This is a genomic window from Vibrio sp. 10N.286.51.E5, from assembly GCF_041469125.1.
Taxonomy (GTDB): domain Bacteria; phylum Pseudomonadota; class Gammaproteobacteria; order Enterobacterales; family Vibrionaceae; genus Vibrio; species Vibrio crassostreae_C.
This window is the reverse complement of the sequence record NZ_JBFRJZ010000060.1, coordinates 1-50,249: the sequence shown is the minus strand read 5'-3', so window position 1 is coordinate 50,249 and position 50,249 is coordinate 1. Positions and strand designations below refer to the sequence as shown.

The 50,249-nt window shown below is 44.3% G+C and carries 41 protein-coding genes, 2 pseudogenes and 1 riboswitch; of the genes and pseudogenes, 31 read left to right on the top strand and 12 right to left on the bottom strand.

Annotation, left to right across the window (positions count from 1 at the left end):
- Nucleotides 1-239: 239 nt before the first annotated feature.
- Nucleotides 240-920 (bottom strand): glutathione S-transferase family protein, encoded by a 681-nt coding sequence (locus AB4161_RS19805; protein ID WP_017061920.1) that lies wholly within the window; start codon nucleotides 918-920, stop codon nucleotides 240-242.
- Between the two features lie 497 nt (nucleotides 921-1,417).
- On the opposite strand from AB4161_RS19805, the gene AB4161_RS19800 reads away from it, so the two are divergent.
- The 10 genes from AB4161_RS19800 (at nucleotide 1,418) to thiM (ending at nucleotide 10,184) form a co-directional block, all read left to right on the top strand.
- Nucleotides 1,418-2,515 carry a YdcF family protein gene (locus tag AB4161_RS19800; RefSeq protein ID WP_017061919.1) on the top strand — a complete coding sequence of 366 codons (1,098 nt, stop codon included), beginning with the start codon at nucleotides 1,418-1,420 and terminating at the stop codon, nucleotides 2,513-2,515.
- A 107-nt stretch (nucleotides 2,516-2,622) separates the two neighbouring features.
- Nucleotides 2,623-2,874, top strand: coding sequence for a DUF2999 family protein (locus tag AB4161_RS19795; RefSeq protein WP_004731647.1), 252 nt, complete (start codon nucleotides 2,623-2,625; stop codon nucleotides 2,872-2,874).
- 245 nt (nucleotides 2,875-3,119) lie between these two features.
- A complete protein-coding gene (locus tag AB4161_RS19790; RefSeq protein WP_372084023.1) occupies nucleotides 3,120-3,860 on the top strand; it encodes a helix-turn-helix domain-containing protein in 741 nt (246 codons plus the stop codon).
- 77 nt (nucleotides 3,861-3,937) lie between these two features.
- On the top strand, nucleotides 3,938-4,855 hold the full coding sequence (locus AB4161_RS19785; RefSeq protein WP_017061917.1) for a DMT family transporter: 918 nt from the start codon (nucleotides 3,938-3,940) through the stop codon (nucleotides 4,853-4,855).
- A 98-nt stretch (nucleotides 4,856-4,953) separates the two neighbouring features.
- A riboswitch (TPP riboswitch) is annotated at nucleotides 4,954-5,065 on the top strand.
- A 98-nt stretch (nucleotides 5,066-5,163) separates the two neighbouring features.
- The gene (gene thiD, locus AB4161_RS19780; RefSeq protein WP_372084021.1) at nucleotides 5,164-6,048 is read left to right on the top strand and encodes a bifunctional hydroxymethylpyrimidine kinase/phosphomethylpyrimidine kinase; all 885 of its coding nucleotides are present in this window, start codon (nucleotides 5,164-5,166) and stop codon (nucleotides 6,046-6,048) included.
- Entirely contained in the window at nucleotides 6,038-6,796 is a 759-nt protein-coding gene (locus tag AB4161_RS19775) for an ABC transporter ATP-binding protein (RefSeq protein WP_372084018.1), read from the top strand. The genes thiD and AB4161_RS19775 overlap by 11 nt, the downstream gene beginning before the upstream one ends.
- Nucleotides 6,789-7,604 (top strand): ABC transporter permease, encoded by an 816-nt coding sequence (locus AB4161_RS19770; protein WP_372084017.1) that lies wholly within the window; start codon nucleotides 6,789-6,791, stop codon nucleotides 7,602-7,604. The genes AB4161_RS19775 and AB4161_RS19770 overlap by 8 nt, the downstream gene beginning before the upstream one ends.
- Before the next feature lie 119 nt (nucleotides 7,605-7,723).
- Nucleotides 7,724-8,680 (top strand): ABC transporter substrate-binding protein, encoded by a 957-nt coding sequence (locus AB4161_RS19765; protein ID WP_372084015.1) that lies wholly within the window; start codon nucleotides 7,724-7,726, stop codon nucleotides 8,678-8,680.
- An 8-nt stretch (nucleotides 8,681-8,688) separates the two neighbouring features.
- Nucleotides 8,689-9,369 carry a thiaminase II gene (gene tenA / locus AB4161_RS19760; protein ID WP_136978324.1) on the top strand — a complete coding sequence of 227 codons (681 nt, stop codon included), beginning with the start codon at nucleotides 8,689-8,691 and terminating at the stop codon, nucleotides 9,367-9,369.
- Between the two features lie 29 nt (nucleotides 9,370-9,398).
- Nucleotides 9,399-10,184: a hydroxyethylthiazole kinase gene (gene thiM, locus AB4161_RS19755; protein WP_372084013.1), complete on the top strand. Its 786-nt coding sequence runs from the start codon at nucleotides 9,399-9,401 to the stop codon at nucleotides 10,182-10,184.
- A 123-nt stretch (nucleotides 10,185-10,307) separates the two neighbouring features.
- Here thiM and AB4161_RS19750 read toward each other — a convergent pair whose 3' ends face one another.
- Nucleotides 10,308-12,251, bottom strand: a complete 1,944-nt coding sequence (locus tag AB4161_RS19750; RefSeq protein ID WP_102428987.1) for a methyl-accepting chemotaxis protein — start codon at nucleotides 12,249-12,251, stop codon at nucleotides 10,308-10,310.
- Nucleotides 12,252-12,512: 261 nt separating this feature from the next.
- Between AB4161_RS19750 and thiE the strand changes: the two genes are divergently transcribed.
- The gene (gene thiE, locus AB4161_RS19745; RefSeq protein WP_372084011.1) at nucleotides 12,513-13,130 is read left to right on the top strand and encodes a thiamine phosphate synthase; all 618 of its coding nucleotides are present in this window, start codon (nucleotides 12,513-12,515) and stop codon (nucleotides 13,128-13,130) included.
- Nucleotides 13,131-13,258: 128 nt separating this feature from the next.
- Here the strand turns inward: thiE and AB4161_RS19740 are convergent, their stop codons facing one another.
- Together AB4161_RS19740 and AB4161_RS19735 are read right to left on the bottom strand one after the other, a co-directional pair.
- Nucleotides 13,259-13,603 carry a thiamine-phosphate diphosphorylase gene (locus AB4161_RS19740; protein WP_372084026.1) on the bottom strand — a complete coding sequence of 115 codons (345 nt, stop codon included), beginning with the start codon at nucleotides 13,601-13,603 and terminating at the stop codon, nucleotides 13,259-13,261.
- A 419-nt stretch (nucleotides 13,604-14,022) separates the two neighbouring features.
- A complete protein-coding gene (locus AB4161_RS19735; protein ID WP_104214942.1) occupies nucleotides 14,023-14,925 on the bottom strand; it encodes a LysR family transcriptional regulator in 903 nt (300 codons plus the stop codon).
- 138 nt (nucleotides 14,926-15,063) lie between these two features.
- Between AB4161_RS19735 and AB4161_RS19730 the strand changes: the two genes are divergently transcribed.
- The 5 genes from AB4161_RS19730 (at nucleotide 15,064) to AB4161_RS19710 (ending at nucleotide 20,446) form a co-directional block, all read left to right on the top strand.
- Nucleotides 15,064-15,492 carry a PACE efflux transporter gene (locus tag AB4161_RS19730; RefSeq protein WP_372084009.1) on the top strand — a complete coding sequence of 143 codons (429 nt, stop codon included), beginning with the start codon at nucleotides 15,064-15,066 and terminating at the stop codon, nucleotides 15,490-15,492.
- A gap of 180 nt (nucleotides 15,493-15,672) precedes the next feature.
- Nucleotides 15,673-16,653 (top strand): helix-turn-helix transcriptional regulator, encoded by a 981-nt coding sequence (locus AB4161_RS19725; protein ID WP_102320332.1) that lies wholly within the window; start codon nucleotides 15,673-15,675, stop codon nucleotides 16,651-16,653.
- A 357-nt stretch (nucleotides 16,654-17,010) separates the two neighbouring features.
- Nucleotides 17,011-18,390 carry an amidohydrolase family protein gene (locus tag AB4161_RS19720; protein WP_050619673.1) on the top strand — a complete coding sequence of 460 codons (1,380 nt, stop codon included), beginning with the start codon at nucleotides 17,011-17,013 and terminating at the stop codon, nucleotides 18,388-18,390.
- Between the two features lie 81 nt (nucleotides 18,391-18,471).
- On the top strand, nucleotides 18,472-19,131 hold the full coding sequence (locus AB4161_RS19715; RefSeq protein ID WP_017077484.1) for a DUF3299 domain-containing protein: 660 nt from the start codon (nucleotides 18,472-18,474) through the stop codon (nucleotides 19,129-19,131).
- Between the two features lie 115 nt (nucleotides 19,132-19,246).
- Nucleotides 19,247-20,446 (top strand): carbohydrate porin, encoded by a 1,200-nt coding sequence (locus AB4161_RS19710; RefSeq protein WP_372084024.1) that lies wholly within the window; start codon nucleotides 19,247-19,249, stop codon nucleotides 20,444-20,446.
- A 96-nt stretch (nucleotides 20,447-20,542) separates the two neighbouring features.
- Here AB4161_RS19710 and AB4161_RS19705 read toward each other — a convergent pair.
- A pseudogene (locus AB4161_RS19705) lies at nucleotides 20,543-21,007 on the bottom strand (hypothetical protein).
- Between the two features lie 343 nt (nucleotides 21,008-21,350).
- Here AB4161_RS19705 and AB4161_RS19700 point away from each other — a divergent pair.
- Together AB4161_RS19700 and AB4161_RS19695 are read left to right on the top strand one after the other, a co-directional pair.
- Complete coding sequence (locus AB4161_RS19700; protein WP_372084005.1) at nucleotides 21,351-22,355, top strand: Solitary outer membrane autotransporter beta-barrel domain; 1,005 nt, start codon at nucleotides 21,351-21,353, stop codon at nucleotides 22,353-22,355.
- 118 nt (nucleotides 22,356-22,473) lie between these two features.
- Complete coding sequence (locus AB4161_RS19695; protein WP_372084002.1) at nucleotides 22,474-23,535, top strand: diguanylate cyclase; 1,062 nt, start codon at nucleotides 22,474-22,476, stop codon at nucleotides 23,533-23,535.
- A 36-nt stretch (nucleotides 23,536-23,571) separates the two neighbouring features.
- Here the strand turns inward: AB4161_RS19695 and AB4161_RS19690 are convergent, their stop codons facing one another.
- Nucleotides 23,572-24,567 carry an AraC family transcriptional regulator gene (locus AB4161_RS19690; protein ID WP_017072267.1) on the bottom strand — a complete coding sequence of 332 codons (996 nt, stop codon included), beginning with the start codon at nucleotides 24,565-24,567 and terminating at the stop codon, nucleotides 23,572-23,574.
- A 159-nt stretch (nucleotides 24,568-24,726) separates the two neighbouring features.
- Between AB4161_RS19690 and AB4161_RS19685 the strand changes: the two genes are divergently transcribed.
- Genes AB4161_RS19685 through AB4161_RS19670 form a run of 4 tightly spaced genes read left to right on the top strand, consistent with a single transcriptional unit; the run spans nucleotide 24,727 to nucleotide 28,640 of the window.
- Entirely contained in the window at nucleotides 24,727-25,848 is a 1,122-nt protein-coding gene (locus AB4161_RS19685) for an HlyD family secretion protein (protein WP_108123335.1), read from the top strand.
- Nucleotides 25,838-26,857, top strand: a complete 1,020-nt coding sequence (locus AB4161_RS19680; protein WP_048606138.1) for a DUF2955 domain-containing protein — start codon at nucleotides 25,838-25,840, stop codon at nucleotides 26,855-26,857. The genes AB4161_RS19685 and AB4161_RS19680 overlap by 11 nt, the downstream gene beginning before the upstream one ends.
- A 22-nt stretch (nucleotides 26,858-26,879) precedes the next feature.
- Nucleotides 26,880-27,980: an AI-2E family transporter gene (locus AB4161_RS19675; RefSeq protein WP_372083999.1), complete on the top strand. Its 1,101-nt coding sequence runs from the start codon at nucleotides 26,880-26,882 to the stop codon at nucleotides 27,978-27,980.
- On the top strand, nucleotides 27,981-28,640 hold the full coding sequence (locus tag AB4161_RS19670) for a potassium channel family protein (RefSeq protein ID WP_017061900.1): 660 nt from the start codon (nucleotides 27,981-27,983) through the stop codon (nucleotides 28,638-28,640).
- Nucleotides 28,641-28,752: 112 nt separating this feature from the next.
- Here AB4161_RS19670 and AB4161_RS19665 read toward each other — a convergent pair whose 3' ends face one another.
- Both AB4161_RS19665 and AB4161_RS19660 read right to left on the bottom strand, forming a co-directional pair.
- A complete protein-coding gene (locus AB4161_RS19665) occupies nucleotides 28,753-29,292 on the bottom strand; it encodes a DUF3332 domain-containing protein (protein ID WP_017061899.1) in 540 nt (179 codons plus the stop codon).
- Nucleotides 29,293-29,517: 225 nt separating this feature from the next.
- Nucleotides 29,518-29,679, bottom strand: coding sequence for a hypothetical protein (locus tag AB4161_RS19660; RefSeq protein WP_019820087.1), 162 nt, complete (start codon nucleotides 29,677-29,679; stop codon nucleotides 29,518-29,520).
- 265 nt (nucleotides 29,680-29,944) lie between these two features.
- Here AB4161_RS19660 and AB4161_RS19655 point away from each other — a divergent pair, with 265 nt between their 5' ends.
- Nucleotides 29,945-30,538, top strand: a complete 594-nt coding sequence (locus tag AB4161_RS19655; RefSeq protein ID WP_017061898.1) for a hypothetical protein — start codon at nucleotides 29,945-29,947, stop codon at nucleotides 30,536-30,538.
- A 230-nt stretch (nucleotides 30,539-30,768) separates the two neighbouring features.
- Here the strand turns inward: AB4161_RS19655 and AB4161_RS19650 are convergent, their stop codons facing one another.
- Entirely contained in the window at nucleotides 30,769-30,978 is a 210-nt protein-coding gene (locus tag AB4161_RS19650) for a hypothetical protein (RefSeq protein ID WP_004731601.1), read from the bottom strand.
- 928 nt (nucleotides 30,979-31,906) lie between these two features.
- On the opposite strand from AB4161_RS19650, the gene AB4161_RS19645 reads away from it, so the two are divergent.
- The 6 genes from AB4161_RS19645 (at nucleotide 31,907) to AB4161_RS19620 (ending at nucleotide 41,902) form a co-directional block, all read left to right on the top strand.
- A complete protein-coding gene (locus tag AB4161_RS19645) occupies nucleotides 31,907-32,839 on the top strand; it encodes a siderophore ABC transporter substrate-binding protein (RefSeq protein ID WP_017061897.1) in 933 nt (310 codons plus the stop codon).
- Between the two features lie 100 nt (nucleotides 32,840-32,939).
- Nucleotides 32,940-33,893: an ABC transporter permease gene (locus AB4161_RS19640; protein WP_017061896.1), complete on the top strand. Its 954-nt coding sequence runs from the start codon at nucleotides 32,940-32,942 to the stop codon at nucleotides 33,891-33,893.
- Nucleotides 33,886-34,836, top strand: coding sequence for an iron chelate uptake ABC transporter family permease subunit (locus AB4161_RS19635; RefSeq protein ID WP_136978264.1), 951 nt, complete (start codon nucleotides 33,886-33,888; stop codon nucleotides 34,834-34,836). Before AB4161_RS19640 ends, AB4161_RS19635 begins: the two co-directional genes overlap by 8 nt.
- Before the next feature lie 12 nt (nucleotides 34,837-34,848).
- Entirely contained in the window at nucleotides 34,849-35,613 is a 765-nt protein-coding gene (locus tag AB4161_RS19630) for an ABC transporter ATP-binding protein (RefSeq protein ID WP_017061894.1), read from the top strand.
- A 309-nt stretch (nucleotides 35,614-35,922) separates the two neighbouring features.
- Entirely contained in the window at nucleotides 35,923-36,948 is a 1,026-nt protein-coding gene (locus tag AB4161_RS19625; protein ID WP_029235511.1) for an HD-GYP domain-containing protein, read from the top strand.
- A gap of 70 nt (nucleotides 36,949-37,018) precedes the next feature.
- Nucleotides 37,019-41,902, top strand: a complete 4,884-nt coding sequence (locus tag AB4161_RS19620) for an ATP-binding protein (protein ID WP_372083996.1) — start codon at nucleotides 37,019-37,021, stop codon at nucleotides 41,900-41,902.
- 94 nt (nucleotides 41,903-41,996) lie between these two features.
- On the opposite strand, the gene AB4161_RS19615 is transcribed toward AB4161_RS19620, so the two are convergent.
- On the bottom strand, nucleotides 41,997-42,887 hold the full coding sequence (locus AB4161_RS19615; RefSeq protein WP_372083994.1) for a LysR family transcriptional regulator: 891 nt from the start codon (nucleotides 42,885-42,887) through the stop codon (nucleotides 41,997-41,999).
- A 243-nt stretch (nucleotides 42,888-43,130) separates the two neighbouring features.
- On the opposite strand from AB4161_RS19615, the gene AB4161_RS19610 reads away from it, so the two are divergent.
- Nucleotides 43,131-44,306, top strand: a complete 1,176-nt coding sequence (locus AB4161_RS19610) for an MFS transporter (RefSeq protein WP_372083992.1) — start codon at nucleotides 43,131-43,133, stop codon at nucleotides 44,304-44,306.
- 213 nt (nucleotides 44,307-44,519) lie between these two features.
- Here AB4161_RS19610 and AB4161_RS19605 read toward each other — a convergent pair whose 3' ends face one another.
- Nucleotides 44,520-47,276: an immune inhibitor A domain-containing protein gene (locus AB4161_RS19605; RefSeq protein WP_372083991.1), complete on the bottom strand. Its 2,757-nt coding sequence runs from the start codon at nucleotides 47,274-47,276 to the stop codon at nucleotides 44,520-44,522.
- 47 nt (nucleotides 47,277-47,323) lie between these two features.
- Nucleotides 47,324-47,650: a hypothetical protein gene (locus tag AB4161_RS19600; protein ID WP_017064423.1), complete on the bottom strand. Its 327-nt coding sequence runs from the start codon at nucleotides 47,648-47,650 to the stop codon at nucleotides 47,324-47,326.
- Between the two features lie 804 nt (nucleotides 47,651-48,454).
- Here AB4161_RS19600 and AB4161_RS19595 point away from each other — a divergent pair.
- A pseudogene (locus AB4161_RS19595) lies at nucleotides 48,455-50,027 on the top strand (methyl-accepting chemotaxis protein).
- Nucleotides 50,028-50,249 lie beyond the last annotated feature (222 nt).

Genomic DNA, 50,249 nt, shown 5'->3' with positions numbered 1-50,249 from the left:
TAATTTAGGCAACAACGCCTTACAAATTCGCTGCGATCCAGAGTAACTGATTCAGGACTTTTCCCCGGCACGACCGACAGAGACACCATCGGATGTCGGTAAGGGTTCTTACAATAGCTATATCAATAGTATTGATATTTTAACTAGTGTGGTATCAGTTAATAGAAACAATACTATTGATTTTTAGATAGCTCGCCCAGTAATGAGCTTTCGCTCCACATCGTTTACTTCATGCTGAATTATTCGTTGATTGGGAAATTCGAAGGAAACAGTGCTCGTTTCGCTTCTTCATCACGTTCGGTTTTAAACTCAATGCCTTTGCCGATTTCGCGAGCACGCAGTGCAGCAGGGCGAGTGTTGATTGCGTTAAACCAACGCTTCAAGTTCGGGTAAGGTTCTAGGCCTTCTTCACCAAGCACGACTGGTGCTTTGTCAATCCAACCCCATGCAGCGACATCGACAATGGTGTACTCATTTCCTACGATAAATTCACGACCTTCCATATGCTTCTCTAACACTTCGTAGTGACGTTGTGCTTCACGTAGGTATCGGTTCACAGCGTAGTCTAAGCCTGCTGGTGCAGCATGGCGGAAGTGTACCGATTGGCCTGAATATGGACCAAGGCCACTCGCGATAAACATCATCCAAGAGAGTAGTTCAGCTCTGTCTTCTGGCTGACCGCCAAGCTTGCCTGTTTTCTCTGAGAGATACAGAAGGATAGCGTTAGAGTCGAATACACGTTGTCCTTCATCTTCAATCGCAGGCGTTTTGCCATTTGGATTGATTAAACGATATTCCGGTGAATGCTGCTCACCCTTTAAGGTATCGACAGGAACAAGTTCAAAATCTAGGCCTGTCTCTTCCAAAAACAGAGCGATCTTCATTGGGTTTGGTGTTTGGTGAAAATAGAACTTAAGCATGGGGTAACTCCTTGTATTGGTCATTTATTAAAGCACCACTTGAACGATCGTTCAATGGTTGATTTTGAATTATTTGAAGATCTTCTGACTCGCATTCCAACTCTATGTGTTGAAGACCTCGTTATTTGAGCGAGGGGTAAAATCGCGCGATTCAGTGTGTTGGATTTTAAGTTGTTGAAAAAATGAGCTTAAAGTGGTTTTTTTTATTCGTTGCTTTATGCGGAGTTCGGATTTGTGATGGGTGGTTTTTGGCGGGATAGGGCGTATGAAATCCGCAGTCAGATATTCCAACAAAAACGTTGAGCACTGGTTCAAACCAGAATTATCTGGATGCACAGGCTTATTGGTAAGTTCAAAATCGTGATCTGCTGCCACACCTTATGCAACAAATGAATATAAACGTTAGAGATTAAGGTGTGCTTCACGGTTTTTTAATCTTAGGGACTTACATTGGTGAGCAAATCTGATGTGAACACTTAACGACACAGGATCTTTTCATGAAAAAGAACATTATCGCCCTCGCTCTTGGTGGCATGCTGGCTTTTGGCGCAACACCTTATTCTTTTGCTGCTAACGACGGCGCAGTACAGGCTTCTGCGGATTACGCGCAGTTGGTGACTAAGCGACAAGTTGTCGACCAATTACTTCTTGATGCGTTGCAGGCGTTTAAGTCTCCGGCAAGAATTTCTCACGCGGGCTTTACGGCTAAAATGCCAAGCAACATGGAAATTGTGACTAACCGATTGTTAGAAGCTTACCAACTAGAACCTTACCGTACTGATTTGCTTATCTCGGCAGCGAACGCTCAGATCTACAACAAGAATGCAGAGCGCGCTATTGAGCTGTTTGAGCAAGCGCTGACGGTTGCACCAGACGATGTTGATCTTCATGCTTACCTTGCGGTTTGGCAGCGATTTGAAGGCAATGAAAGTGAATCCAATAAGCACATGGAGAAACTGGAAAGCCTGAACAAAGGTAAAGCAGAAGACATCAAACGCATTTTTGCTACGGTCGACCGCGTGTTAGAAACACCGTTGAAAGAGTCTGCGGATAAAGGCTTGCTTGATCATCATGGCGCGATTGTCACTTTGGGCTATGCGCTTAATCCAGACGGCTCTATGCATCAAATTTTGATTGAGCGTCTTGAGACAACATTGGCGATGGCTAAGGCGAACTCAGATGCGATGATCGTGTTAACGGGTGGCGTGCCCAAGAACCACAAGACTGAAGGTAAGTTAATGGCGGATTGGCTTATCGAGAAAGGGGTAAGCAAAGATCGCATCATCGAAGAGAATTACGCGACCAGCACGGTAGGCAATGCCTTATTCAGTAGCTACGCACTTGCTCGCCATGATATTAAGCACGCGACCATTATTAGCTCGGCAAGCCATGTTCGTCGTGGTCAAACTCTGTTTGAAATCGCTAGCTGGCAAACCGGCCCTCAGGGCATTACTTTTGATACGGTTTCTTACCCAGACAAGCCACTCGCAGATCTTAAGAAGGCGAGTGATGGTGAGCTACTAGGTATCTACCGAGATGCGCTTAGAACCTATGGTATGTGGAGCTACCGCTCTTACCCATTAGAGTCTCGCTAGGCTTAGGGTTACTTCACAGTAGGCAAAGTATAAGTTGCTAGTACAATCGAGCACAGCTAGATGGTATGCTGTGCTCCTACTTAATTTAGTGTTTCAAAGGCAAAAAAATGAACCCGATTTTAGCAATGTTGAAAGAGAACAATATTAGCGACGAGCAGATCAGCGAGCTATTCAAGACGTTGACTGAGAACCCTCTTGCAGCAATGGCGACGATCAGCCAACTTGGCTTACCACAAGATAAACTTCAAATGCTGATGGGCCAGGTAATGCAAAACCCTGCGCTAATCAAAGAAGCAGTTGAAGAGCTTGGCCTAGATTTTTCTAAGGTTGAAGCCGCTAAAGAGCAACTTCAAAAATAATAGAGTCTGAATGAGCGATTTTGTTAGGAAGTGATAGCCGATTCGGTTAACTGTTCTTGAGATTGCGAATTAGACTTGAGTAAAAAGCCGTTTGAGTATCAATACTTAAACGGCTTTTTTGATCCGACTTAGAAAGGCTAGAAAGAGATACGACAAAAATACTAGTCCGATGTGACTCCCTCGCTTAAATCATGTAATTTCTTTTTAACACTCATGTTTCAATAAACTGAATTCCGGCGTTGCTCATGAAATCTAGCCTAAGCATTCGATCTTACACCAAGCAATTTAATACTCATGCCCATGATGGCTACCATCAACTCGTGCTGCCTATTCAAGGGAGTATTAGTATTGAAATGGTGGGATATGTCGGCAAGGTGGCCGTGGGCGAATGCGTGGTGATTCCGGTAACCACAGCGCATGCGTTTAAGGCGGATGAAGCAGCGCGGTTTATTGTCGCAGATATGGCAGAGTTACCGCAGCACTTGTTAGAGCATGAGCTCTCGGTGTTTACTATCACGCCACCCTTAATGAGCTTCTTGCTGTTTGTTGAAAAGCAGTTGGAATACCAAGTGGACAGTGGCATTGAATCATCCATCTTGGATGTGTTTTCACTGTTATTAGAGCAACAAAAAGTCAGCAAGAGCATCGACCCTCGTATTCGAGCGGTCCAAAGGCTCATTGCGGATAATTACGCCCAGCCTCTCTCTATTTCTCAGCTTGCAGAAACGGCTTGCTTGAGCCCCACTCAATTTAAGAAGCGCTTTAAAGAGTGCATTGGAATCAGTGCGCTTAAGTACATCACTCGCTATCGTATGGAGAAAGCTCAAGCCTTGCTTAGCCATACCGATTTACCCGTTCAATTGGTCGCAGAAAATGTGGGTTATAGTGACTTGTCTGCATTCAGTCGACGCTTCTCTCAGCACTTTGGCATGCCTCCAAGGGCGTTTTTGGGCTCGATGAAAGAGAGTCTTCCAAAACAAGAATAGCGTCCTTTTGGCAAACTCAACTTAGTATATGTTCACTATTATCTATTTCAGAAATGAAAATAGACTAGGTAATAGAAATGAATCTTGCCATCAATCGCGTTAACGAATTCCAAACGGGCACTTTAGCCATCGTGTTTGCTTCTGTTTTATGGGGCACGACAGGCACCGCCGCAAGCTTTGCGCCTGATCTCAGCCCATTAGCGATTGGTGCTTTTTCAATGGGCGTCGGCGGCTTAATGCAAGCAGTCTTGGCGTATCGAAAGATCTTATCTTCACTTGATAAGCTTTTGCTCAACAAAAAGTTGTTAGCGGCGAGTGCGCTGGCTTTGGCGATCTATCCTCTGGCTTTTTACTCTTCGATGAAGTTATCGGGTGTCGCAATGGGCACAGTGGTGTCGATAGCTACTGCTCCTTTCTTTTCTGCACTTTTAGAGTGTCTTATTAGCAAAAAGAATAATATCAACAAACGTTGGTTAACGAGCTTTGCCATTGGCGTGGTTGGTATTGGGCTACTGGTATTTTCAGAATCATCATCAGCGAATGATTCTGGTGACGATCTGAAGCTTTTGGGCATTGGATTAGGGTTGATTGCTGGGTTGTGTTACGCCATTTATTCATGGGCGACAAAAGCTCTGATAGACGAAGGCATTAAGTCGCAAGCAGCGATGGGCAGCATATTTGGGCTAGGAGCGATGTTGCTACTGCCAACGCTTTGGTTTACGGGGGATAACTTGTTCGCATCGAATACCAATATATTGGTGGTGAGTTACTTGGTGTTACTTCCTCAATGTTTAGGCTATATCGCTTTCAGTTTTGGGCTACGCCATGTCACAGCGAGTAGCGCCAACTTGATTACCTTACTTGAGCCAGTCGTTGCCGCCGTGTTGGCCGTGTGTATTGTGGGTGAGCTTATTCCATTGGTTGGATGGCTAGGTATGTTCTTGATAGTGATGTGTTTATTCATCCAATCTCAGCCAACTAAAAAGCCATTATAAGTATTTGTTAAAACGGGATTAATTGAATTAAATTCATGCGTGATTCTTATAATTGAATAAAATGAGTATCTCAGTTGCGAGAGTGCTGTTACTATCGTTATCAATAGTCGGGGGGCATATACCTTAGTTGGTGTTTGCTGAGATCGTTATTCGAGACCCGTTGAACCTGATTCAGTTAACACTGGCGTAGGGAACTATGATTACTTTGCCTACGTGGTTCAACAATGATCTCTCATTGCTTTCACCTCCACACTCTCTTTGCGGCCAAAGTTCGGTTCTCTTACGTCTTTTAGACAGTAGGAGCGACCATGACACAGCATTCCAATTCTCAAGTATCACCTAACAGCACTCAAACACCAGAAAACCAATCTTCTTCGATCAATACTCCGATTGTTTTGACCATTGCGGGTTCTGACAGTGGTGGTGGCGCGGGCATTCAAGCTGATATTAAAGCCATGTCTGCAACGGGTAGCTTCGCTTGTTCGGTAATTACCGCGATTACATCTCAGAACACCCAAGGCGTGTCCGCTATATTTCCAATCCCACTAGAGCATGTCGCTAGTCAGTTAGATGCAGTGTTTACCGATTTGAATATCGTGGCGGTAAAAGCCGGCATGTTGGCGGATTCGCAAATCATCAAAGTCGTCGCGGACAAAATCAAACAATACCAACCTAAACACCTAGTGATTGACCCTGTCATGGTGGCGACAAGTGGCGACCTTCTTTTAGAAAACTCGGCGATCACCACGCTAAAACAAGAACTGATTCCGCTCGCAGACATCATTACGCCTAACTTGCCGGAAGGCGCAGCACTAACGGGCAAAGCTGTGCCTGAAAGCGAAGCCGAAATGCAGGATATGATTGAAGACCTGCGTGCACTAGGTGCTAAAGCCGTTCTTCTCAAAGGCGGTCATTTAGAGAAGGATGAGAACAGTAACGACTTACTGATTCTGCCAACCACGTCTGCTTTGATTAGTGCGAAGCGTTTTCCTACCAAAAACACCCACGGTACGGGTTGTACGCTTTCATCTGCTATTGCTTCTTTCTTAGCGCAAGGCAACACGCTGTCAGAGGCTGTTGAGCTAGGCAAACAATACATTTCGCGCGCGATTGCTCATGCTGATGAGTTGCAAGTCGGCCAAGGTCATGGGCCCGTAAATCACTTCTTCGCTGGGCACGGGAATGTCCGTTAATACGGTGGGTGTTCAGCTCAGCAATGCCTCTTTACGTTATAACGACAGTGAGCACGCAACCTTATCGGGATTGTCGCTTAGCTTAAACGCAGGTAAGTGGACGGTATTGCTAGGTCGAAGTGGCTGCGGGAAAACCACGGTATTGCGTTATCTGGCAGGCTTGTTGGACGACAAGGTGGAGTGGCAGGGAACATTGACAACCTCTGATGAATTGCCTTTAACGGATCGCATCGCTTACATGGCGCAGCAGGATTTGTTACTGCCATGGCTGTCGGTTATCGACAATGTATGTCTGAGTCATTGTTTTCAAAATTCAGCTTCTGACAAAGCACTGCAAACCAATCAAGCACTCGAGTTGCTCGCTGCGGTTGGTTTGGCTGATTATGCGAATGCGATGCCGGATCAGTTGTCTGGTGGTATGCGTCAACGTGTCGCTTTGGCTCGAACTTTAATGCAAGACAAGCCAGTGGTGCTGATGGATGAGCCGTTCTCTGCGCTGGATGCGGTAACGAGACACAAACTACAGAGCTTAGCGTGTGAGCTGTTGAGAGATAAAACCGTTGTGTTGATCACCCATGACCCACAAGAAGCGGTGCGTTTGGCGGACAATTTGTATGTGTTGCAAGGCACACCGGCGAGCGCTCAGTCTTTATCTGTGCCTCTCACTGCCACACCAAGAGTGTTAGATGGTGAATGTGCTGAGTTACAACAAGCGATCTTAGATCAGTTGGAGCGTGATTATGAATGATCTAACGCGAAGTGAAGCTGTCACTCAGTCAACGAACGTGCAGTCTAGCACTGAACGTTCAAGTCAGATGAATCCCGTTATGCGTTTGCTTATCAGCAGTGTTGTGATTCTTGGCCTATGGCAACTTGTGGTCGTTGTTTTCGAAATGCCGAGCTTCATTCTTCCGGCTCCCGCAGAAGTCTTTCTCAAGCTTATTGAACGCTACGATGTGTTACTCAAACACACTTGGGTGACCGCACAAGAGATCTTACTTGGGCTATTGCTAGGTTTGTCTATGGGGCTGTTTTTCGCCTTGCAGATGTTGATGTTTGATCCGTTGAAACGTTGGCTGTTGCCTATCTTGATTGCTAGCCAAGCGATTCCTGTATTTGCGATCGCGCCAGTACTGATGCTGTGGCTTGGTTATGGCATCGCCTCAAAAGTGGTGATGGCGGCGATCATTATCTTCTTCCCAGTAACCACTTGTTGTTACGACGGTCTGCGCAATACACCGAAAGGCTATCTTGACCTTGCCAAGACGATGGGCGCATCGAAATGGCAACTGCTACGCCACATTCAACTTCCTGCTGCACTGCCAACATTGGCGTCGGGTATTCGTGTGGCTGTGGTTATCGCCCCAATTGGTGCAGTTGTTGGCGAGTGGGTAGGTTCGAGTGAAGGGCTGGGTTATCTAATGCTGCAAGCCAATGCACGAATGATCATTGATGAGATGTTTGCTGCCTTGTTTATCTTGGCGGTGCTCTCTATCTCGCTCTACTTCATCACAGACAAATTACTTAAAAAAGCTATCCCTTGGGAGAACCAGTGATGGTTAGCTCAATAACTCTTTGTTTAATAAAGCTTCGCTCAGGCTATTTATCTAAACAACACCTCGTTAGAAATTAGATCGACAAACACAATAATAATATTCAAAAGGAAAGGTTAACTATGAAAAACACCAAATTGGTAGGTGCAGTGGCACTGCTTGCTTCTCTAGTTTCAGGTCATGTATTAGCGGATTCGGAACAGAAAAAACTGACACTGATGTTGGATTGGTTTGTAAACCCGAACCATGCTCCAATTGTGATTGCTCAAGAGCGTGGTTACTTTGCTGACCAAGGCCTAGAGGTTGAAATCCAAGAGCCAGCTGACCCAAGCACTCCAGCGAAACTTGTCGCAGCAGGTAAGGTCGATTTAGCCGTAACCTACCAACCAAGCCTAACTATGGATGTGGCAGCAGGCTTGCCTCTAGTTCGCGCATCAACTCTTATCGCAACGCCACTGAACACGCTCATGGTTTTAGATAACGGCAAGAACGATTCGTTAGCGGACCTGAAAGGCAAGAAGATCGGTATTGCGATTGCGGGCAACGAAGAAGCGACGATCGGCACCATGCTGGCTCAAGAAAACGTTGAGTTTACTGACGTGCAAACCATCAATGTCGGTTGGGCACTGTCGTCTTCATTGGCATCGGGCAAGGTAGACGCAATTTGGGGTGGCTTACGTAACTTCGAAACTAACCAGCTAGCGCTTGAAGGCTTTAAAGCGAAAGCATTCTTCCCAGAAGAGCATGGTGTGCCAGCTTACGATGAGCTGATCTTTGTGGCGAACGCAAAGAAACACGACGACGAAGCAATCAAAGCATTCAACAAAGCACTTGAGCAAGCAACAACTTACATCGTGAACCACCCTCAAGATTCATGGAGTGAGTTTGTGGCGTATTCACCAGATACGTTGAACAACGAACTTAACCAACGCGCGTGGAACGACACACTGACTCGTTTTGCACTTCGCCCTTCAGCTGTAGATATGAAGCGTTACGATGATTACGCGCAGTTCATGTTCGACAAAGGTATTATCAAATCACTACCAAAAGCCGCAGATTACGTACCGACTTTTGACTAAGGAATCTCATGAAATACCAAGACTTAATCCAAGCCTGTCAGCAAGATTGGCAAGACTACACCGAGCATGATTTTGTTAAAACGCTGGCGAACGGCACTCTTGCTCAGCCGTGTTTTCTGCATTATTTGAAGCAAGATTTTCTGTTTTTGAAGCAGTATGCTCGCGCTTATGCATTGGCGATTTACAAAGCTAAAACTTTGGCAGATATGCGCCGTGCTCTGCCAAGTGTTCATGCTCTATTAGATTCTGAAATTTCACACCACGTGACTTACTGTGGTCAGTGGGGTTTAACGGAATCTGACTTGGAAAACGAACCTGAAGATTTTGGCACAGTCGCTTACACGCGCTACGTTCTAGATGCAGGTATGACGGGTGATCTTGTCGATCTTTATGCGGCACTGGCTCCGTGTTCAATTGGTTATGCCGTGATTGGTAAAGCGCTTCTAGAAAGCAGTGATACTGTTTTAGAAGGTAACCCATACGCGAGTTGGTTACAGCTTTACGGCGGAGAAGAGTTCCAATCGGGCGTGGCAACGGGCGCAGAGTATTTCAATCAGCTACTGGCTGAAATTGATATTAACAGCGAGCGCGGTCAGAACATCGTTCATATCTTCAAAACGGCAACACGTATGGAAGTGGCTTTCTGGCAGCAAGGTCTGAATGCACTTGATGACTCAACAGCGGATTAAAAGCGACTTTCACGAATAAGGATTAACCCATGCTAACTGAACAAATCATCCAATCGCTGCGTGCAGTACGAGAGCAAAAGCCGTTGGTTGTGAACATCACCAACTACGTGGTGATGAATAACACGGCCAATGCTCTGCTGGCGATTGGTGCTTCGCCTATCATGGCGCACTCGCAACAAGAGCTGGCAGAGATGATGTCTTTCTCTGGTGCTTTGGTGATTAACATCGGCACGCTCGACAGTGTTTGGACGCCAAGAATGTGTTTTGCTGTTGAGCAATCGAACGCGAACAACAAGGTTGTGGTTCTTGACCCTGTGGGTTGTGGGGCAAGTACGTTGCGTACCGAGACTTCTCGTGAAATTGCACGCTTAGCCGATAAGTTGATCATTCGTGGTAACGCGTCTGAGATTATCGCGTTAGCGGGCGAACAAGCGCAGAGCAAAGGCGTTGATGCGCTTGATAGCAGTGATGCTGCGTTAGGTGCTGCACAGTGCTTAGTGGCTGAATACGGTGCAAATGTGGTGATATCTGGTGAGACAGATTACGTTGTCACCAAAGACAGCGTGGTGACGTTAAACAATGGACACCAAATGATGCCGTATGTGACGGGTATGGGGTGTACTTTAACTGCATTGACGGGTGCTTTCGCGGCTGTTGGTGATGATAGTGGTTTAGCTGCAGCAGCGGTATTAGGCGTGGTTGGTGAAATCGCGGCTGAAAACTCTCGCGGCCCAGGTAGCTTGCAAATTAACTTGCTTGATGAGTTGTATCAGTTAGACGAAGAGACTCTGATTCAACGCTTGAAGATTCAGTAGGGCTAATCTAACTCTAAGCCACAAGTTAGAGTTAGATTAACTTAAAAAAGCCCCCGACACTTATGTGTAGGGGGCTTTTTATTACTGGTTTGGAACTGTGTCAGCTGTGTATAGACTGGCTGGCTAGGTTCTAAATCGGTTAACTTGGCTCTCTAGGTGATGAGCAACCTCGGTTAAGTCGCTCGCTGCACCTGAAATGCTGCTTACCGACTCTTGGTTGCTTTGAGCAATAGTGTTTGCACCTTGCGCGTTTTCACCCAGTGATTTGGTAAGACGATCCTGCTCATCAACCGACACCGCGATTTGGCTGTTGGCTTGGTTCAGATCTTGGATGTGTTGATTAATCACATGTAAGTTCTGAGAAGCTTGCTGCGCCTGCGTTGAAGCGTCTGAAACCGTGCTGTGGCTCTCTTTGATAGACTCTAACGCATCTTTAGCGCCACGTTGTAGTGAGGTGATGAGCTCATCAATCTGGCTAGCAGAGTCTTGGGTACGTTTAGCGAGCGTTCTTACTTCATCGGCTACTACTGCAAATCCGCGACCTTGTTCACCTGCGCGCGCAGCTTCAATAGCCGCATTCAATGCCAACAGGTTGGTCTGCTCAGAAACGCCTTTGATTACTTCAAGAATGGCACCAATGTTCATCGACTCTTTGTGTAGGTCAGTCACTTTCTGGCTGCTGACCTGCATGCTTTCATCGGCGCTGCCAATTTCATGCAGTGTCTTATCTACTTCTTTCAGTCCCATCGCCACATTCTCGGTGGCTTGGTTGGCAACTTGAGACGCGTGGTTAGCACTTGCCGCAATTTCTGATGTGCTGGAAGCTAATTGATCAACGGCAGAAGAGATATTGATCATTTCACTGTTCAATTGTGTTGCGTTGGTCGAGCTGTTATTTGTCACTTGATTGAGTGACTCCGACATCTCACCAATACGCACGCTAGAACGGTTCACTTGGCCAACAATATCGCGCAGAGATTCAATGGTGATCTCCATATTAGTCAGCAGTTCGCCAATCTCATTTTTGCTCTCAATGTTCACTTCCACATTCAGGTTGCCCTGAGAAAGCTCGTTGGTGATCTGTTTAACTTGTGCGATGCCTTTAGTAATAGAGCGAGTCACCAACACGGCGCTCGTCATGCCAATAACTAAAGCCACACCCGTCAGCAATATGATGATTTGAATCGAGCGCTTTTCGCTGGCTTGCAGTTCTGGTGTTAATGCTTGTTTCTGTTGTTCTAGAATGCTCTGAGCATCAGCTACCGAAATCGCTAAGCTGTCACCAATAGAGGCGAGGGTAGCGGTTCTTTGCGTGTTCTCAATCATCTGTTGATGAACTTGCTCAAAGCCTTTCGCGTACGCTTCCCGTTGGTTAGAGAAATCTTCAATCAATTCACTTTGATAAGGAGATGATTTAAGAGATTCAATATCGCCTTCTATACCTGGCAGAGCATATTCAAAAATGTCTTTACCAGCTTCATAGGTTTTGAGGTCGTTGTTGTTTGAGTAACTCAGCACAGTGATCTTGGCGGCGAGGAAGTTCTCCATCAACATGCCCGCATATAAGCTCGCGTTTGGATCGTTGTTGTTGTAAGACTCATACAACAAGCTCTGCGCGGCTTTTAGTGCGTTAGTTTCTCGTGTGACCATCTCCACGTTCACTAACTGGTCAATGAGCAGTTGGCTCTGTTTCATTGATCCATAAGCCGCATCAAAAGCTGCAACGCTGTCTTGCACTAATTGCAGGCTCGACAAGCTATCAGTATTGGTGGTGGTTTGGATTAAGTTGTTCAGCAGTTCATCAATCGCAAGTTTGCTCGATTGATAATTCGCTTCGTATTGATCATCCAATGACTCTAAGTAACGTTCAGAAGCTAAACGCATCTGAAGAAAGTGCACTTGAATGTTGCCTGACAATGTCGCCTTGTGGCTGAGTTCACTGTACTGGCTAAAGCCGTTCGACAAGGTTTGAATACCTTTGTAACTCACAAGGCCTGAAATGACGAAAAAGAGCAAGCAGATGGCATAACCCAGCTTGATCTTGAGCGCTATAGAAAGGTGACGCATAACTATCCCTATATTTACCTGATTCCTTCATAGGGGAGTATTTCATAAAACAGCATTCTGGGCATGCTAAAGCGAATAGTTTGTGTAATAAGTAACGCTTTTGTTAGAAAAATCGGGTTTTTCGACATGCTTTCAACGAGTTGCGTATTTGAATTCAACCGCCTAACTTAAGGAATTAAGTGCTAACTTCCATGCATAGGATGTGATTTGTCGGTAAAATGGCAGAAAACCAATTTTAGAAATCGACTTCAAAGGTACGCGATGAACCCTTATAAACTTTATCTGGTGACTGACGACCAACAAGATCTAGAAACGCTTAAATTCGTGGTTGAACAAGCGGTTGCTGGTGGCGTCACTATGGTTCAAGTAAGAGAAAAACATGGGGACGTAAGAGCGTTCATTGAGCGTGCAGAGGCCGTTAAATCGGTTTTAGCTGGAACGGGTGTGCCGCTGATCATTAATGATCGAGTCGATGTGGCATTAGCCGTTGATGCCGATGGTTTGCATCTGGGGCAATCGGATATGCCTGCAGAGTTAGCACGTAAGCTGATTGGTTCAGACAAGATTCTTGGGTTATCAATTGAAACTGAACAGCAGCTACAACAAGCAGATAGTTTGCCGATTGATTACATTGGCCTTAGTGCGCTGTTTGCGACACCGACCAAGACAAACCTCAAGAAACACTGGGGTTACGAAGGTATTCAAATGGCGTTAGAAACGACCAAGCTTCCGATTGTGGGTATCGGTGGAATCAACGAGTCGAACATTCCGCAGTTGGTTAACACAGGTATTCATGGATTAGCCTTGGTCTCAGCGATATGTCACGCTGAAAGCCCAAAACAAGCGACGCAGGATCTGCTATCTCTGATGGGAGATTGAAGGGGAGTAGAACTAGAAAACAAATGAGGTTGGGCATCTGTTTTCTAGTTAAAGCACAAGCACGGATGGGTGCTAGATGTGCTTATCGATAGAGCATTTAAGGTGCTCTATCTAACACATCGTTTGGTCTATTGAATGCACAGAGCAACCGTGCCGATGACCATCAGAACAATCGCAGCGTACCAACCATATTGTGCAGTTTTATCAGCAACAAACACCTTAATGTAGTTGATCTCTTCATGCGCCATTGCGATGAAGTCCGTGTAGTTAATCGATAACTCACGGCTAGCTTCTTTCAGGTCTTGTTGAAGCTTGTTGAAAGACTCATCGATGAAGCCCTTTGTTTCCGAAGCAGACGGAGTAGCAGCCAAAGTTAGGCTATTCCAAACCGCCATACGCGATTCATATTCGCTTTCACTGACACAATTAAGTACGCGTAAATCATACTCTCGTTTGTTACGCTCTTTGCCCATTTTCTCAGGGCAAATATTTCTTAAAACGTTCACGACAAATTTTCCAAAAGGTTCATTTAGATATAAAAAAGCACTCAAAGAGCGCTCATAAACTGGGTGCGAATTAATATTCAAAAAGTGATCTATTTGAAACCGGCATAAGCAACTGCAAGGCTGAGCGTTTATCTGGGAGATTTGAAGTTGGGTCAGTGGTGTTAAAGAGCGATTTGGGTCTGTCTAAATTCGTTTGAAAAGACACACCCGGTTGGGATCGCAGTGTAGTTAGGTCACTTTTGGACATCAACTAAGGTGTTTTATCCACACGACAAAGAAAATTATCGGTACGAAAGCCGGAAATGAGGTAGTGCTGGAGAAAACACCACCGTCATTGACTTAGGATTCAGTTGCTAAAATAGGCTGAACTCAAGAATTGGGGGAGATTAGTTGGCTTGCCATTGATTGTTCTCTAATGAGTGGCCTTTTAGTTTTTCAAGTAAACTTGTTAACACTGGGCCATTGATATGGCTGCGAGACACTAAGCAACCCACTGGAGTAATCCAACCACCATGCTCGTGTGCCACTGGCAGTGCTACGAGATCGCCTTTCTGAATGCCTTCCATCACCATCATTTCAGGCACATTTGCCCAGCCAACGTTCTGTTCAACGAGATCGATGATCGTTTTGTGGTTGTTGGCATACCAAAGCATCGAGCTAATACCGTAGGTGAACCACAGTTCGCGCTGCTTTGAACTGCGATGCACACATTGGCGGTAACGCTTTAGATCTGAGTCTTGTACTACCGACATTTGGCTGAGTTCGTGGGTGGCGGAGCTAACCGTAAGAAAGCGGGCTTGGCCCAGTAAGAAGAAGTCCATATCCACTTTAAGTTCACCATCCGCATAGATGATGCCAATCTGCGCTTTGCCACGTCTCACCAGGTCTTCCACATCGAAGGTTGAGGTCGTAATAATATCGAAGTGCGTGATTGGGAACTGATCGGCCAGTGAGCTGATTATCTTAATGAAATTCTTATCTATGATGCTTTCATCAACCGCAATGATCAGTTCGTGCTCATCTTCTTGTGTGAGCGATTCTACTTTTTGGTCGAAGTACTTTTGTTGGTCGAGAATCGACTTAGCGACAGGCAATAACGCTTTACCTGTGTTGGTCAAAACGGGGATGTTTTTCTCTCGGTTAAACAGCTCTTGGTCGATGGCTATTTCGAGATTCGCTATCGATTGGCTGACTCCAGACTGAGCGCGTTTCAGTTTGCGAGCGGCGGCAGAGAAAGAGCCACTTTCACACACGGTGACGAAGACTTTTAGTTGCTCAAAACTGTACATGTTACCTCTCGCTCAATACCAAATGGGATGATAATGCTCAGGCTATCACTAATCGTGATGGCTGTTAACTTTCTCTTATTATTTCCGATGACATAATCCGAGCTAATCCAACACGTAATAGATTATTTAGAGGAATGTATGAGTACGTTAGAAAGAGTGTTTCACTCTGTGTTATTTGAAGTATTGGCCGTAACACTATCAATTATAGGCTTAGCGATATTTACTGATCATGATGTGAATACCTTATCAGGAACCATGATAGTTGTTGCGACCATCGCGATGATTTGGAACTACTGTTTCAACCGCATTTTTGATCGCTACTTCACGGGTGAAAAATCAAAGCGTTCGCTCAAGTTACGTGTTTTTCATGTCGTGCTATTTGAGGCAGGCTTGTTGATCGCGACGATCCCTGTGATGGCTTACTTACTTGATGTGGGGATTTGGCAGGCATTTTTAATGGATATCGGCGTGACCATTTTTATTACCATTTACGCGTTTGTGTTTAATCTGATTTATGATCATATACGAGCATTCTGGGTACGCAGAGCGGACTTAGCCGTTCAGTAATCTACCAAGTCAGTAAACACGAGTTTGGCTACTAACCGTTTGTTTATTCTTTATTTTGACGGAGACATCCGGTTAGTAGGTCTAGGTAACGCGGCGTTTGTTCTGCTATCTTAAAAAAGGTGATAATTTGAGTTCGTGAATGAATAGATAAGGGAAAGGATGCCAAATACTCCTCAGATAATGACAGTTGTCGATAAGAAGGAAGTCGAGCTGTTCGCGGAACTGTTCAAACATATTGATGGTGATATCTACACCTTACTACGCAGTGCCCAAATCCCTAATGATATTCTCACCAGTAATGACCATTACGATTATCTCCCTGAGACAACAGTTAAAAACGTGGTCAAGATTATGGGAGAGTCGGCGTCGAGAGAAGAGTTTTCGCTGTTTATGTGGAGTTTTTGCAAGCAAACCTATGTGCCAAGGTTTGTAGTTAAGCTAAGCCAACAGGATTCATTGAAAAGCGCGCTAGACCAATTTGGTGAGCAGCTGAAGCTCGTATCCAATGGTGCGAATGTCTATACCAAGCAATCCGGAGGCAAGTGGTGGTTGGTTCGTGAGAAGCCGTTTACTAACGCACCTTGGTTTAAGTTCGCTGAACTGTTCTCTGTTATTTTCATCAACGAGCTACTTTCAGTATTAACGCAAGGTCGTTGGAAGCCGTCTGAGGTTGGCATTCAGAATGGCGATCTCGAATGCTTTCAATCTCTACCACAAATGGGCAGTGCTCAGTTTTATACGCATAGACCGGTCACTGCCTTTGAGATCCCTGAAGACATCATGCTTGCACCGATTGTTTTACCCAAAATTGCTCAAGTATCAGATCTCACTAAGCCTTTACCTAGCTCATTCTTGAGCGCTTTTAAGCTTGTTATTACACCTTATCTCACGATGGGGAAACTCCCAATTAGCTTAGCTTCTGAGATTCTGAATATTCATGTCAGAACGATCCAGCGTCGGTTGGAAAGTGAAGGGGTGGTCTACAAAACCTTGATTGAAGAGATGGTTCTTGAGCAGGTTTTAAAATTGCTTAAGCAGTCCGATTTATCGATCACACAAGTAGGCGCGAAGATGGGCTATTCCGATTCTTCCCACTTTACCCGAGCCTTTAAACGACAGATGAACATGACGCCAAGACAGTACCGAAAAGAGCACAGCTAACGTCGGTAAGCAACAGTACCAAGCTACCAGTAAGAGCTTTGGCAATAATAGCTCCGCAGCGAAACTCTAGCCAATAAGTAAAAACTCCAGCCAGTAAGCAGAAACCGTAGCCTGAACGCATAATTATTTATTGTCACCAAATGGCCATTTATCAACCTTGAACACTGGCAGTATCACTACTAAGTTATTGAATGTTGATGAGTTGTTTTTGCCTCGATTTTTCCCCGGAATTTTGATTAGATTTTTGTGATTATCGCGGCTAACAAAAACACCTTTGAAACCTCATGACACTCATTAGTAGTTACGGAATCGTTATGGGAAGTGGACTCCACTCATAAACGGAATCAAGGTGTATAAATGAAAAATGCAGGCTTAAAGCTCTCTGTTGTTGCTCTTTCGTGTTCATTTGCTCTTTCTGCAAATGCAGCATCAACGCTATTTACTAACGTCGATGTGTTCAATGGTACTGAAAACAAATTGTACGAAGACCATCATGTATTAGTCGAAGACAATCTTATCAAACAAATCTCTGCGAGCCCGATAGAGGCTGGTGACGCTGTAGTGATTGACGGCGAAGGCAAAACGTTAATGCCAGGTTTAATCGAAGGCCACGGACACTTATTGCTTAACGGCGGTAACCTAAGCGACCACGAAAACAACCGAACGATCGAAGAGTTAGCCGCGCGAGCGACAGTCAACGCGAACGCCGCGTTTCAATCGGGTTTCACCACGTGGCGTGATGCTGGTGGCTTGAATACTGGCTTACGTAAGACTATCGATTCAGGCATGTTGCCGGGCCCACGACTTTACACATCAGGCGCATTTATTGGCCCGACGGGTTCGCATGCCGATTTCAGTAACCTAACCACGGCTAACCAACACTTCTTTGGTTCATCGACCAGTATGGCGCGAAATAGCGTCAGCTTTAATGCCGACGGTATTACCGAAATCAAAGCGGCTGCTCGCCAAAACTTCAAGCAAGGCAATACGCAAATTAAGATCATGTCATCAGGTGGTGTGGCATCATCATTTGACCCTTGGCAGCTGAATGCGATGTCTGCGGAAGAAATTGAAGCCGCCGTTGAAATTGCTGATGCGTATGGCTCTTACGTGATGTCTCACGCTTACAGCAAAAAAGCGATCATGCGTAACTTGGATGCGGGTGTTAAAACGATCGAGCACGGTTTCATGTTCGATGGCGATATTGCCGACAAGATGGAAGATAAAGACGCCTACATCACAACTAACATGACCGCGTTTTCACCTTACCTGACACAGATCGAAGCGATTAACTCGAACCCAGCCTCTAAGCGTAAAGCGGAGTCGGCAACCAAAGCATTCAAAGACTACATCTCGAATGTAAACAAGTACCAACCGAAATGGGGTTTCCACACAGACTGTGTCGGTGACGTGGTTTCTTGTATCAAACAAACCGACCACACGATCTTCCTTGCAGGTAAAGAGTTAGGCAACTTCTTCACTTTGAAAGGGATGACATCGGTAAACGGTGAGATCGTTAAGTTATCTGGCGTGATGGACCCATACCCAGAGGGTAAGTTAGGCGTGATTGAAGCGGGCGCATACGCCGATATCATTATTGTTGAAGGCAACCCACTTGAAGACTTGTCAGTGATTGGGGCAAACGAAAAATGGTTTGATGCAGAGCCGCGCAGCCCTGAAATCGATACCATCAAAGTCATCATGAAAGACGGCAAAGTCTACAAAAACACGCTGTAACTCAGTTCGACAACTCAGTCAAAAATTAAGCTTTAATGGGTGACCTATTTGGGTAGGTCACCTCTCTTCAAGGTGTTCCTTATGCAAAAAATGCTTTCTCTTATCCTGTCGGTGGTATCACTGACGACCGTTGCTTTTCCTACTTTTTCTGAAACAGCGATGAATCTTGAGTGGCAAGACCTGAACTCAGAGTCTCACGAAACGAAAGTAGAAATGCCGGATCTCACCGATCAACAAATGCGTCTATTACAAGGTGTGATAGCAATGAGTGCATCAGAGGAAGAGCAAGCTCAACAACAGGTTTTATTATTTAAACAAACGCTAAAAGAGCAGGGTGTAGACGCAGACGAAATGATCGCGCTGCGTGATGAATACATGCAAACCATGAAAGCAAACGCCGAAGCCATCACGACAGAGTTTGATGGCAAGAAAGTGCGAGTTCCCGGTTTCATTGTTCCACTGGAATTTTCAGAAGGAATGACAGCTACAGAGTTTCTGTTAGTGCCCGTGGCGGGTGCGTGTATTCACATGCCACCACCACCTGCAAACCAGATTGTGCGCGTGTCTTTCCCTGAAGGCTTTCAGGTACAAAATGTTCAGTACCCAGTGTGGGTAGAAGGTGACTTTAGCTCGAACAAAGTGACTGAAGAGGTCTTCCTAGTCGATGGCAAAAGTAACCTCACTATGGGTTATGAAATGAAAGCTTCGATGATCGAAGACTATTATGAAAAAGAAAATTAATGGTTGTCATCAAATGACAATTTTCAATGTGAGTAATAACTAAAATAAAACTAACTTAAAAAGCACTGGTGACATGATGAACTCAAGATTCTCTAAAGTAAGTATGGCAATTGTGATGGCAGCGAGCACAATGAGCGGCGTTGTTTACGGCGCTAACTTTGAAGGCCCAGATTCTGTTGAAAATACAATTGCAGAGCAGAAAGCACAAAAGAAATCTTGGAGGGAGTCATTAGCTGAAGATGGTTTTACATTTGGTGCAGATTACTTTGCTTTGGGGCTGACCTCTGGGGATGGGGTTGGCGGCGATAGCGTTGATGCATCGTCGGGTGTGGCACGATTATACGGTTCATGGCATCTATTAGGTAAGGGCACACAGAACTCAGGTAGCCTGGTTTGGAAGGTGGAACATAGGCATGCTTATGGTGATACTGCGCCAAAAGACTATTCATTCGGCCCTCTTGGCTATGTTGGTGCAATTGGCCCTGCATACAGTGACCAAGGGTTTCGTGTTACGGACTTAAACTGGAAGCAAAAAATCAATGATGGCAAAGGGACTATTGTTGTCGGTTGGCAGGATGTAACGAACTATGCGGATGTTTACGCTCTAGCAAGCCCGTGGTCTGGCTTTACTAACTTGGCATTCTCGACAGGCTCCGGTGCGATGGGCTTGCCGGATGACGGTGTATTGGCCCTTTCTGCCGGTCATATGCTAGGCGAAAACTTTTATGTGGTCGGTGGTATCGCGGACGCAAAGGGTAAATCAGATGACATTTTTGATGGCTTTGATACCGCTTTTGGCAGCGATGCCTCTTACTTCACCACACTGGAGTTAGGCTGGACGGCTTCGCAAGAGCAGATCTACACCGATAACTTCCATGTGACTTTCTGGGACTTTGGTGACGATACTCGTCATAGTAATAGCCTTGCTGCGGAAGGTGGCTCGGGCGTTAACTTCTCATGGAGCCAGTTCATGACTGATCAAGTGATGCCGTTTGTGCGAGGTGGTTTCTCTGAAGGGGATGTTGCCCTTTACGATAAGTCGATTTCTGTTGGTATGGGGTACTTTGGATTAGGAAAACCGACCAACAACCTTGGTGTAGCGCTAAACTGGGCGGAAGTGAATGGTGATTCTTTTGCAGCTGATGCGAAAGCTATAAGCGGTAGTACAGAGCAGTGGATAGCAGAGATCTACTACAACATGCAGTTTGGTGACCATTTCCAAGTAACGCCTGACATCCAGTACATAAAGGATCCTGCATTCTCCAATGAAAGCAGCGCTTGGGTATTCGGTGTTAGAGCGAGAGTCTTTATCTAACAGCTCTGCTTGTTAATCGCTGAAACGTAAAGAATAGATGTAAAAAGTGAGCCTTGATAGGCTCACTTTTTTGTCTTAGATGTGAAAGAAAAGCGGCTATGCTTTTTCGGCTTTGGGCGTATCATCGAGTGCGAAGTAGATCTTTGAAACAACAATCTCTGCGACCAAAATCGTGAATACCACAGCGAAGAACGCTACCACACCATTCCATGGGCCTGTGAAATCTACCTTGTCTCCAAATAAGATATTGATGGCTTCCAACATCACAAACTTAGAGCCCACCAAAATCACGTAACTGGATAAACCGCGATAAATCTTAGGTGCAGTCCCCGGTTTAGATTTGAAGTAATCCGCCAGCTTATGTTCTAAGCCTATAGACAATTTGAGTAATAGCTGCAGCAAAATCGCAGCTGCAAATGAGATGGTGAATGACTCGATATTGACGAAGTCCCAGTATTAAAAAAAATTAAGAACGGTTAAATCGACGAGTACCGCAAGGGTGTATCCGACAAAGAGTCGTTGGGGCGTATTAAATCCATATACTTTTTCTATATTGCTCATCTACTTCTTCCTGAGTAAAGGGTTATAAAAAACTTAGGAGTTAATCTTATAATTTTCAAACGCTTATTGTTTTATATGCGAAACAGGTCTTAAAGTCGGCTTGGCGTATTATGGTAAGTAAGGGTTTTAAGAATGATCCAAGATAAGACTCCAATTTAGACAGAGGCACATATGATTATTCATTTTAGAATCCAAGACGTAGAAGAGCTTTGGGGAGCCATCGATTTGGCAACGCTCTTGCAGTTGGAACTGAGAGCAGTATCAACCACACCGTTAACTCTCTGATTGAAATAGTTAAGTTACCAATTACACTTGAAGCATAAGTTTGAATGGAGTCAACTTAATGCTTTCACCCCAATCGCTGTATTCCTCTTCTATTGCTCTGATCTTAACTGGCCTTTTTTCATCCTCGGCCTATGCCTCAAATGAAGCGATTCAAAATCGTTTAGAGAAGATATTCGCGGCTTCTATAGCGTTGACTGACAGTGATGCGGTTTCTATTGGCTTTGTTGATTTTGACCCAAATTCATTTATCAATTTGAACGACAATGGTTTTGGCTCCGATAAAACCATCGATACTCGAAGCCAAGTGAGTGTGGGCTCCATTCCTTATTCTTCGGTGATTAACACCGATGATCCTGATCTTGACCTTATTTGGTCTGTGCGAGGGTCTTATGCGCTTTCTGAACAGGATATTGAAATCTCACCGGAAGTGACCTCTGACCGTCGTGTGAATCCGAATAAAGACTCAGTATTGGGCCTGTATGGCTTTTTCGGGGTTCAAAACCATTTAACCCAACGTTGGTCTATCGCGTATGGCTTAGGCACTCACTTGCTCTATTACCGCAATAAATATAAATACAACAATAGCTACTCCCAGGCTTTTCAATCTCAGCTCGATGGATACGCTTTGAATACTTCTGCATGGGCATTGATTGGCGAGCCGTCGGTCAAACTCAAATACCTACAGAAACAAGAGTGGGGAAGTTGGAATGTTTCATCAAGAGCGCGTTATTTCTATGGAACGGGATGGGGTGAAGCCAATGATGGCGATATCGGCAACCCTGAAGGTTTACGCTTTATCAATGAAATTGAATTCAGACAAAATGTGGTATTAGATGCTTGGTCTTTAAAGAACCCTCAAATTCATTACAACTTTCGAAGAATCGATGTAGCAGGGGATCTCACAGATCCGCTTGATACGCACTATTACTATGAATTTGGCGCAGGGTTAGTCTTTGATGTGCCTTACGACTCTTACTTCTTTGATAACTTTGGTGTTGGGATCAACTTTAACTACGGCAGTTCATTGAGTGGAGGTAGCTTGCTATTTTTGCTCAATAACTAGCATAAGTCGTTGAGTGCGCGGCTCAGCATCTAATTTGAATTTGTATGTGTCGTAAAATGGTAAATCTTGTTGGTAAAACTTAGTCATCATAGCGCTCTGTCCATCACCCGAGCACATTATGAACAAGTTAAGTTTTGATCGCAGAGCACCGTTTTACGTTGTCTCTGTGCTTGTCTTAAATACGTTAGTTAGCTTGTGGTTGCTGAGCATCGCTTCCACTGCAGCCATGGTTTTTTCCGTGTGCGCGCTATTTCTCTTATGCACATTGAGCACAGCCCGCTTGTATCGACACGAAGTTAATCAAAGCCAGAACAGTTTGTCTGAGGCGATCATTGATGGCGTGGCTGGCTTTATTGTCCTCGATAGTCAATTGAGAATAATTCAGGTTAATCAGCAGTTTTCTCGAGTCTCTGGTTATGCGTTTGACCAGGTCGAAGCTCGCCCCATTTCTGACCTCTGTTTTATGAATAACAGCGGTCTGGTATCGACTATCGCTACTTCCCTTAAACAAAACCAAAGGTGGAAAGGGGAGTTGAGCGGTGTTAGCCGCCTTGGCGAGCATTTCACGGTTAACGTGGTGGTTGAAAAGCTCTCGGAACTATTACCACATAACGAAAAGTACGTGGTCACGTTTACCGATATCAGCAAACGAAAGGTTTTAGAGCGTCGCTTAAGAGTGCTGGTGGAAACCGATTCACTAACTGGTTGTTGGAATCGACGCCGCTTTGATAACGACTTAAAACATTATTCTAACCTGGCAGAGCGTTATGGTTACACACATTCCTGTTTGGCGTTGATCGATTTAGATCACTTCAAGGCTATCAATGATAATCACGGTCATGACCAAGGTGATTCAGCGCTGAAAGAGGTCGCTGAACTGTTGAGAAACAACAGCCGAGACACTGATATCGTCGCGCGAGTAGGCGGAGAAGAGTTCGCTATCTTGATGCCTGAAACCAATTTGGCAGAAGCGTTTGAGGCGATGTATCGACTGAAAGAAGTGATTACCAAAGGGACAACATTGAACCTGACCGTGAGCAGTGGTGTGTCTGAAATACAGGCGCAAGCCGAAGCGACCTATCGCAGTGCAGATAAGGCACTTTACCGCGCTAAAGGTAACGGGCGAAATAGAGTGTGTAGCTCTAGCCCAGGCTGTGCTACTCCAATTGCCCTTGGTTAGATGTAGGCCGTGCTTGGTTAATCAATCGAGCGAAGCCTAAGCCGAGATTGAGCGTTGGTAAATCTTCGGCGTAAGGCCAGACACACGCTTAAATGCACGAGAAAAATGAGAGATGTTGGTGTAACCGAGTTGGCTAGAAATGTAGGTCAGCGTGTGGCCTTCTTCCATCAGCTCGCAAGCTACAGAAAACATCAGGTTCTCTTTGATCTTTCGATAAGTGGTGTTTTCATTCTTGAGTTTGCGTTGGAACGTTCGCACTGAAAAGTTGAGCAGCTCTGCCGCCTCTTCAAGAGAGAGGTCTTGTTCTTTCATGTACGGTTTTAGAAGCTCATAAATACTATCGGTAAAGCTGGTATGCCACTCAATAAGTGTCGGTTTTGTACTGAGGTCTTTAGACGTAAGACGGATTGGGAGTTGTAAGATCTCATCAGGAATCTGCACAGCAGTCGACGAATGATCAACAAACAGTTGGCAGTTACTTGATACCAGTGTTTTGACGACATCGATGTCATGCCCTTGCAAGCGAACTTTAGTCGGTAACCATGGTGATTGCGATAAAATGGTTATTAACTCGATGATATAAATAACAGCGAAAGCTTCGCCCCATTGAAACATAGGGGAGTTGTCTTCCGGGGCTGTCCGGCAAAACCAGTTCTGACCGTGTTCTTGGATAAACTCGACTTTGCTGCCTGGTGAATCATAGGCAAAGATTGAATTGATCTGTTTTAGTGCATCGCCAATGGTTTCGAATTCGGTAAATTGATGCAAGACATTTGGGATGATTCGACGTCGAAATGCGAGTCCAAGAATATCGGTGAACCGAGATACGCCAAGTTGGGCGGATGTCAGATAAATCAAACGTTTAATCGATTCTGATGGCACAAAGTCGCTTTCTGATTCAATGAGATCGGGCGGTAAACCAGAATCTTTGAGCAAAAGGTGGAGGTCGAGACCATAGTCAGAAAAAACCTGAACCAGAATTTTGGCGTAGTTCGTTTGAATTACCGGGACTTGGTAGTGACTAGAGCTCATTGGAATACAATCCTGTATATATTGTCGCACTATTAGACGTGCATATCATTTGCAACGTTTTGTTTACTAAATCTAACCCTATTTACTTGAGTTTTCCATCACCGGGCTTATTTTTAAAGTATTAATTTTGTTGATGTTAGTTATCTAGAAGGGAGTCCCATGTCAGAAGTCAACGGGAATGCGCAAGAAGCCAAGGAAGAAGTTGGCCAGCAAGAAAATGGAAAAGACAAAGTAAGAAAGGTCACCAACTACTTATTGTTGTTCGTAGCGTTCATGTTGATCTTCAGTATCATTTCAGACCGCATCATCCCTATTACTGATAATGCTCGTGTCAAAGGTTATATCGTTCCAATCAAACCTGAGGTGTCGGGTAAAGTGCTCGATATTCTTGTTCAACCTAACCAACTGGTTAATCAAGGCGATAAGCTAGCCATTTTAGATGAGTCTGATTACCAAATAGCCGTACAACAAGCCGAGCAAAATTTAGAGATTGCAGGCCAAAATGTCGGCGCTCAAACCGCGAGCATTGCTTCAGCACAAGCGAAACTCACCTCAGCCATTGTTGAAAGACAAAATACCAAACTGCAAGCTAAGCGTGTTTTAGAGATGGCCGATAAAGGTGTCGTTTCTAAATCAGATGCAGATAAAGCGCGAGCAACATTAGCGACCTCTAGTGCGGCGGTTGTGAATGCAGAAGCTGACCTTGACCGTGCTAAGAAACAAATGGGTAAAGAAGGCGAAGAAAATAGCCAAGTGAAAGCGGCGTTGCTGGCACTTGAACAAGCTCAATTGAATCTAGAGCGCACCGTGATTACTGCACCGACACAAGGTGGTGTCTCTAACTTTAGCCTGTCTGAAGGTTTCTATGCATCAGCAGGGCAAGCAATCATGACCTTTGTTTCAACCGAAGATATTTGGATTGAAGCTTATTATCGAGAGAACAGCCTAGGTAATGTAACGGTCGGTGATGAAGTTGAAGTGGCGTTAGATTTCGCACCGGGCAAAGTGGTAAAAGGGCGCGTAAGTAGTATCGATTGGGGTGTTGATTGGGGGCAAAATGACCAAGCAGGTAAGCTTGCTCAAGCTAGCCAACAAACGGGTTGGTTGCGCCAAACACAGATGCTTCCCATAACCATTGAATTTGATAATGAAGAAGTGACAGGCATGCTCCGAGTGGGTGGCCAAGCGGATGTGATTGTTTATAGCGGCGATAACTTTGTATTCAACGCGATAGGCAAAGTATGGATTCGTTTGATTAGCGTATTGTCTTATGTCCGATAAGCCGATTCCTGACCAGCAAACACAGCAACGGATCCTGCGATTTACGGTCGGGGTCACGTTGGCTGTTTTCTTGGCGGCGTGGATAAACTGGCCGCTTGCGTTTGTGGCGCCAGTGTTCACAGCTAAGTTCTTAATTGATAAACCAAATCTCCATAAGGAAACGGTCTACGAATTGCTCTTGGCCGTTGTGGTCACAATGGGGTTAGGTTTATTGCTGTCGCGAGGAATTACCCATTATCCAATCCCATTGCTGATTTTAGTGGGGCTAATGATGCTTTGGGGCTACTACTTGTTTGTCGACCCAAAATGGAACCTGTTCGCCACCATACTGTTGATTGCGGTCTTGATGTTGCCATTCATGGCGATTGATAACCCTGGCGTTTCAGTCATGCTGGCCTCTGGCTTAGCGACCTCTGGTGTGGTTTCAGTAATGCTTTTTGCGTTAGTGCATGTGTTTTTCCCTGAGCCTAAATCGGCGTTTTCTGGCTTCGCTGCTGCGCCACTCGAAAAGAAACAGCGTTGGTATGCAGCCTTTAGGGCGATGATCATCTCCTATCCAGTGGTTTGTTTTTTCTTTATCTTTCAAATATCTGAAGCTTTACTGACAATGATGTTCATCGCGTTGTTATCGTTGATGATTACGTCAGAGAAGTCGATAAAGTTGAGCGCTTTTCTGGTGATAAGTAACGGTATCGGAGGATTGCTGGCGATTGCTGCTTTTTCAATTCTTTCCATAGTACCCAACATTGTCTTCTATTCTTTGTTTATAGGACTTATTGCCATTCTTATGGCTACCAAGATCTACACGGTTCCCGAAAAAGCACCTATTTTCGCCACTGCATTTAGTACGTTGCTCGTACTTGTTGGTAGCACATTGATGAGCTCCGGTGACATCGATAGCAACACCCTTATACGCATATTCCAATTAGTGTTAATTGGCATATATATGATTTTGGCTTCTCTATTCCTAGAAACACGGAATTGGAAGTTCCTACAAAATCAGCCTTAATTTTGTTTAACAAGGACGTCTCATGAAGTTAACCGATGATTTTTCAAAACAGGCGATAGACGCTGCCATCAAGATCGCAGCGATTGCCATGCTCGTGTATTGGTGTTTTTCGATTTTGCGCCCATTCATTCTTTTGGTGATATGGGGGGCGATCATTGCGACTGCGTTGTATCCAGTGGCGGTCGCAATTTCAAATAAAACCGGGATGTCGAAAGGTAAAGCCAGTGCATTGCTGAGCTTTATTGGTGTGATTCTTCTATTTATTCCTTTGGCGGCGCTTTCTTCTGGTATCTACACCAGCGCGACTGACCTGATGACAGGGCTTCAAGATGGCACATTGTCATTGCCTAAACCGAAAGAGTCCTTACAAGATATTCCATTCATAGGTGAGAAGGTTTATTCAACCTTGGTTGCCGCCTCCAACAATATTGAAGGCACTTTCATAAAGTATGCGGATGAACTTAAACAGTTTGCGACGAAAGCGGCTTCTGTTCTTGGCTCGTTAGGTGGCGGCTTTATTCAGTTCATCATCTCTACCATCATTGCGGGTGCATTCATGAGTAATGCCGATAAATGCAAAACCGGCGTGACTCACTTAGTGGCGCGTTTAACGGGCGGTAAAGGTGAAGAGTTGGTAGAGCTCTCTAAATCGACCGTGCGAAGCGTTGTGCAAGGTGTGATTGGTGTGGCTGTGATTCAATCCATGATGTCGGCAATCGGTTTGGTGATTGCAGGCGTTCCAGCAGCTGCGTTTTGGGCGCTAGCTGTGCTGCTCATTGCGATAATCCAACTTCCACCGATTCTCGCTCTATTACCGGCGATCATCTACATGTTCAGCGTTGAATCGACACTGGCGGCGAGCTTGTTCTTAGTGTGGTGTATTTTGGTGAGCGGCAGTGACGCTATCTTAAAGCCAGTATTGCTGAGCCGTGGCTCTCACATTCCAATGTTGGTAATTCTATTGGGTGCACTGGGCGGAATGGCGATGTCAGGCATCGTCGGTCTGTTTGTCGGTGCTGTGATACTGAGTTTAAGCTATGAGCTGATGATGGCGTGGCTTGGACTTGAAGAGAAAAACCAACAAGAAACTGAGAAAAGACCTGCAGAGGTCGAGGGAAAATAGATGAAGCCAGTCTCTAAAGACGACAACTTCTACTTCTTATTCTATGCACTGTTGGTGTTGTTTCTTGGTTGCGCGGTGATGCAGCAGTTTTATCCGCAAGGCCAGAAAACAATCCTATTTCTTATCATTATTACGTTGGCGAGTTCAATTGCCGGTATTCATAAAGAGCGAGCCTTGTATCGCTCTTGGTATGGGCTGTTATTGATTACGGCGCTCGTGTCTGGCGTGTTTTCATTTTTGGAAGGCTATAACCTGTCGATAGTGACGCTATCGGCGTTGGCTGTGTTCTTGTTTTCACACATTTACTCGGCGTTGAAGCAGGTGATGAAAGCCAAAACGGTGACACCCAATCACATCATCGGCTCCATCTGTATTTACTTGTTGCTAGGGTTTGCTTGGTCGACCATCTACTTGTTAATTTTAGAGATCTTTCCTAATGCCTTTAACGGGTTAGAAGAGCAAGTCTGGCTGACGAACTTGTTTAATGCGATGTACTTTAGCTTTATCACCTTGACTACGGTTGGTTACGGCGACATATCACCAGCTCTGCCTATTGCTCAATTCTTTGTGTTTATGGAATCCATTATCGGCAGCTTTTACTTAGCTATCATGGTGGCGAGTTTGGTGAGCATTCGACTTGCACAGTCTCAGTCCCAATAGAGCATTTACAAATAATAGAGCACATACAAACAAGCCCGGCAATCGCCGGGCTTGTTCTATTTTATGAGCTCAAAAGTCTCTTTAAGTTTGAACTCTGTGTGGGCGATGAACCTTAAGCTTCAGTGCCTTGAATCTTCTCTAATTCAGCGATAGTTGTTTGCGATACAAGCTGACCATCCATGTAATAGGTAACGTTTTGACCGTCTTTGATGCCCGTTAGAGTCGCTGTTTCCCCAGATGTATAGACGATGTCCATTTGAATCGTGTTTTCGTCGATCTTAATCATCTCACCCGTTTCAATGGTGCGATTGTTAGAAATTGGGCCGACAGGGGCTTCTTTCAGGCTTGGGTCCAGCTCATCGTTCACTTTGAAGTGCGTGTCTGTTTTTGTATCAAATACGTGTGGTGAACCGCTGATAGGGTTTTTACCTGTCCAGAATTCAAGTGAGTTGAATACCACATAGTCTGCTGCGGTAGTAATACCGTATACAGGCGCTAATAAGAAGTTTACACCTGCACGGGCATAGCGGTTATCGACAACTTCAACGTTAAATTTCATCACTTTCCCTGTTACGGCGTTGCTGCCGATACAACCAGTTAGCGCAGAAGCCAAAACCGTTAGTCCTACAATTTTAAGTGCAATCTTTTTCATTTTAGTACCTGTATAAGTTAGAAGTCTGTTTCGTTGGAACAGGTGTAGTATGGTTTTTATTCGATGGTCAGTTTTACCATTTAGCGCCACTGACGATATAAAATGCACTCGGACTTTTGGCATCAAGCTAGGTATAAAACTGGGCACAAAAAAAGCGCGACCTAATAGGGCGCGCTTTGGGGTATTTAGATAAGTCGTAATGAAAACAACGACTCCCATATAGAATTACTTCATCACGTAGGTATAAGCCGATACGACAAGCCAGCGGAAAAATCGAAATAAAAGGGTGGTGGCTTTAAAGGCAAACTTGGCAATGGATACCATTGCTTCTGCACCAATGCTTACACACTTATGCAAATCGGATTCTTTGTATTCTGAATAGGTCATCTGTTTTCTCATTTCTCGCGCTTGTCTTTCATATGTAAGTAACGACTCCTGTCTGGCGATATCCCCTGAGCGCGTAATGTACGAACTTTCGCCGATAGAGATTTACCATTTTATGCCAAGTGGGTTAATAACTAGCCAAAAGAGAAAGGGCTGAGAGAATTTAACGGCATAGCGAGGTGTAACTGATCAAGTTACCGAAAAAACGAGGGTAATAGTGGTATGATCGCGGGCTCAGCACCATAAGTGATAAAGAATAGGAAACAGAATGACTCACCTTACCGAACAGCAAGAAGCTGCAATGGCGACGTTTAAAGAAAACTTACACCTTCCAAATGGTGGTTTTCATAAACTGATTATCGAGCTAAGTAAGGAGTATCAGCTGCCTTTCCAAAAGGTGCGTGCGGTTTTAAAGAAAGCTCAAAAAGATGTTGAACGACAAATACGAGAAGATTTTACCAGCGTTGATGACACAGTACTGAGCCAAGCGAATTGGGTAAACATCATTAAGTCGAAGCTTGTTGACTTAGCGGAAGAAAACCAAACGGTCATGGATAAGCTGCAACAAAACCTGAAGTATCAAAAAGTGTTGTCGGCAACCGAGGGTTCAATCGCAAGCGAAGACGAACGTGACGAGTTGATTGAAGAGTTGATTCAAGCTTATGAGAAAGAGGTGTTCAAACCGTTACTGGCGATGTTGCATACAACGAAGCTGTATTGGAAGTTAATGCTGGTGGATGAGACATGTAAGATGAATGAGGAGAATCGTGAGAAGTTCAGTGATTACCCTCAACACATGCAAGCTGCAGAACACTTATATACTCTTGATCAGAAGTTAAGGTCGATGCCGTTAACTTATTAGTCCATGAATGCACTGATAATGACTCAATGGTGATTTAGAGTTTGATATAAGTTGGTTTCAATAGAAGTACGATAACCTAGCTAGCGTTAGCCGCGTGTGAAATGCAAAAAGGGCTAGGTTTCAGATCTGTTTTACTTCTACTCTATTTTGTTCTGCTAGAGCGAATTGAGGGTGACATCTTTTACATCTTTGGGACTAGATGGTGTTTCTTTTGTAGCCTTTGGGAAATGCTATAGGAGTGTGAAATGTCCTAGGGTGTTTCCGTTGCCTGAAACGATAGTTCCGATGCTTTCTCGTTCATTAAATTCAAAGTCGATGAGATAGCTGTGATGTTGTAGCTTGGGCAATATGTGGCGGTGGAGTATATCGCTATTGAGCTGTCGAATCTCGGTGACCCATGAAATCTCTTCTTTGTGTAAATCTATTTTAATCTTGAGCATTTATTACCTTTTAGTTTATTGACTGTTTTTTCGCGTGATAGTTGGTACCAATGGGTTTGTCGTGTTGTTCTGCGTGACATAACTGTGCCTTGTGTTTATTACATTTGTATTTAAGTGCTCGATCTATTCTGACTTCGCTGACAAAAGAGCAAATGACGATAGATCGGTAGTAGGATCGAATTTAAAAGCTATTGAATGACTATCTGGGTGAAAGCTGACGCAGAGATGGTGTAACGAGGGAATCGAGAACTGTCTATGTGGAACTTGGACTTACTTTAGCATTAACAGCTCTATAGATTAGAGCCAAGTGGCGAACTATACGCCTAGTTTTCAAAATTACAACCCTATTTTCAATTAAATTCAAAAATATTTTTGGGTGATTTACCATCGGTTACTGAAGGTTAAATGAGCGAAGGTCAGGGATTTGACCATGATATCTGACTGAGTCTTGGCTTTTCAGCTGTTCGTATTCGTTGTCATTAGTGGGTTTAATTGATCAGCTAATTTGGTGATGATTAAGTCTCTGTTATATATGACCTTTACATTGTAAATTACAATCCATGATTTTGGGGTTCAGCGTTGTAATTACAGGGTTTTTGGGTGCTTTCCCCATCTGTTTTTTTCTTCAGGTTGATGAGTATTTTCCTCTTCGCGTCTTTTTGATATTTCTGATTCCTAATACCTCTCCTGACTACGCAAAATATGAATACTCACTTTTACATTTCTGAATAATAAAGTTGTTGTATCGCCAATTTAGTGCAAATATAATTGATAATAGTTCTCACTTGCGTTACAAGTTTGTTGTCAATCCAATGACAGACTTTAAATTATCGTTATTTAGCAGTTGTGTACGCCCCATGCTCGTCTATGAGTAATGTGACTTTCATTGTCATGAGTGGTGGTTTGTATCAATGGCAAAGGAAGAAACATGAAGAAAACAATCAATTCAGTTCGCCAGTTATTGAGCGGGCTTGCCATCGTTCTAGCATCATCATTCATGATGACCGCGCATGCGGAAACCGTCACCATTGAGCATGTGAAAGGCACAGCGCAGTTTACTGAAGTACCACAGCGAGTGGTGGTTCTAGGCCACGGTAGCTTAGACGTGCTCGATAAAATTGGTGTACAGCCAGTTGGCGCGCCTCATAGCTTGCTGCCTGATTACCTAGCTTCGTACAAAGATACGACGGCAAATACAGGCTCTTTAAGCGAACCTGATTTTGAAGCTATCTACATGTTGAAGCCTGACATCATCATCGCGGAAAACCGCATGCTTAAGGTTTACGACAAACTGGCACAAATTGCTCCTACTGTCATGTTTTCTATTGAAGGCGACAAGTACTGGGCTGATGCTCAGCAAAACTGGCGTGTGCTAGGCGACATCTTTGGTAAGCAAGCTGAAGTCGAAGCGATCATTAAAGAGACTCAAGCTTCTATCACAGCGGTAAACGACAAAGTAGCGTCTGACGAAACTTCAGCAATGATGCTAATGAACAACGGTAACAACATTGCGATGTTCAACAAAGGCAGCCGTTTCTCAATCATCTTTGATGACTTTGGTTTCGTGGAATCAAAGAGTGCAACCGTGGCTCCGATTAAAGGAACACACGGCAACCTAATCTCTTTTGAATACATAGCTGATGCAAAACCTGAAGTGCTTTACGTGCTTGACCGCGAAAAAGCGATTGGTAAATCAGAAGGACGCGCACAACAACTGTTTGATAACCCACTGGTTGCGGCAACACCTGCAGCGCAGCACGGCAATATCGTTTACCTTGATTCAAGTGCTTGGTATTTGGCTGGTGGCGGTGTGACAGCGATTCATAGAATGCTTAGTGACATTGAACGTACGATTCAATAGTTACTAACCATCAGATTTTCGGGCTTATAAGAGTGTTCTTATAAGCCCTTTTTCACTTTTTTATACGGGCTACCCGAGACCTATCTTTAGTATTATTCCTATGTTGAAACCCATTGCAGCTGCTGTATTTCTTGTTGTGTTATGCGTTGCGTCATTGATGATTGGAGTCGCTGAAATCAGTTTTAGTGACTTCTTCAATGGCAACCAACACGCCAATTCTATTTATATTGTTAGTCGGATTCCTCGACTACTCGCGATCGTGCTTGCCGGAGCGGGATTGAGTGTTTCTGGCTTGATCATGCAGCAAATCGTACAGAACAAGTTTGCCGCGCCTTCGACGATGGGCACCATTGACTGTGCGATGTTGGGTTACATTGTCGGCATTCTAGTGCTAGGCAATGCTGCGCAATGGAGCTACTTAGGCTTTATCTTCGCGTTTGCAGTGTTTGGCACCATGCTATTGGTTCGCTTCCTACAACACCTCAAGTTTAAGAACGCGGTATTGGTGCCTTTGATTGGCATTATGTATGGCAACGTTGTTTCGTCTCTAACAACCTTTATTGCTTATAAGTACGACTTAGTACAAACCATGTCGGCATGGACTATGGCGAACTTTGCGAGCGTGTTGCAGGGCAGCTATGAAATCCTTTATCTCGCGGTGCCTGCTTGTGTATTGGCTTACTATTTCGCGAGCCAGTTCAGTGCGGCGAGCATCGGTGAGAGCTTCGCGAAAAACATCGGTTTGAATTATCAGAAGATCGTCTTCATTGGTGTTGCGTTAGTGGCTATCAGTGCCTCCTCTGTGGTGATGATCGTTGGTGTTATCCCATTCCTTGGCCTTATCGTGCCGAATATCGTGTCTCTGATGATGGGCGATAACATGAAGAAGATTCTGCCTTGGACTGCCTACTGGGGGGTGATCTTGGTGTTGGCTTGTGACCTGCTAGCTCGAATCGTCATCTTCCCTTATGAGATTCCAATCTCGATGGTAATCAGCATCTTTGGTGGCATGATTTTTATTTACCTAATCATGAGAGACAAGTCGAATGCGTGATTCAGTAAAAATTGCGATTCTGGCTATCGCGTCTTTGGGTATGACAGCGCTATTCATCGGGCAGGGGCTGACGTGGGATAACTACGAGTTCTTCTTGTCTCTGCGCCTACCAAAATTGCTGTCGATTGTGTTGGCGGCGGTAGCGATCTCGGCGTCGTCATTGGTTTTCCAAACCATTACTAATAACCGAATTCTAACCCCATCCATCTTGGGCTTTGACAGCTTGTATATGCTGGTACAAACGGTACTTCTGTTTGTGTTTGGCAGTGCTAGCTTCTGGGTGATTGACTCGATCGCAAACTTTTCGATGTCTGTGACTGTGATGATCTTGTTCTCGTTTGCTCTGTTCCATTTCTACTTTAAGAGCAAGCGAAACAACGTATTCACACTGCTGTTGATAGGCATCGTATGTGGCAGCGTATTCTCGAGTTTGTCTAACTTCTTGGCGATGTTGATTGACCCGAACGAGTTCGCGGTGCTGCAGAATGTGATGTTCGCAAGTTTCAATAACGTGAAAGGCGAGTTGGTTTACCTCAGCCTTATTCCTTTGGGTTTGAGCTTGCTTGGCCTTTGGTTGTTAGCGCCTAAGCTTGATGTACTTTGGCTTGGTGTTGATAACGCGACAAGCCTGGGTGTGAACACCAAGCGATTGACTCAGATTACCTTGGTGATTGTGTCAGTGATGGTCGCGGTGTCTACGGCTCTGGTTGGCCCTGTGCTGTTCTTTGGCTTGATCACCGTAAGCTTAGCTCGCCAGATATTCCGATCTTATCAGCATCGTGTGCTTATCATCGCAAGCAGCTTACTAGCGATCGTGCTATTGGTTTCTGGCCAATGGTTTATCGAAAAAGTGATGGCGTTTGAAACCACTGTGAGTGTGATTATTAACTTGGTCGGCGGTTTGTATTTTATGTTCTTGTTGTTACGCACCAGAATTCAGTAAAGGTAGTAAGTAGTGATTAAATTAACAGGTTTAAGTAAGAAGTATGGCAAGTCACTCGTGGTTGATGATGCCAGTGCTATGTTCCCGAAAGGCGAAGTGACTTCTATCATTGGCCCAAATGGTGCGGGTAAAAGTACACTGCTTTCAATGGCGAGCCGCTTAACAGACAGCGACGCGGGTGAAGTGGTCATTGGCGATAAGTTACTGGCTGAGTGGGATACCAAAGAGCTAGCGAAGCACCTTGCCGTGTTAAGACAATCAAATAACATCAACATGCGATTTACGATTCGTGAATTGGTCTGTTTTGGTCGTTTCCCACACTCTCAAGGTCGCTTGAAAGACGAAGATCATAAGATCGTCGATACAGCACTAGAACACCTTGGCATTACTGACATCCAAAACAAATACCTTGATGAGTTGAGTGGCGGTCAGCGTCAAATGGCGTTTATCGCGATGGTTGTGGCGCAAGATACGGATTATGTGTTCTTAGATGAGCCACTGAACAATCTTGATATTAAACACTCGGTCGAAATTATGCAGACGTTGCGTCGTTTAGCGCATGAGTTCAATAAAGCGGTCGTTATCGTGATTCATGACATCAACTTCGCTTCTTGTTACTCAGATAACATTGTTGCGATGAAGAAAGGCAAAGTGGTTAAGTCGGGTAAGGTTTCGGAAGTGGTTGAAAAATCAGTGATGGAGTCTATCTACGAGATCCCATTTGAGATTCGTGAGTTCGACGGTGTTCGAATCTGTATGTATTATTCTGGTCGTTAGATTACTGAATAACTCGGTTGTTTTGCTTTCTAGCCGTTGAACGAAAAGAGCTCCCATATAAGGAGCTCTTTTTGTTTTCGGATAGTATCTGTGTTGTTAGTGAAATGTTGCAATGCAAAGGTAATTCCCCTTGTATAATAATAACTTAACTGACGTAATATTGACTGGTCGTACTTCTAATAACGCCAGTTTGAAGTCACTCACAGATCTACTCTTCATTTTTGAAAATCAATTGTTTTTTTTCTACTTAACCTCTGGAAACCGTTCTACACTAGGGTTATAACTGTTTGATTTGTATACGAGGTATCAATGAGTCGGAAACCTATAGTGTTAGTCGTGGATGACACCCCAAGTAACTTGGATGTGTTAACGGCAATACTCAAAGATACTTATCAAGTGAAAGTAGCGATTAACGGCACAATTGGTATCAAAATTGCGAAGATGGTGCCGCAGCCAGACCTTATCCTCCTTGATATCATGATGCCTGACATCGATGGTTACGAGGTGTGCCGCCAACTTAAAGCTCAGCCGAATACGGCTCACATTCCTATCATTTTCGTGACCGCCACAATTGGTCCAGAAGCCGAAGTAAAAGGGCTCTCCTTGGGGGCTGTCGATTACCTAACCAAGCCGATAACCCCTGCAATTGCACTCCAGCGTGTGAAAACGCATATCGCACTTTATGACCAACAACGCGCGTTGTTTAGTCAGGTAAAAGAGAAAACTCAAGAGATCAATCTCGGTAAGCTAGAAACACTGAACATACTGGGTAGAGCTGCTGAATTTAAAGACAATGAAACAGGCATGCACGTTAAGCGTATGAGTCACTACTGTGAAGTGCTAGCTAAAGCCTTGGGAATGACTGACGAAGATGCCGAGACGTTGCGTGATGCAGCACCAATGCATGATATTGGCAAGATCGGTATTCCTGATAGCGTATTACTCAAGCCGGGTAAATTGGACGCCGACGAGTGGACAATTATGCAAAAGCATGTCGAATATGGTGTTGATATACTTGGTAGGCAGAGTGATTCCAAACTGATGCGTATGGCTATTCAGGTGGCGCAATATCATCACGAAAAATGGGATGGCAGTGGTTATCCAAACCAGATAGCTGGTGAGGGTATCCCATTGGTTGGAAGAATTGCGGCTGTTGCTGATGTGTTTGATGCCCTGACCGCAGAGCGCCCTTATAAAAAAGCTTGGAGTATTGATGAGGCGCTGAACTTGTTTGAAGAACAGAAAGGCAAACATTTTGATCCAACTATCGTTGATGTGTTTTTTCTGAAGTTACCTGAGATTCTAGCAATTAAAGAGAAATTTAGAGATGAGTGATGGCTTGATGTTGTCGCTAAATCGTTTGGTTGTTTTTCTGGTCATTACACTTGTGGTGTGGTCGCTGCTAATGCGATCTACGAATGCTGCTGAGGTAACAGATACTGAGTTAAATCAGTGGTTGGGAAACCAACCAACGGTAACTTTTGTTGTCTTGGCCAACCATTATCCTTACTCATTCATCGATGATGATGGGCAGGTTTCTGGGATCATCAAAGATTGGACATTAGATCTTGAACAGCGTTTTGGTGTCCATGTTCGGTTTGTCACAGTTAACTCGCGTGTCGAGGCTAAAGCCGCGTTAGTCGACGGGCGAGGCGATGTATTTCCATTCCAACAGTTCGACCCAAGTGAAGGTGGCCGTTTTCTTGCGAGTGCTCCCTATATTCCTTATCAGGTCGCAGTGATTGTTCCCATCGACAACAAACTCGATGGAAACCTAGATCAAAATAATAAACGCCGTATTGCGATGGTTAATGAAAATATCGATTTGGAGCGAGCCGGTGTCAAATTGAGTTCTATTGAGCGAGTGAATTTTGATAACGTTATTGATGCAGTACGTGCGTTAGGGGCCGGGGATGTCGAAGGCATGGTCGGTGAACCTATCACCACTATGGATCTTGCGAAAAAGATTGGCGTTCATGATTTAGCGGTAAATTATGTTCTGGAGCATTGGAAAAGGTTTGAAGCATCAATGGTGATTCGAACCGATGAACCAGAACTGCTGACGCTAATCAACAAACAGATTGAAACCTTCGACGTTGATAACAAGAACCAGATTTTATCGAAGTGGCTAGACAGTTCCCCCTATCGAGTGCCGCTAAAAGGCGTGTTTGGCTTTGGTAACCCTCCGTATATTTACCCAGACAGCACCGCAGTCGGGCTAGAGCACGACATTCTTCAGCGTGCACTGAATGACATGGGATATAAACTAGGTGACGTTGTCACACTTCCACCTAGCGCCGCTAAAAAAGCCATCGATAACAATAATTCTATAGCCTTTGTTTCTGGTGTTCAGTTTGATGATCCTAATGCGCACTTTTTAAGTGATAACGTTCTTAATGTTGAGTTTGTTCCTGTTTCACTAACTCGCCGCAAACTCCAACTTCAATCCCAAAAAGACCTATCATTAGGGGCGTTATTGTTCGACGAAACATCCTCAATTAAAAACTCTGTTGAAGTTCTGAAGAGTAAGTTAGACATTGATCGTGTTGAAGATTACGAAGATCTTGAATCAGCATTCTCGCAGTTGAGGGCTCAAAATGTTGACCTGCTAATGGTTGAACGAAGAGTGCTAGAGTGGTTTATCACCAATACTCGTTTTATTGAAATGGCAGAGCTAACGCTACATGACGAGTATAAAGTTGAGTATCCGATCTATGTGGACTTTAAGAGTGAAGAAATCAGAGATAGCTTCAATGCCGCAATTAAAAGGCTTAAACAGGAGGATGACGGCTTAAACCAAATTATCGAGATGCAGGTTCAGAGTGATTTAAGCCTAGTCCTTAAAAAAGCGAATATTATCGCGCAAATATCTGCGTATTTTATCGTCAACGACCGCTTTGAAGAATTGACGGAAGTGTTTGAAATTTTCGACACGGACAGTTCTTTTCAGGTGATCACCGCACAAGCGGATAACAATAGTCGCCCGATCAAATCTTGGTACATAGGCAACCTAGTTGATCAATATGGAGAGAAGAAAAATACCTCTCACTTTTCATCAGTCACCAAGGTGGCGAATTATAGGACCAAGGGAGGGAGTATCAACTCTGGTTCGATGACTTTCTACTTTGATGTTAATTCGTTAGTGCGGAACCATGTTTATTTTCCATCTGTCGAACAATTTAGTTCATTCGGAGATGCGGCGAAACGCTATATTACGGATGTTTATCAAGCGAGTAACTTGACAGGAGAGATCCTAAATCTAAGCCAAAAAGAGAGGGCGTGGATTAAAGATAATCCGGATGTACGTATAGGTATCGATCCGAATTCGTTACCTTATGAAGCGGTATCCAATACCGGTGAATACATCGGGATGATTGATGATTATCTAACGCTGATTGAACAAAAAACAGGGCTAAGTATTCAGCATGTTGACGTGGCGAATTGGTCTGAGACCCGAAGCTTGGTTGATCATCATGAAGTGGAACTGGTCTCAGCAGCTCAAGAGAATCGTTCGTTAGGAGATAACGTCAAAGCAGCTAAAAGCTTGTTTTCAAGTCGTTTGGCCATTGCATCGAGAAGAGACGTTAGTAGCTTGGTACTTGAAGAAGCTGATGGTTGGAAAATCGGTATATTGAAGAATGCGGCAAATACTAACGCGATTTTAGATAAGTACCCGAACGTTGAGTGGGTAGAGGTAGAATCCACGGCCGATGGGCTCAACCGATTGGATGATAAAACCTTAGACGGCATGGTCGACACTGTTGATGTCCTCAATTACCTCATTGATTCATTTGGTCATCGAGGGGTTGGTATCATCGGCCGGTTAGACTTCTTCCTGTCGCCAACTCTGCATGTCATCAAATCTGAACCTTTGCTGTTGTCTATTGTGAACAAAGCGATAGGCAGTATCTCGGCTGAAGAACACCAGAAGATCTCAGCAAAGTGGGCGGCGCCCAAAGCGATAGAAAGAGTTGATTATCAATTGGTTTACACTATTTCGGTTTTTTCTCTGGTGATCCTTCTTCTTATTATTTTCTGGAATCGTAAATTAGCGAAGCAGATCAGTATTGCTAAGGAAGCGACCGAAGCTCTGGAAAAGGCGCAGAACCAACTCTACAACATGCTAAATAGCTCTCCAATTGCAGCCAGCGTGGTATTTGAAGAAGAGGTTCGTTACGCGAATGATACGGCGAAACGTTTGTTTGGCGTGGATAATCAGGCGTTGTCTTCTATCGACGTCGCTGCTATCCATGACTCGCTGAGCGTTCGTGATGGCGTGCATAAAGAGCTCGACCTTAACGGTAAAGTTGAAAATAGGGAGTTGGTACTCAGAAAGTCTGATGGAACCCGATTTGTTGCTTTGGTCAGTTACTATCTTTTTGAGATTGATGGGGAAGTCGCCACACTATTTTGGGCATTCGATATTTCAGAAATGAAGCGCCTTAACGAACAATTGGAAGAAGAAAAACAGAGAGCCGATTTGGCGAGCCAAGCTAAATCGGAATTTTTAGCTAATATGAGCCATGAGATAAGAACCCCAATGAATGCCATTATTGGCTTGTCTTATCTGGCGATTGGCGAAATATCTAATCCTGTCGCTCGAAATTATATTGAGAAAGTGCACCGTTCTGGCCATTCGTTACTCGGTATCATCAATGACATCCTTGATTTCTCAAAGATAGAAGCTGGACAACTTGTTATTGATAACGTCCCGTTTGATCCCGTAACGACCTTTAAAGATGTGATTGAGCTGATGGAGTCGAAAGCGGCTGAGAAGCAGCTCAATTTGTCGATGGTCATAGACTCTGAGTTAGACACGCCATTGCAAGGCGATCCATTGAGGTTGTTCCAAGTCATACTCAACCTTGTGGGTAACGCGATTAAGTTTACGGAAAAAGGCAGCGTAGCGTTAACGGTGGAGCATGTTGACTCGAACGACAGCAGCCTAACCATGAGAGTGAGTGTGATGGATACCGGGATAGGCATTTCGGATGAGAACCGTCACAAGCTGTTTGAAGCCTTTAGCCAAGCGGATACCACAACGACACGTCGGTTTGGCGGTACAGGGCTTGGGCTCAACATTAGCCAGAAATTAGTTCATGCGATGGGCAGTCAAATTACGGTAGAGAGTGTTTACGGGCAAGGCAGTGAGTTCTCCTTTGTACTGACATTGCCACGCTCAAGCTCGGATGCGTTAGCCGACTTCAAAGCTCAAGAGTTGCAACTGGATTATCAGATAGAGTTCAAAGGGCAAAGAGTGCTATTGGTTGAAGACAATGAGCTGAACCAAGATCTCGCCTTAGCATTTTTCAGTCGCTCTAAATTAAATGCCGATCTTGCTGAAAACGGAAAGGAAGCGCTGGAGTTAGCTAAAAACAACGACTACGAAATAATCTTCATGGATCTTCAAATGCCGATTATGGACGGCTTTGAAGCTACCCGTTTGATTCGTGAATTCGATATAGATGTACCGATTATTGCAATGTCAGCCAGTGTTTTTGATGATGCGAAACAACGAGCGAGGGCGTCGGGCATCACGGACTTCTTGGATAAGCCTATTGTTATTGATAAAGCGATGTCTCTGATTACTCGATACATTGTTCCTGAGGTATTAGTTGAAGGTAGAACGCATTCAGATGCGATACAGACAGGTGATTCTGATGAGAGTGCGGAATTACACTCTGATACTCACATAAAACCGCCTGTTTTCTCTCAGTCGAGGTTTGAGCAACTGACTTATCATGATGTGAAACTGCAAGCCAAAATGCTTGATAGGTTCTGCAAAGGATCACCAGACATGATGTCGGATGCTTTTGATAGCTTAGTACAAGGCGAATGGGAGACGTTAGAGCGTAATCTACATACCTTAAAAAGCATGGCAGCTTCGATTGGTGGGTTGCGATTGGCAGAGTTACTCAGTGATTTAGAAAGCAAAGCTCATAACAAGGCGTGTGATGAAGAGGATCTTAAACAAGGTGAGCTTGGGTTAATTGAACTGATTAAAGCAGTTGAGATCAGCTTTGATGTGCCTGGTGCCAAAGGATCTAATACGACAAGTTCTGAAGTAGCCGATGTGAGTCTTGCTGATACCTCTGACTCACCGAGCATCACGTCAGAACAGCATGCTCAGTTGCTATCACTGCTGGATGCGTATGATAACGATGCAACTCAATATGTGACTGAGTTACTGGCACAGTATCCACATTCTGTTGTTCTCAAAGATGTTCGAAGTGCGTTAGATAATTATGACTTTGAACGAGCAAAAGAGGGGCTTGGCGCTTCTGAGTAGTTGTCTTTTATAAATATCACTTCAACATTAAAGCCTTTAGCTCTTATAGCGAAATACCGAGCTAGCTAAAGGCTTTAAATCTATCTATACCGAACTAACGACTCACGTTCTGTTTGATTAGCTCAACAACCGTATCGTATCGGTGCGGCAGTTTTCGGTTTCGTTTTTGAACCAGATACAGCGTTTCCTCTACTTCTACCTTTGGCGGCACAACGTGTAGCTTGTTTCTATCTGGGAAGTGTTCAACCGCGCCAGCCGGTAACACGGTAAAACCTAATCCTTTTGATACGGGTAGCAAGATCTGGTGAAGCTGATTGATGTAGCCAGATCTTGGTATCTCATTAACGTTGATGTTCGCTAAGTCTTTATCTCCGCAAAGGTCGAAATACAAAGACAGATAGTGTGCAGAATCTGGGTGGGCAATCAGGCCAATGTCATTCAATACTTGCGGCGTTATCTCTAAATCAGCAAGGCTGTGGTGAACAATAAGACACAGTGCTTCTTTGCCGATGACTTGGCTTTGGTAGTAGCTGTCGTTCGGGGAATGCCTAACAATGCCGATATCGGTAGTGCCTTCGCTTAGGTCATTCAATATCTTTTTGTTTGGAGCGGCTTCTAAGTTAATGCTGAGCTCTTGGTGTTGCTGTTGAAGTTCAAGAAGCTTGGGATACAGACGCAAAGAGAGTGAGCCAGAGCAAGACAAGTGACATTGCCCAGCATAAGGGTTATCAAAACTCAGAGACTCAAAAAGATCTTCTTGGTCTTTCTCTAGTTTGATCGCATAGCGATACATAATCCGACCCTGTTCGGTCAGTTCGAAGCTCTTGTTTTCTCGAGATAGCAGGTCACAATTACAAGCTTGTTCAAGCTTCTTGATGTGTTGGCTGACTCCAGGTTGTGTCATATACAACTTTTCTGCCGTTTGGGTGAAATGGCCAACTTCAACCAGAGTCTTAAACGTATTGAGCCAAAGTGGATTAATCATACTCACCTTCAAATACTAAAGCCTATAAATAACAAAGCCAATAAATAACAGAAAATTATTATTATCTTAAGTAATGATAATTTCAACTCTAGCGTCTTAAGTAACGCTAATCAAAGTCATGTGGTGGTAGCACTTTATATTGGTCTATTGGTCGCTTTGTAGAGTTGCTATGAGTAACAAAGTGTTGCGACTTTGTTGAATTTTTGGTCTATTGACCAACTGTGCTCATATTTAGGAACGAAGATGAATAGAAATGTTTGGCTGCTCTCACTGTGTCAGGCCTTGTTGATGACGGGTAACATATTACTGATCTCTGTGATTGGTTTGATCGGTAAGCAGATTGCACCCAGTGTCAGCATGATCACCTTTCCGGTTGCACTGCAGTTTTTGGGTCTAATGGCAGCCACTATTCCTGCGTCTTTAATTTCAGGCAAGTTAGGGAGAAAGAGAGGATTTAGCATTGGTAATGTGGTTGGCATTACAGGAGCTAGTCTTGCCACCTACGCACTGTCTCAGCAAAATTTCTATCTGTTTTGTTTCGCTACGTTCTTACTTGGGATAGGCATAGGTTTTGGCACGCTTTATCGTTTTGCTGCAATCGAGGTGTGTGATGAAAATGCACGTCATCGAGCGATCTCTATCTCGATGGCTGGTGGCGTTTTAGCCGCGGTATTAGGACCAAATTTGGCGATTATGTCGCAACAGTGGTCGCAAGATGGCTTGTACATTGGTGCTTTTGCTTCTTTGATTGGATTGAACATTCTTGCGTTACTCATCTTACAAACAATTCAGTTTCCAAAAGTCTCTTTTAATAGTCAGGCACCTAAATCCGATCCTCTCAGTGTGATAGTAAAAGCGCCTAACTTTATTGGCGCAGTGTTTGCTGCCATGGTCGCTTATGCGGTGATGAATATCCTGATGACAGCAACGCCATTGGCAATGATTGGTTGTGGCTTTGACTTTACCAAAGCAGCGGGCGTCATTGAGTGGCACGTATTGGGGATGTTTGTTCCTGCATTCTTTACTGGTTCACTTATCGAGAAGTTTGGCTCAAGAATGATGATCTTGGCAGGCGGGGTTCTGTTCGTCGTCTGTATCGCGATTAACATTCATGGCGAATCTATCTGGCACTTCAGAGCGGCTCTAGTTGTGCTTGGTGTCGGTTGGAACTTTATGTTTATCGCGGCAACAGGTTTGTTTAGTCAGTCCTACCAATCGCAGAATAAAGCTAAGGCACAAGCGTTTAATGAATTTATTGTCTTTGGCTGTGTGACGATTACAGCGATGCTCTCTGGCTGGCTAGAATCGACAGCAGGGTGGCAGAACCTCAATATCTACGTATTACCATTCGTGTTAGCTGTTATCTTGCTGTTCGCATTCAGTGCTCGTAAATCGCGTATTCAAAAGCAGCCTGTGTAATGGCTCATCGAATGGTGGTTCAGTAAATTTGTTACTGTGATTAAAACCCTAGTATCTCGAACTGCGACCAATAAAAAGCCCTACCAAATCGGTAGGGCCTTTGCTTACGGCTTAAATAATAACGTTTTCTTAAAACTGCTGTCGTGGCTTATATCCTGTGACAACAGTACTTAAGCTTGTGTTGTAAATACGCATGACAGAGCCAGCGATGATTTACAGGTCGACCAAAATTGTCTTAGTGGTAATCCCACCTTGGTCATCGATTATCTTCAGTGTCACCTCGTGCTTTCCGTATGAAGGGAAGATTGACGTGAATGTGCGACCTCGTTTCACCTTTCCGTTTGGAAGTGTCCACTCGGTATCAACAATACGACCATCGCTGTCTGAACTTGTAGACCACATGGTTACCCAGCGGCCCAAGTGAATGTACTTCGCGCTCGCTTCTGGAAGGGCGTTTGGAGATTCAACACTCACTACGGAGCTAAATGAAGCGGTAGCGCCTTTGTCGTCGACAACAGTCAAGTTCACCGTGTATTCGCCCGCTTGCTCGTAAGACCAAGTTGGTGCCACTTCGTTACTTGTTGTGCCGTTCCCAAAGTCCCATAGGTAACGGGCGATCTCACCGTCTTGGTCTGAGCTGAAGTTGTTTGCAGAAACAGTCAGACCAGTCACATTAAGCTCGAAGTTCGCAGTAGGAACGATGTTGTGTTGGCTTACTTTAGATAAGCGAACCACACCGTATTCGTTGTTATCACTCTGATTCACAATATCGACCGCTAAACCAAACTCCGTCAGGATGCGTCCTGAATCTGGTGCTTGAGGCGATGTGTAATCTTGGTCATCCGAGAAGCTAGCATTGCCAACCAAACTGGTATCTTCGAGTACATCGTTGTCGCTGTTTACAAGACGCATTGGAGTATGATCTTTGAGTGAAAACGCTGCGTCTCGAACTTGGTAGCGTGTTTGAGCCGCTTCACCAGAGTTTGCCCACACCATGGCATTTTGGTCTGCATCGACCACGCCTAACCAACCTTCACCAGGGTGTTTACCTACCCAGTTGTCGGTTAGTGATTCGTCGACGTACCAAATGATCAAGCCAGGGTCGAATGACATCAGTTGTCCCATGCGTTTGATGTTCGCTAGGCCTTCATCAACATCCATGTGGCTGCGCCATTGCAATAGATAGTAGTGCTGCGCTTGATGGAATCCATTACTCAGCTTGTAACCATTAAGGGCGAAGGTGGAGTTGCTTTCACCATCGTCTATTGAGGTCACTTCACCATCGACAACAACAGCAAGGTTATCTAAATAGAAGCCTTCCATTGCTAAGCCGCCATCGGTGATGTATTCAAAAGACAGTTCCACTTCTTGGCCTGCCCATTGTGAAACGTCGAACTCAGCGTCGACCCATCCGCCAGATTCGCCGCCAATAGCAGGAACGAGGTCCGTGTTGTATGGATCGTCCATTGAGGTAATGTTTCCTGCAATGGCTTGTCCGTTGATTAGCACGCGCGCAAAGTCGTAGTCTTTTTCAATCTCATACCAAGTTTTGAAAGACAGCAGTGCAGAATCACCCGCTGGGATCATCAACTTGCGAGTCATACTGCTTTTCAGATCATCGCCTTTTTGAGAGTGGAATGAATACTCGCCCTCAAAGGGTTTCAGACTTTCAATCTGCTTTTCAGGAAGATCCACTTTGATCATGTTAGGACGACTGTTATCCGTTGTTTGGAACAGCGTATACACTTGTGGATTGTCTTCTAGGTCATCAATCGAGAGCTGATCATCGTTAACCCAACGTCCGCCAATCGATTTCTGTAGGAAGTGTTTTGCCCAAGAGCTGAATGCCGTTGGTTGTGTACCACCAATTTGACCAGCCCAACTGCCCGAAGACATGATTGACCAGTAAGAAACCGGTTCGCCTCTGCCTGTGTATTGCGTGTCATACTCGTCTGGTAAGCCTAAATCATGACCATATTCGTGGGCACAAACACCTGCAGCCGCATCAATCGGTTGAATGGTGTAATCGAACGCCGCGTATTGGCCACCAAATCGATCTGGAAGCGAGCTAGAAGTACCTTCCAGTACATGAGTGCGACCAAGGTTGAATCGGTGAGACCAAATCGCATCAGGGCCTAACACGCCACCACCGGCTTCTTCGCCTACCGATGCATGAAACACCATCAGGTGGTCAATCACACCATCGGGTTCGCGGAAATTTCCGTCACCGTCGTAATCGTAACGATCTTCGATGTCGTAATCGGCAAGGTTGATACTCGGATCTTGAGCCAGTTGATTCAGCGCTTCACGAACCAGTTCTTGGGCGTTTAGGTCGTTGTCGGTGGTAGGGGAGTTGCCACCATAGAATGACGCAGGCTTAGAGGCGCGATACCAACCTGCCGCTTGACCTGAAACGCTGTAACTGTCGCCTGATTCGCTTTGGTAATATTGGCGCATCGAGATTAGGTTTTCGCCATTTGGCCCTGTGTAGCCAGAATTTGAAAACAACAACTCTTGATAATGTTCAGGGTTGTAGCTCTCGTAGAGCATCTGCGTGTGCTCTTCGGTCAACTTGTTGTCATCCCAGTTCAAATCAGGGAAATCGACCAATAGAGCGAGTACTTTATCGGTGCGCTTGGTGCCGACTTCTAAAGCAAAGACACTCGCTTTTTTAACGCCAGACCCTTTTTCTATGGCTTTGAGTATTTTTGCGCGTTGCTCAAGTGCTTTTTTTCCGAATTGAGCATCGCCTTTGAAACCGGAATTGATTTTATTTTTCAAGTAACGGTCAAGCGCATCGCGCTTTGCCGCATCGGTTGCATCTTGGTCGACTAAGCCTTGTCTAACTAGCATTTCAATGAGTTTGTCTTCATTAACTACGCCTAAATCAATAGGTGTTTTTGCATAACCACTGACGCTAAATAGAGTAAGCATTGCTGAAGCCAACAATGTTTTTCTCATCATTTTCATTATATTTCCTTTTTATATTTCCATGTCGATATCAGTATCAACTTGCCTTATTCGGATCTGTTGTCCGAGTTTGGCCTAATACACTCTTGTGGTGTCTTATTTAACTGACGTGTGTTTGTTGTATGTTTTTTACCTTCTATCTCTTTTGTATTGGTTGTCTCTTTTCTATTTTTTGAATCAAACGGAGTGCTCTTCACTTTTTTAGCGTTGAGATAGATACGCAAAGCTTCTTGATTTTCCTCATAGGTTAAGCCTGAGCAGATAACACCTTGTTTAATCAATGACTTCAGCAATAGTTCGTCGTTCTCAATAGTGGAAGCCTGTGACAGTGAGGAAAAAATTAGAACCATTAAAGCCATTGTTTTGTGTGACATTATTATATCAAGCCATCAATTTTGATTATGTAACAAAATATATTTATAAAATTTACCAATCAAATGGATAATTATTACAATTAATTATTCGTTCCGGTTTCAACATTTAGAGTTAATATAAAATAAGGAGTGTTATTTATTCTATTGTCAGTTATTTAATGGGTTTTGTTGAATGAATAGTTGATAGTTTGGATGTTTAATAACATTGATTAGGTCGTGGTTATTATTCTGGAGGGCGCTTTATACAAGGCGTTGGGTTCTAACTAATAAGATGATTTTTTATTATCGGTGTTTTAAAATACGCATGTAATAACTGAGTCATTAGTAAATACCCATGCTCAAATTATTTTTACTCAAAATATCAATAATTAGGGTATTGAGCGCGATTTAAAGTGCTTCAAGAGAACAGATTTCACAATAGCTCGATCAAATGGAGTTATCAGATAAGAAAAAGAGCCCGCGTTTAGGCTTTTTAGTTCGTGTACGCGTTAGCGATTTACTTATGGTTGAGTAGAGGATTGCCATGGTTAAGACATCCAAGCTTACTAAAGGCTTTGTTGAATGAGTGCTGTGCAAAGATTTAAACATTCGTACATTCCATACCTCTGTTTCAATGAGAACCATGAGATTTAAACTGTAGGTAACTTAGATGATTTATAAATGTTGATTTGAGAAGAAGCGTGAAGCGTTGAGCTTTGTGAGGTGTCGAGCGTATTTTTGTATAAATAGCAGGCATTTACACAAAATGTGACGTTCACATTTTGTCATAACTTTAATAATTGTATATATTCCTCGCCTAATATAATGACTGTCAGCTCATCTACTCAATCTCGTGAAACGCTTCTCAGCGAAAACGAACAACTTGTCTCTACCACTGATTTAAAAGGCGTGATTACGTACAGTAATGATGCTTTTTGTCGCATAGCGGAATACAGCCAACAAGAATTGCTAGGGCAACACCACAATATCGTAAGGCATAACGATATGCCGAAAGCCGCTTTTGCTGATATGTGGGTTAACCTAAAGCAAGGTAAAGCTTGGCGTGGCATCGTAAAAAACAAAACCAAATCTGGTGGGTTTTACTGGGTCGATGCTTATGTAACTCCAATTTACGACAATGGTAAGGTGAGTGGCTACCAATCTGTTCGTGTTAAGCCAAAGAATGAATGGATACAAGTTGCAGATAAGGCTTACCAAGGCCTCTTGAAGGCTGAAAAGTCGGGTCGCCAATGGTCATTAAAGATCAGTGACAGTGTTCGTTACGCCGTGTTGCTAGGCTCTTTGGCTGCGCCGTTAATTTCAAATCTCATTGAAGTAGGGCAAGTATCACAATGGTTGTTGAGCCTACTTCCTGTTTCAGCATTAGCACTGCTTTTCCGACAAGAGCTGATTGATACTCCACTGCAGTTGAAAAAGCTGCAATCTAAATTCGATAGTGTTAGTCGTCTTGTTTATTCAGGTAATAGTCAGTTCTCTATTGCCGATTTTCACTTAAAACTATTGTCTGCAAGAATCCACACCGTATTAGGTCGCATGACAGACTCAGCCAAGCCGTTACAAGATTTGGCTGACAACCTAAATGCGACGTCATTTCAAGTATCAGAAGCCTTAGATCAACAAACAAAAGACATTCTTCAAGTACGAGAGGCGACTGAAGAGGTTGAAGTCACCGCCAATGAGGTCTCTTCTCGCACAGAAGAAGCGCACCAGATTGTCGATGTGACTTTGCAAACCTGTGCTGGCGCTAAAGAGAGTATTAATCAAACTCATCAAAACTTAGAGAGCCTAGCTTCTCAGGCCGAAAAGGCGACTCAAACGACTTACCAACTGAGCGACCAAGCGCAGAGCGTAAGTAAGATAATGGAAGAGATTGGTGGAATCGCCGAACAAACCAACTTGTTGGCCCTGAACGCTGCGATTGAAGCGGCGAGAGCGGGCGAGAGCGGGCGAGCAAGGACGAGGCTTTGCTGTCGTTGCAGACGAAGTCCGTGCATTGTCGGGTCGAACCTCAAAGGCTACGGTTCAGATCAAAGAGAGCATCGATACAATGCTAACGACGATTGAAGGGTGGCAGAAAGATATTCTGGCGAACCGAGAGCAAACGGACGCGTGTGGTGATGTTGCTAAGGTAAGTGCAGAGCGCTTGTCGGAAGTCGAAAACCTAATGCAATCCATGAATGAACTCATGCAGTCTGTTGAAAGTTCTGCTCATAAGCAACGTGAGCTGTCGAGTGAGGTCAATCTGCATATGCAGTCTATCGCGTCTACGGCAGAACAAAATTTGGTTGCTACGCATTCAGTGAAAGACCACTCCACAGAGCTAAAAGAACAAGTTAATGAGTTCTACCAACTGGCAAAGCGTTTCGAAGAAAAATAGCCGTTAGATTTAATCCGAATGAGAGAAAAGACAAAAAAAGCCCCGCATTTTGATGCGGGGCTTTCTGTATGCATCAACCCATTTAAGGGCGAGACAGTGTATTCAAGATTAAGCTAGAAGCTCTTTCGCTGTGTTTACTACGTTTTCAGTAGTGAAACCGAACATCTTGAATAGCTCACCTGCTGGTGCAGATTCGCCGAATGTTGTCATACCGATGATCTT

Excerpts from the sequence above, each read along its gene's own strand:
- AB4161_RS19805 (WP_017061920.1), bottom strand. The coding sequence starts at position 920 with ATGCTTAAGTTCTATTTTCACCAAACACCAAACCCAATGAAGATCGCT.
- AB4161_RS19800 (WP_017061919.1), top strand. The coding sequence starts at position 1,418 with ATGAAAAAGAACATTATCGCCCTCGCTCTTGGTGGCATGCTGGCTTTT.
- AB4161_RS19795 (WP_004731647.1), top strand. The coding sequence starts at position 2,623 with ATGAACCCGATTTTAGCAATGTTGAAAGAGAACAATATTAGCGACGAG.
- AB4161_RS19790 (WP_372084023.1), top strand. The coding sequence starts at position 3,120 with ATGAAATCTAGCCTAAGCATTCGATCTTACACCAAGCAATTTAATACT.
- AB4161_RS19785 (WP_017061917.1), top strand. The coding sequence starts at position 3,938 with ATGAATCTTGCCATCAATCGCGTTAACGAATTCCAAACGGGCACTTTA.
- thiD (WP_372084021.1), top strand. The coding sequence starts at position 5,164 with ATGACACAGCATTCCAATTCTCAAGTATCACCTAACAGCACTCAAACA.
- AB4161_RS19775 (WP_372084018.1), top strand. The coding sequence starts at position 6,038 with ATGTCCGTTAATACGGTGGGTGTTCAGCTCAGCAATGCCTCTTTACGT.
- AB4161_RS19770 (WP_372084017.1), top strand. The coding sequence starts at position 6,789 with ATGAATGATCTAACGCGAAGTGAAGCTGTCACTCAGTCAACGAACGTG.
- AB4161_RS19765 (WP_372084015.1), top strand. The coding sequence starts at position 7,724 with ATGAAAAACACCAAATTGGTAGGTGCAGTGGCACTGCTTGCTTCTCTA.
- tenA (WP_136978324.1), top strand. The coding sequence starts at position 8,689 with ATGAAATACCAAGACTTAATCCAAGCCTGTCAGCAAGATTGGCAAGAC.
- thiM (WP_372084013.1), top strand. The coding sequence starts at position 9,399 with ATGCTAACTGAACAAATCATCCAATCGCTGCGTGCAGTACGAGAGCAA.
- AB4161_RS19750 (WP_102428987.1), bottom strand. The coding sequence starts at position 12,251 with ATGCGTCACCTTTCTATAGCGCTCAAGATCAAGCTGGGTTATGCCATC.
- thiE (WP_372084011.1), top strand. The coding sequence starts at position 12,513 with ATGAACCCTTATAAACTTTATCTGGTGACTGACGACCAACAAGATCTA.
- AB4161_RS19740 (WP_372084026.1), bottom strand. The coding sequence starts at position 13,603 with ATGGGCAAAGAGCGTAACAAACGAGAGTATGATTTACGCGTACTTAAT.
- AB4161_RS19735 (WP_104214942.1), bottom strand. The coding sequence starts at position 14,925 with ATGTACAGTTTTGAGCAACTAAAAGTCTTCGTCACCGTGTGTGAAAGT.
- AB4161_RS19730 (WP_372084009.1), top strand. The coding sequence starts at position 15,064 with ATGAGTACGTTAGAAAGAGTGTTTCACTCTGTGTTATTTGAAGTATTG.
- AB4161_RS19725 (WP_102320332.1), top strand. The coding sequence starts at position 15,673 with ATGACAGTTGTCGATAAGAAGGAAGTCGAGCTGTTCGCGGAACTGTTC.
- AB4161_RS19720 (WP_050619673.1), top strand. The coding sequence starts at position 17,011 with ATGAAAAATGCAGGCTTAAAGCTCTCTGTTGTTGCTCTTTCGTGTTCA.
- AB4161_RS19715 (WP_017077484.1), top strand. The coding sequence starts at position 18,472 with ATGCAAAAAATGCTTTCTCTTATCCTGTCGGTGGTATCACTGACGACC.
- AB4161_RS19710 (WP_372084024.1), top strand. The coding sequence starts at position 19,247 with ATGGCAGCGAGCACAATGAGCGGCGTTGTTTACGGCGCTAACTTTGAA.
- AB4161_RS19700 (WP_372084005.1), top strand. The coding sequence starts at position 21,351 with ATGCTTTCACCCCAATCGCTGTATTCCTCTTCTATTGCTCTGATCTTA.
- AB4161_RS19695 (WP_372084002.1), top strand. The coding sequence starts at position 22,474 with ATGAACAAGTTAAGTTTTGATCGCAGAGCACCGTTTTACGTTGTCTCT.
- AB4161_RS19690 (WP_017072267.1), bottom strand. The coding sequence starts at position 24,567 with ATGAGCTCTAGTCACTACCAAGTCCCGGTAATTCAAACGAACTACGCC.
- AB4161_RS19685 (WP_108123335.1), top strand. The coding sequence starts at position 24,727 with ATGTCAGAAGTCAACGGGAATGCGCAAGAAGCCAAGGAAGAAGTTGGC.
- AB4161_RS19680 (WP_048606138.1), top strand. The coding sequence starts at position 25,838 with ATGTCCGATAAGCCGATTCCTGACCAGCAAACACAGCAACGGATCCTG.
- AB4161_RS19675 (WP_372083999.1), top strand. The coding sequence starts at position 26,880 with ATGAAGTTAACCGATGATTTTTCAAAACAGGCGATAGACGCTGCCATC.
- AB4161_RS19670 (WP_017061900.1), top strand. The coding sequence starts at position 27,981 with ATGAAGCCAGTCTCTAAAGACGACAACTTCTACTTCTTATTCTATGCA.
- AB4161_RS19665 (WP_017061899.1), bottom strand. The coding sequence starts at position 29,292 with ATGAAAAAGATTGCACTTAAAATTGTAGGACTAACGGTTTTGGCTTCT.
- AB4161_RS19660 (WP_019820087.1), bottom strand. The coding sequence starts at position 29,679 with ATGACCTATTCAGAATACAAAGAATCCGATTTGCATAAGTGTGTAAGC.
- AB4161_RS19655 (WP_017061898.1), top strand. The coding sequence starts at position 29,945 with ATGACTCACCTTACCGAACAGCAAGAAGCTGCAATGGCGACGTTTAAA.
- AB4161_RS19650 (WP_004731601.1), bottom strand. The coding sequence starts at position 30,978 with ATGCTCAAGATTAAAATAGATTTACACAAAGAAGAGATTTCATGGGTC.
- AB4161_RS19645 (WP_017061897.1), top strand. The coding sequence starts at position 31,907 with ATGAAGAAAACAATCAATTCAGTTCGCCAGTTATTGAGCGGGCTTGCC.
- AB4161_RS19640 (WP_017061896.1), top strand. The coding sequence starts at position 32,940 with ATGTTGAAACCCATTGCAGCTGCTGTATTTCTTGTTGTGTTATGCGTT.
- AB4161_RS19635 (WP_136978264.1), top strand. The coding sequence starts at position 33,886 with ATGCGTGATTCAGTAAAAATTGCGATTCTGGCTATCGCGTCTTTGGGT.
- AB4161_RS19625 (WP_029235511.1), top strand. The coding sequence starts at position 35,923 with ATGAGTCGGAAACCTATAGTGTTAGTCGTGGATGACACCCCAAGTAAC.
- AB4161_RS19620 (WP_372083996.1), top strand. The coding sequence starts at position 37,019 with ATGCGATCTACGAATGCTGCTGAGGTAACAGATACTGAGTTAAATCAG.
- AB4161_RS19615 (WP_372083994.1), bottom strand. The coding sequence starts at position 42,887 with ATGATTAATCCACTTTGGCTCAATACGTTTAAGACTCTGGTTGAAGTT.
- AB4161_RS19610 (WP_372083992.1), top strand. The coding sequence starts at position 43,131 with ATGAATAGAAATGTTTGGCTGCTCTCACTGTGTCAGGCCTTGTTGATG.
- AB4161_RS19605 (WP_372083991.1), bottom strand. The coding sequence starts at position 47,276 with ATGAAAATGATGAGAAAAACATTGTTGGCTTCAGCAATGCTTACTCTA.
- AB4161_RS19600 (WP_017064423.1), bottom strand. The coding sequence starts at position 47,650 with ATGTCACACAAAACAATGGCTTTAATGGTTCTAATTTTTTCCTCACTG.